This is a genomic window from Kitasatospora sp. NPDC101183 (assembly GCF_044767945.1).
Taxonomy (GTDB): Bacteria; Actinomycetota; Actinomycetes; order Streptomycetales; family Streptomycetaceae; genus Kitasatospora.
The window spans coordinates 171,459-227,014 of record NZ_JBIWOW010000016.1 but is presented as its reverse complement, the minus strand read 5'-3'; the positions used below and the strand labels follow the sequence as shown (position 1 = coordinate 227,014).

The 55,556-nt window shown below is 73.1% G+C and carries 53 protein-coding genes and 3 riboswitches (2 of these 56 cut by a window edge); of the genes, 25 read left to right on the top strand and 28 right to left on the bottom strand.

Annotated elements, in window-relative coordinates:
- On the bottom strand, positions 1 to 239 hold the 5' portion of the coding sequence (locus tag ACIRRS_RS23850; protein ID WP_402974105.1) for an SAV_6107 family HEPN domain-containing protein. Its footprint begins 313 nt before the window's first position; only the first 239 of its 552 coding nucleotides appear in the window; it begins with the start codon at positions 237 to 239; its stop codon lies beyond the left edge, outside the window.
- Positions 240 to 724: 485 nt separating this feature from the next.
- Between ACIRRS_RS23850 and ACIRRS_RS23845 the strand changes: the two genes are divergently transcribed.
- On the top strand, positions 725 to 1,339 hold the full coding sequence (locus ACIRRS_RS23845; RefSeq protein ID WP_402974103.1) for a DUF4126 domain-containing protein: 615 nt from the start codon (positions 725 to 727) through the stop codon (positions 1,337 to 1,339).
- Between the two features lie 9 nt (positions 1,340 to 1,348).
- The gene (locus ACIRRS_RS23840) at positions 1,349 to 2,872 is read left to right on the top strand and encodes a phytoene desaturase family protein (RefSeq protein WP_402974100.1); all 1,524 of its coding nucleotides are present in this window, start codon (positions 1,349 to 1,351) and stop codon (positions 2,870 to 2,872) included.
- Between the two features lie 18 nt (positions 2,873 to 2,890).
- Here the strand turns inward: ACIRRS_RS23840 and ACIRRS_RS23835 are convergent, their stop codons facing one another.
- Both ACIRRS_RS23835 and metF read right to left on the bottom strand, forming a co-directional pair.
- A complete protein-coding gene (locus tag ACIRRS_RS23835) occupies positions 2,891 to 3,745 on the bottom strand; it encodes a hypothetical protein (protein ID WP_402974097.1) in 855 nt (284 codons plus the stop codon).
- A gap of 177 nt (positions 3,746 to 3,922) precedes the next feature.
- Positions 3,923 to 4,837, bottom strand: a complete 915-nt coding sequence (gene metF, locus ACIRRS_RS23830) for a methylenetetrahydrofolate reductase [NAD(P)H] (protein ID WP_402974095.1) — start codon at positions 4,835 to 4,837, stop codon at positions 3,923 to 3,925.
- Positions 4,838 to 4,999: 162 nt separating this feature from the next.
- On the opposite strand from metF, the gene ACIRRS_RS23825 reads away from it, so the two are divergent.
- Positions 5,000 to 6,118, top strand: a complete 1,119-nt coding sequence (locus tag ACIRRS_RS23825; protein WP_402974093.1) for a polyprenyl synthetase family protein — start codon at positions 5,000 to 5,002, stop codon at positions 6,116 to 6,118.
- 43 nt (positions 6,119 to 6,161) lie between these two features.
- Here ACIRRS_RS23825 and thiE read toward each other — a convergent pair whose 3' ends face one another.
- The 3 genes from thiE to ACIRRS_RS23810 are packed head-to-tail and all read right to left on the bottom strand — an operon-like array spanning position 6,162 to position 8,422.
- On the bottom strand, positions 6,162 to 6,815 hold the full coding sequence (gene thiE / locus ACIRRS_RS23820) for a thiamine phosphate synthase (RefSeq protein ID WP_402974091.1): 654 nt from the start codon (positions 6,813 to 6,815) through the stop codon (positions 6,162 to 6,164).
- Complete coding sequence (locus tag ACIRRS_RS23815) at positions 6,815 to 7,180, bottom strand: Rv2175c family DNA-binding protein (RefSeq protein ID WP_402974089.1); 366 nt, start codon at positions 7,178 to 7,180, stop codon at positions 6,815 to 6,817. The genes thiE and ACIRRS_RS23815 overlap by 1 nt, the downstream gene beginning before the upstream one ends.
- A 33-nt stretch (positions 7,181 to 7,213) precedes the next feature.
- Positions 7,214 to 8,422, bottom strand: coding sequence for an NAD(P)/FAD-dependent oxidoreductase (locus ACIRRS_RS23810; protein WP_402974087.1), 1,209 nt, complete (start codon positions 8,420 to 8,422; stop codon positions 7,214 to 7,216).
- Positions 8,423 to 8,496: 74 nt separating this feature from the next.
- Positions 8,497 to 8,609: riboswitch (TPP riboswitch) on the top strand.
- On the opposite strand from ACIRRS_RS23810, the gene thiO reads away from it, so the two are divergent.
- The 4 genes from thiO (at position 8,604) to pknB (ending at position 12,764) form a co-directional block, all read left to right on the top strand.
- On the top strand, positions 8,604 to 9,773 hold the full coding sequence (gene thiO / locus ACIRRS_RS23805) for a glycine oxidase ThiO (protein WP_402974085.1): 1,170 nt from the start codon (positions 8,604 to 8,606) through the stop codon (positions 9,771 to 9,773). It overlaps the preceding riboswitch by 6 nt.
- The gene (thiS, locus tag ACIRRS_RS23800) at positions 9,770 to 10,018 is read left to right on the top strand and encodes a sulfur carrier protein ThiS (RefSeq protein WP_402974082.1); all 249 of its coding nucleotides are present in this window, start codon (positions 9,770 to 9,772) and stop codon (positions 10,016 to 10,018) included. The genes thiO and thiS overlap by 4 nt, the downstream gene beginning before the upstream one ends.
- Positions 10,019 to 10,021: 3 nt before the next feature.
- Entirely contained in the window at positions 10,022 to 10,819 is a 798-nt protein-coding gene (locus ACIRRS_RS23795) for a thiazole synthase (protein ID WP_402974079.1), read from the top strand.
- A 160-nt stretch (positions 10,820 to 10,979) separates the two neighbouring features.
- Complete coding sequence (gene pknB, locus ACIRRS_RS23790) at positions 10,980 to 12,764, top strand: Stk1 family PASTA domain-containing Ser/Thr kinase (RefSeq protein WP_402974077.1); 1,785 nt, start codon at positions 10,980 to 10,982, stop codon at positions 12,762 to 12,764.
- A 34-nt stretch (positions 12,765 to 12,798) separates the two neighbouring features.
- On the opposite strand, the gene ACIRRS_RS23785 is transcribed toward pknB, so the two are convergent.
- Positions 12,799 to 13,428, bottom strand: coding sequence for a molybdopterin-dependent oxidoreductase (locus ACIRRS_RS23785; protein ID WP_402974074.1), 630 nt, complete (start codon positions 13,426 to 13,428; stop codon positions 12,799 to 12,801).
- A gap of 240 nt (positions 13,429 to 13,668) precedes the next feature.
- Here ACIRRS_RS23785 and bfr point away from each other — a divergent pair, with 240 nt between their 5' ends.
- The gene (gene bfr, locus ACIRRS_RS23780) at positions 13,669 to 14,148 is read left to right on the top strand and encodes a bacterioferritin (RefSeq protein WP_031071881.1); all 480 of its coding nucleotides are present in this window, start codon (positions 13,669 to 13,671) and stop codon (positions 14,146 to 14,148) included.
- A 28-nt stretch (positions 14,149 to 14,176) separates the two neighbouring features.
- Here bfr and ACIRRS_RS23775 read toward each other — a convergent pair whose 3' ends face one another.
- Positions 14,177 to 14,473 (bottom strand): bacterioferritin-associated ferredoxin, encoded by a 297-nt coding sequence (locus ACIRRS_RS23775; RefSeq protein ID WP_402974071.1) that lies wholly within the window; start codon positions 14,471 to 14,473, stop codon positions 14,177 to 14,179.
- 206 nt (positions 14,474 to 14,679) lie between these two features.
- On the bottom strand, positions 14,680 to 16,014 hold the full coding sequence (locus ACIRRS_RS23770) for a class II 3-deoxy-7-phosphoheptulonate synthase (protein ID WP_402974068.1): 1,335 nt from the start codon (positions 16,012 to 16,014) through the stop codon (positions 14,680 to 14,682).
- A gap of 303 nt (positions 16,015 to 16,317) precedes the next feature.
- On the opposite strand from ACIRRS_RS23770, the gene ACIRRS_RS23765 reads away from it, so the two are divergent.
- The gene (locus ACIRRS_RS23765; protein ID WP_402974065.1) at positions 16,318 to 18,252 is read left to right on the top strand and encodes an anthranilate synthase family protein; all 1,935 of its coding nucleotides are present in this window, start codon (positions 16,318 to 16,320) and stop codon (positions 18,250 to 18,252) included.
- 22 nt (positions 18,253 to 18,274) lie between these two features.
- Here the strand turns inward: ACIRRS_RS23765 and ACIRRS_RS23760 are convergent, their stop codons facing one another.
- The 3 genes from ACIRRS_RS23760 to ACIRRS_RS23750 are packed head-to-tail and all read right to left on the bottom strand — an operon-like array spanning position 18,275 to position 20,968.
- Entirely contained in the window at positions 18,275 to 18,940 is a 666-nt protein-coding gene (locus ACIRRS_RS23760) for a response regulator (RefSeq protein ID WP_402974062.1), read from the bottom strand.
- Entirely contained in the window at positions 18,937 to 20,136 is a 1,200-nt protein-coding gene (macS, locus tag ACIRRS_RS23755) for a MacS family sensor histidine kinase (RefSeq protein ID WP_402974059.1), read from the bottom strand. Before macS ends, ACIRRS_RS23760 begins: the two co-directional genes overlap by 4 nt.
- 31 nt (positions 20,137 to 20,167) lie before the next feature.
- Positions 20,168 to 20,968: a lysophospholipid acyltransferase family protein gene (locus ACIRRS_RS23750; protein ID WP_402974056.1), complete on the bottom strand. Its 801-nt coding sequence runs from the start codon at positions 20,966 to 20,968 to the stop codon at positions 20,168 to 20,170.
- 175 nt (positions 20,969 to 21,143) lie between these two features.
- On the opposite strand from ACIRRS_RS23750, the gene ACIRRS_RS23745 reads away from it, so the two are divergent.
- Together ACIRRS_RS23745 and ACIRRS_RS23740 are read left to right on the top strand one after the other, a co-directional pair.
- Positions 21,144 to 21,938, top strand: a complete 795-nt coding sequence (locus ACIRRS_RS23745) for an alpha/beta hydrolase (RefSeq protein WP_402974054.1) — start codon at positions 21,144 to 21,146, stop codon at positions 21,936 to 21,938.
- A gap of 10 nt (positions 21,939 to 21,948) precedes the next feature.
- Positions 21,949 to 22,641, top strand: a complete 693-nt coding sequence (locus ACIRRS_RS23740; protein ID WP_402974053.1) for a hypothetical protein — start codon at positions 21,949 to 21,951, stop codon at positions 22,639 to 22,641.
- On the opposite strand, the gene ACIRRS_RS23735 is transcribed toward ACIRRS_RS23740, so the two are convergent.
- From ACIRRS_RS23735 to ACIRRS_RS23715, 5 genes are all read right to left on the bottom strand, one after another.
- Positions 22,638 to 23,369: an endonuclease/exonuclease/phosphatase family protein gene (locus tag ACIRRS_RS23735; RefSeq protein WP_402974050.1), complete on the bottom strand. Its 732-nt coding sequence runs from the start codon at positions 23,367 to 23,369 to the stop codon at positions 22,638 to 22,640. The genes ACIRRS_RS23740 and ACIRRS_RS23735 overlap by 4 nt on opposite strands.
- Positions 23,370 to 23,446: 77 nt before the next feature.
- Positions 23,447 to 24,391 carry an ROK family glucokinase gene (locus tag ACIRRS_RS23730; RefSeq protein WP_402974047.1) on the bottom strand — a complete coding sequence of 315 codons (945 nt, stop codon included), beginning with the start codon at positions 24,389 to 24,391 and terminating at the stop codon, positions 23,447 to 23,449.
- Between the two features lie 192 nt (positions 24,392 to 24,583).
- Positions 24,584 to 24,946, bottom strand: a complete 363-nt coding sequence (locus tag ACIRRS_RS23725; protein ID WP_402974044.1) for a DUF5304 family protein — start codon at positions 24,944 to 24,946, stop codon at positions 24,584 to 24,586.
- Between the two features lie 101 nt (positions 24,947 to 25,047).
- Positions 25,048 to 26,220 (bottom strand): ArsA family ATPase, encoded by a 1,173-nt coding sequence (locus ACIRRS_RS23720; RefSeq protein WP_402974041.1) that lies wholly within the window; start codon positions 26,218 to 26,220, stop codon positions 25,048 to 25,050.
- A gap of 49 nt (positions 26,221 to 26,269) precedes the next feature.
- Positions 26,270 to 26,725: an SRPBCC family protein gene (locus ACIRRS_RS23715; RefSeq protein ID WP_402974038.1), complete on the bottom strand. Its 456-nt coding sequence runs from the start codon at positions 26,723 to 26,725 to the stop codon at positions 26,270 to 26,272.
- Positions 26,726 to 27,051: 326 nt separating this feature from the next.
- Between ACIRRS_RS23715 and ACIRRS_RS23710 the strand changes: the two genes are divergently transcribed.
- The gene (locus tag ACIRRS_RS23710) at positions 27,052 to 28,845 is read left to right on the top strand and encodes an AMP-dependent synthetase/ligase (RefSeq protein ID WP_402974036.1); all 1,794 of its coding nucleotides are present in this window, start codon (positions 27,052 to 27,054) and stop codon (positions 28,843 to 28,845) included.
- A 77-nt stretch (positions 28,846 to 28,922) separates the two neighbouring features.
- Here ACIRRS_RS23710 and ACIRRS_RS23705 read toward each other — a convergent pair whose 3' ends face one another.
- Complete coding sequence (locus ACIRRS_RS23705) at positions 28,923 to 30,059, bottom strand: glycosyltransferase family 4 protein (protein ID WP_402974033.1); 1,137 nt, start codon at positions 30,057 to 30,059, stop codon at positions 28,923 to 28,925.
- Between the two features lie 213 nt (positions 30,060 to 30,272).
- Here ACIRRS_RS23705 and ACIRRS_RS23700 point away from each other — a divergent pair, with 213 nt between their 5' ends.
- Together ACIRRS_RS23700 and ACIRRS_RS23695 are read left to right on the top strand one after the other, a co-directional pair.
- Positions 30,273 to 31,634, top strand: a complete 1,362-nt coding sequence (locus ACIRRS_RS23700) for a glycosyltransferase 87 family protein (protein ID WP_402974030.1) — start codon at positions 30,273 to 30,275, stop codon at positions 31,632 to 31,634.
- Between the two features lie 211 nt (positions 31,635 to 31,845).
- Entirely contained in the window at positions 31,846 to 32,874 is a 1,029-nt protein-coding gene (locus ACIRRS_RS23695) for an NAD-dependent epimerase/dehydratase family protein (RefSeq protein WP_402974027.1), read from the top strand.
- Here the strand turns inward: ACIRRS_RS23695 and ACIRRS_RS23690 are convergent.
- Positions 32,871 to 34,211, bottom strand: coding sequence for a hypothetical protein (locus ACIRRS_RS23690; protein ID WP_402974024.1), 1,341 nt, complete (start codon positions 34,209 to 34,211; stop codon positions 32,871 to 32,873). The genes ACIRRS_RS23695 and ACIRRS_RS23690 overlap by 4 nt on opposite strands.
- 249 nt (positions 34,212 to 34,460) lie before the next feature.
- Between ACIRRS_RS23690 and ACIRRS_RS23685 the strand changes: the two genes are divergently transcribed.
- The 8 genes from ACIRRS_RS23685 (at position 34,461) to ACIRRS_RS23650 (ending at position 43,154) form a co-directional block, all read left to right on the top strand.
- On the top strand, positions 34,461 to 34,883 hold the full coding sequence (locus ACIRRS_RS23685) for an ATP-binding protein (RefSeq protein WP_402974021.1): 423 nt from the start codon (positions 34,461 to 34,463) through the stop codon (positions 34,881 to 34,883).
- Positions 34,884 to 34,926: 43 nt separating this feature from the next.
- Entirely contained in the window at positions 34,927 to 36,153 is a 1,227-nt protein-coding gene (gene fxlM / locus ACIRRS_RS23680; RefSeq protein ID WP_402974018.1) for a methyltransferase, FxLD system, read from the top strand.
- Between the two features lie 64 nt (positions 36,154 to 36,217).
- Positions 36,218 to 36,364 carry an FxLD family lanthipeptide gene (locus ACIRRS_RS23675; protein WP_402974014.1) on the top strand — a complete coding sequence of 49 codons (147 nt, stop codon included), beginning with the start codon at positions 36,218 to 36,220 and terminating at the stop codon, positions 36,362 to 36,364.
- A gap of 85 nt (positions 36,365 to 36,449) precedes the next feature.
- Positions 36,450 to 39,491, top strand: a complete 3,042-nt coding sequence (locus ACIRRS_RS23670; RefSeq protein WP_402974011.1) for a lantibiotic dehydratase — start codon at positions 36,450 to 36,452, stop codon at positions 39,489 to 39,491.
- Complete coding sequence (locus tag ACIRRS_RS23665; RefSeq protein ID WP_402974008.1) at positions 39,488 to 40,636, top strand: lanthionine synthetase C family protein; 1,149 nt, start codon at positions 39,488 to 39,490, stop codon at positions 40,634 to 40,636. The genes ACIRRS_RS23670 and ACIRRS_RS23665 overlap by 4 nt, the downstream gene beginning before the upstream one ends.
- A gap of 6 nt (positions 40,637 to 40,642) precedes the next feature.
- Entirely contained in the window at positions 40,643 to 41,593 is a 951-nt protein-coding gene (locus ACIRRS_RS23660) for a thiopeptide-type bacteriocin biosynthesis protein (RefSeq protein WP_402974005.1), read from the top strand.
- 60 nt (positions 41,594 to 41,653) lie between these two features.
- A complete protein-coding gene (locus tag ACIRRS_RS23655) occupies positions 41,654 to 42,085 on the top strand; it encodes an NUDIX domain-containing protein (RefSeq protein ID WP_402974002.1) in 432 nt (143 codons plus the stop codon).
- Positions 42,086 to 42,308: 223 nt separating this feature from the next.
- Complete coding sequence (locus ACIRRS_RS23650) at positions 42,309 to 43,154, top strand: hypothetical protein (RefSeq protein ID WP_402973999.1); 846 nt, start codon at positions 42,309 to 42,311, stop codon at positions 43,152 to 43,154.
- 129 nt (positions 43,155 to 43,283) lie between these two features.
- On the opposite strand, the gene ACIRRS_RS23645 is transcribed toward ACIRRS_RS23650, so the two are convergent.
- From ACIRRS_RS23645 to ACIRRS_RS23620, 6 genes are all read right to left on the bottom strand, one after another.
- On the bottom strand, positions 43,284 to 44,393 hold the full coding sequence (locus ACIRRS_RS23645; RefSeq protein WP_402973996.1) for a hypothetical protein: 1,110 nt from the start codon (positions 44,391 to 44,393) through the stop codon (positions 43,284 to 43,286).
- Positions 44,394 to 44,428: 35 nt separating this feature from the next.
- Complete coding sequence (locus ACIRRS_RS23640) at positions 44,429 to 45,475, bottom strand: NlpC/P60 family protein (RefSeq protein WP_402973994.1); 1,047 nt, start codon at positions 45,473 to 45,475, stop codon at positions 44,429 to 44,431.
- Positions 45,476 to 45,700: 225 nt separating this feature from the next.
- Complete coding sequence (locus tag ACIRRS_RS23635; RefSeq protein WP_402973991.1) at positions 45,701 to 46,801, bottom strand: NlpC/P60 family protein; 1,101 nt, start codon at positions 46,799 to 46,801, stop codon at positions 45,701 to 45,703.
- Positions 46,802 to 46,811: 10 nt separating this feature from the next.
- A riboswitch (cyclic di-AMP (ydaO/yuaA leader) is annotated at positions 46,812 to 46,961 on the bottom strand.
- Positions 46,962 to 47,300: 339 nt separating this feature from the next.
- Positions 47,301 to 48,338, bottom strand: a complete 1,038-nt coding sequence (locus ACIRRS_RS23630; protein ID WP_402973988.1) for an NlpC/P60 family protein — start codon at positions 48,336 to 48,338, stop codon at positions 47,301 to 47,303.
- Positions 48,339 to 48,539: 201 nt separating this feature from the next.
- Positions 48,540 to 49,841 carry an NYN domain-containing protein gene (locus ACIRRS_RS23625; protein ID WP_402974122.1) on the bottom strand — a complete coding sequence of 434 codons (1,302 nt, stop codon included), beginning with the start codon at positions 49,839 to 49,841 and terminating at the stop codon, positions 48,540 to 48,542.
- A 281-nt stretch (positions 49,842 to 50,122) separates the two neighbouring features.
- Positions 50,123 to 50,383, bottom strand: a complete 261-nt coding sequence (locus ACIRRS_RS23620; protein ID WP_402973985.1) for a hypothetical protein — start codon at positions 50,381 to 50,383, stop codon at positions 50,123 to 50,125.
- Positions 50,384 to 50,585: 202 nt separating this feature from the next.
- On the opposite strand from ACIRRS_RS23620, the gene ACIRRS_RS23615 reads away from it, so the two are divergent.
- Positions 50,586 to 51,413 (top strand): rhomboid family intramembrane serine protease, encoded by an 828-nt coding sequence (locus ACIRRS_RS23615; RefSeq protein WP_402973982.1) that lies wholly within the window; start codon positions 50,586 to 50,588, stop codon positions 51,411 to 51,413.
- Positions 51,410 to 51,691 (top strand): Lrp/AsnC family transcriptional regulator, encoded by a 282-nt coding sequence (locus ACIRRS_RS23610; protein ID WP_031071922.1) that lies wholly within the window; start codon positions 51,410 to 51,412, stop codon positions 51,689 to 51,691. The genes ACIRRS_RS23615 and ACIRRS_RS23610 overlap by 4 nt, the downstream gene beginning before the upstream one ends.
- A 7-nt stretch (positions 51,692 to 51,698) precedes the next feature.
- Here the strand turns inward: ACIRRS_RS23610 and ACIRRS_RS23605 are convergent, their stop codons facing one another.
- The 3 genes from ACIRRS_RS23605 to ACIRRS_RS23595 form a co-directional block, all read right to left on the bottom strand.
- Complete coding sequence (locus ACIRRS_RS23605) at positions 51,699 to 53,060, bottom strand: aminotransferase class V-fold PLP-dependent enzyme (protein ID WP_402973979.1); 1,362 nt, start codon at positions 53,058 to 53,060, stop codon at positions 51,699 to 51,701.
- Between the two features lie 50 nt (positions 53,061 to 53,110).
- Positions 53,111 to 53,228, bottom strand: a riboswitch (SAM riboswitch).
- A gap of 106 nt (positions 53,229 to 53,334) precedes the next feature.
- On the bottom strand, positions 53,335 to 54,411 hold the full coding sequence (trpD, locus tag ACIRRS_RS23600) for an anthranilate phosphoribosyltransferase (RefSeq protein WP_402973976.1): 1,077 nt from the start codon (positions 54,409 to 54,411) through the stop codon (positions 53,335 to 53,337).
- A 133-nt stretch (positions 54,412 to 54,544) separates the two neighbouring features.
- Complete coding sequence (locus ACIRRS_RS23595) at positions 54,545 to 54,970, bottom strand: hypothetical protein (RefSeq protein ID WP_402973973.1); 426 nt, start codon at positions 54,968 to 54,970, stop codon at positions 54,545 to 54,547.
- Between the two features lie 399 nt (positions 54,971 to 55,369).
- Here ACIRRS_RS23595 and ACIRRS_RS23590 point away from each other — a divergent pair, with 399 nt between their 5' ends.
- Positions 55,370 to 55,556 carry the beginning of a heme-copper oxidase subunit III gene (locus tag ACIRRS_RS23590; RefSeq protein ID WP_402973970.1) on the top strand. It continues 434 nt past the right edge of the window, so 187 of the gene's 621 nt are visible here — the first part of the coding sequence; the start codon lies at positions 55,370 to 55,372; its stop codon lies beyond the right edge, outside the window.

Here is a 55,556-nt window from a genome sequence, read left to right as displayed (position 1 = left end):
GCCACCGTGCGCAGCGCGGCCAGGTGCGCGGTGGCGTACCGCTCCAGCGGGTCCTCCAGGGCGCGGGCCCGGGCGAGGGTGCGGTGGGCGTCGGTGAGCAGGTCGAGGGCGGCCGGAGGCGCGGCGATCCGGCGCAGCACGGGATGGACGTCCCCGCCGGCGGGGCGCGGGCCCCGGTCGTACGGCAGGGCGGCGGTGTGGAGGCGGGCGGTGACGGGCTCAGGATGGCTGATGGTCATGGTCTCCCCCGGTTCCGAGGCAGCGCGCGGACCGGACGGCCCGTGCCCTTACATCGTGAACGGGACCACTGACAAATCCGCCCCGGGCGGCGGCGGGGGCATCCCGGCGGCGGGCGCGGACCGCTCCCCGCGGTCCGTCGCCGCCGCCGTGTGCCGTCGCTCCGCCCTCCCCCCACGGCGGCGGAGCGATGCCCCCTCACGGGCGGGCCGGCCTCCCCCTGCCCGCTCCGCCGCCCCGTGCCGGCGGTGCGCGGCTCTCGACCGGCTCCCGTGCCCGGGCGGGCGGCGCCCGACGCGCCGTCCTCCCGGGTGCCACCACTCTTCCGTCCCGGGCGGGTGCCGGGCATCCGTGCGGGTACTCAACCGCCCGTCTGAGTACCCGTACTCAGTCCGGAACCGCCCGTGGCCGCGGTGCGTCCCGCTCCGCGGGGCCGGTACCGTACGGCCGGAGCACCGGGCGCGCAGCCGGACGACGAGGGAGTGCGATGACGATCCTGCCGCTGATCTTCACCAGCGGACTGGCCAGCGGAATCAACGCGTACGCGGTGGTGCTGCTGATGGGCCTGCTGGGCCGCTTCGCCGACGCCGGGTCGGTGCCGCCCGCGCTGGAGCGCACGGACGTGCTGATCGCGGCGGCCGTGCTGTTCCTGATGGAGGCGGTGGCCGACAAGATCCCGTACGTGGACAGCGTCTGGGACGTGGTGCACACCGTGATCCGGCCGATCGCCGGTGCGGTGGTGGGCGTGCTGATCGCCGGCCACGACCCGGGCTCGCTCAGCGATGTCGCGGCGGGCGCGGTGGGCGGCACGTCGGCCCTGGTCAGCCACCTGGTGAAGGCCTCGCTGCGGATGGCCGTCAACACCTCGCCGGAGCCGCTCAGCAACATCCTGGTCAGCATCTCGGAGGACCTCGGGGTGGCCGGTCTGGTCACCCTGGCGATCTTCCACCCCTGGCTGGCGGCCTCGATCGCCGCCGTGGTCCTGGCGGTCGGGCTGCTGCTGGTCTGGCTGGCGGTCAGCAGGATCCGCGCGTTCCGGGCCCGGCGCCGCGAGCGCCGGGAGGCGAAGGCCGCGGCGAGGGGGCTCTCCCACCAGCCATAGGATCGGGCCATGGCAGAGATCGTCGTCATCGGCGCAGGTATGAGCGGGCTCGCGGCGGCCTCCCGGCTGGCGACCCTGGGGCACCGGGTGACGGTCTACGAAGCGGGCCCGACGTACGGCGGCATGGTCGGCCGGTACGAGCGCGACGGCTTCGCCTTCGACACCGGCCCCGGCCTGCTGTCGCTGCCCGCCGTCTACCGCGACCTCGCGCTCAAGACCGGCAGGGAGCCGCTGGAGCAGCTGGTCGAGCTGAGGCCGGTGGCGCCGGAGAGCCGGCACCTGTTCCCGGACGGCACCGACCTCACCCTGCCCAACGCCTCGCGCGGCGGCGTCGCCCAGGCCCTGGACGCCGCCTTCGGCGCGGGCTCCGGGGCCCGGTGGAGCGAGGTCATGAACCACGGCCGCGCCGTCTGGGAGGCCACCCGCCGCCCGCTGCTGGAGGAGCCGCTGCCCACCGAGGGCGGCGTGCTGGCCCCGGCGGACCTCGACCGGCTGGACACCGACCCGTACCCGCTGCGGCCGCGCACCGGCCTGGCCCGGCTGCGCAGGCCCGTTCCGTGGACGCTCGCCACGGTGGCCGCGCGGCAGCTGGGCGGGCACCCGGGGCTGACCGCCCTGCTCGACGAGCCGGCGCTGCGGTACGGCCTGGTGCCCGGGCAGGCCCCGGCCGGGGCCGCCGTGCTGGCGTACATGGAGCAGTCCTTCGGCGTCTGGTACGTCCGGGGCGGGATGCGGGCGCTGGCGGAGGCCTTCTTCCGGCGCTGCGAGCTGCGCGGGGTGGAGTTCCGCTTCGACACGCCCGTCACCCGGGTGATCGTCGAGGAGGGCCGGGCCCGGGGCGTCGAGACGGCGCGGGGGCGGGTGGACGCGGACCTGGTGGTCTCCGCGATGGACACCGACGCGCTGTTCCGGAACGGCCTCGCCGAGTGGCCCGGGGTCCCGGCCGAGGGCTGGGAGCCCGTCGAGGTGCCCGGGCGCTTCAGCGTGCTGCTGGCCCTGCGCGGCCCCCGGCCGGAGGGCACCGTGCACCGGACGGTGGTGCACGCGGCCGATCCGGCGGCCGAGGAGAACGCCCTCACCCACAACGCGCCGCCCTGCGAGCGCCCCACCGTGCAGGTGCTCCGCCCGGACGACCCGACCCTGCGGCCCGACGACGCGCACGAGAGCGTGGTGCTCACGGCGACCGTCCCGGCGCAGGACGAGGTGGACTGGACGGTCCCCGGCTTCGCGGAGCGGTACGCCGACCGGCTGCTCGACCACGTCGACGCGGCCGGGCTCGGCCTGCGCGAGCGGGTGCTGTGGCGGGTCGTGCGCACCCCCGAGGACACCCGGCGGGAGACCGGCTCGGTGTACGGCGCCGTCGCCGGCCCCACGCTGGCGGGCTCGCACCACCCCACGGCGGGCATCAAGGCCGCCAACGAGTCCCCGGTCCCCGGCCTCTACCTGGTCGGCGGCGGCGCCCACCCGGGCGGCGGGCTGGCCCGGGTCGGCATGTCGGCCTGCATCACGGCCGGGCTGATCGGCCCGGCCTGAACAGGCTTCTCAGCCGTGTCAGCCGTGTGACGGCCAGGTGTTCTGCTGCTGGTAGCCGTACGCCTGGTCGTAGCCGGGCTGCTGCGGGATGCCGCCCTGCGGGTCCTGGTCCCAGTGCTGCTGGGCCTGCTGGGCCTGCTGGGCGTTCGGGTCCCAGCCGGGCTGCTGCTGCCACTGCTGCTGCTGGTCGTAGCCGCCCTGGTAGGCCGCCGCGTACGGGTCCTGCTGGGGCTGCTGCTGCGGGTAGCCGCCGTACTGCTGCTGGTCGTAGGAGGCGTACGCGGGCTGCTGCTGCCACTGCTGCTGGTCGTAGCCGTTCTGGTAGCCGGCGCCGTACGGGTCCTGCTGGGGCTGCTGCTGCTCCTGCGGCTGCTCGTAGTACGAGGGGGCGTAGACGCCGTCCTGGGCCGGCTCCGGCAGCTCGAACACGGCGGTCTGCTCCACGGCGGGGGCGGCCTCGGGCGCCTGCTCGACGGCCTCGGGCTCCTCCTCCACCGAGCCGACCTCGCCGACGCGCTCCTCGGCGGCCACGGCGACGGCCGCCACCGCGGCGCCCCCGGTCAGGGCGCCCAGCAGCGGGACCTTGGCGAGCGGGCCCGGCAGGCTGCCGTCGGGCTTGCGCAGGGACCACCCGTCCCGGTAGCCGCGCTTGACGGAGAGGGTGACGAACGTCTGGCCGAGCGCGAACAGGGCCGCGCCCGCGCCGATCACGGCGACGGATCCCAGGCGCATCCCCGCGGCCACGCCCAGGAAGCCCACCAGGGCCAGGGCGCGCCAGTGCACCGGCGCCCGGTTCTGCAGCAGCACCTCGGCGACCAGCCAGAGCGCCACCACCGCCAACGCGACGTACAGCAGCAGGAATCCGATGCCCATCCGCCCGCTACCTCCAGTCGCGTGCCCGCGCTCGCCGCGCGTGTGCGGCGACTGTACCGGTTCAACGGCCCGGGTACCGCATCGCGTTCCCGCCCTCCACCGGCCCCCGGCGCACACGACCGAGCCCGCCACCGACCGTGCGGTGACGGGCTCGTGAACACCCGGTCGAGACGGGCGTCAGCGCTGGTGCAGCCCGAGGTTCTGGTAGATCTCCAGCGTCGCCGTCGAGTGGTTCAGCGTGATGAAGTGCAGGCCGGGCGCGCCCTCCGCGAGCAGCCGCTCGGACATCTCCGTGGCGTGCTCCAGGCCGATCGCCCGCAGGGCCGCCGGGTCGTCGACGGCGCCGCGCAGCCGGGCCTCCAGCGCGGGCGGAAAGGCCGAGCCGCTGAGCTGCGGGAAGCGCTCCAGCTGCTTGGCGTTGGTCACCGGCATGATCTCCGGGATGATCGGCGCCTCGCAGCCGGCCGCCACGACCCGGTCGCGCAGCCGCAGGTAGTCGTCGACCTCGAAGAACATCTGGGTGATCGCGTAGTCCGCACCGGAGCGGATCTTCGCGACGAAGTGCCGGATGTCGTCGTCCCAATCGGTCGAGCGCGGGTGCATGTTGGGCGAGGCCGCGACGCCGACGCAGAAGTCGCCGATGCCCTTGATGAGTTCGACCAGCTCGTACGCGTAGGTGACGCCCTGCGGGTGCCGGACCCACTCGCCCGTCGGGTCGCCGGGCGGGTCCCCCCGGACGGCGAGGACGTTGCGCACGCCCTGGTCGGCGTACTGGCCGATGATGTTGCGCAGTTCGGCGACCGAGTGGTCCACGGCGGTCAGGTGGGCGACCGGGGTGAGCGTCGTCTCGGTGGCGATCCGGCCGACGATGTTGACGGTGCGCTCGCGCGAGGAGCCGCCGGCGCCGTACGTCATGCAGACGAAGTTCGGGTCGAGCGGTTCGAGCCGGCGGATGGCGTCCCAGAGCCTCTGTTCGCCGACCTCGGTGCGAGGCGGCATGAACTCGAAGGAGAATGACCGCTTACCGGCCGCCAGGAGCTCGCGGACCGTCTGTGCGCGGTCCGTTCTGGTGGAAGCGATACCGAGTGCCATGATGGCAGGCTACCGGCGGGTCACCGGGGCGTCACAAGCGGGTCCCATCCAGTGAGACGGGCGGTGGACGGCGTTCCGCTCCCACGCGCTCCTCGCTCGCACGCTTGTTCCCAGCAGCCCCGCTACGCTTGCTGCACCCCAGCGAAACAGCGGAGCCTCATCGTGACCTCGTCCAGCACCCGGCCGGCCAACCCCATTGACGTGGAGGACGTCCGCGCACGCGTCAACGCCGCACTCGCCGCGTTCATGGACGGCCAGTCCACCCTGCTCGACAAGATCTCGCCCCAGCTGGCCCCCGCCGCCGACGCCCTGCGCGACTTCCTGCTGGACGGCGGCAAGCGGCTGCGCCCGGCCTTCTGCTACTGGGGCTGGCGCGCCGCCGGCGGTGCGGCCGACGGGGAGGGCGCCGGGGAGGGCATCGCCAACGCCGCCGCCGCCCTGGAGCTGCTCCAGGCCAGCGCCCTGGTGCACGACGACCTGATGGACCGCAGCGACACCCGCCGCGGCCTGCCCTCCGTCCACCGCCGCTTCGAGGCCCTGCACCGCGAGCACGGCTGGCGCGGCGACCGCGAGCAGTACGGCGCCTCGGCGGCGGTGCTGCTGGGCGACCTGCTGCTGATCTGGTGCGACGAGCTGTTCATGCGCTCGGGCCTGGAGCCGGCCGCCGTCCTCGCCGCCAAGCCGGTGTTCGACCTGATGCGCACCGAGGTCATGGTCGGCCAGTACCTGGACGTGCTGGAGCCGGTGGCCGGGGACTCCGCCGACGAGGGCGCGCTGGAGCGCGCGCGGACCGTCCTGCACTACAAGTCGGCCAAGTACACGATCGAGCGACCCCTCCAGGTCGGCGCGTTGCTCGCCGGGGCCGGGCCCGAACTCGTCGACGCGCTGGGCGCGTTCGGGCTCCCGCTGGGCGAGGCGTTCCAGCTGCGCGACGACCTGCTCGGCGTCTTCGGGGACCCTGCCGTCACCGGCAAGCCCGCCGGGGACGACCTGCGCGAGGGCAAGCGCACCCTGCTCGTCGCCCACGCGATGCGCGCCCTGCCCGCCGCCGACGCCCGTCACCTGGACGAGCGGCTCGGCGCCCCGGACCTGGCCGCCGCCGAGGTCGCCGAACTGCGCGCCCTGATCGAGCGCAGCGGCGCGGCGGAGCTGGTCGAGCAGCGGATCTCCGCGCTGATGCGCGAGTCCCTGGCCGCGCTGGCGGCGGCGCCGCTCGCGGACGAGAAGGCCCGCGAGGTGCTGCTGGCACTGGCGGAGGCCGCCACCGTCCGTACGTACTGACGGGCGGTGGCGGCCTCCGGCCGGGCTTCCGGGCTGTCGTCGCTCAGACCGCCGCGCGCACCCGGCGGGAGAGCTCGGCGGCGGCGGCCCGCGGGTCCTCGGCCGCCGTGACGGCGCGCACCACGACGATCCGGCGGGCGCCGGCCTCCAGCACCTCGTCCAGGTTGCCGAGGTCGATCCCGCCGATCGCGAACCACGGCCGGTCGGTGGCCCGCCCGGCCGCGTACGAGACCAGGCCGAGGCCCGGCGCGTGGCGGCCCGGCTTGGTCGGGGTCGGCCAGACCGGGCCGGTGCAGAAGTAGTCCACGCCCGGCTCGGCGACCGCCGCGTCCACCTCGGACTCCGCGTGGCAGGAGCGCCCGATCAGCACGTCCTCGCCGAGGATCGCCCGGGCGGCCGGCACCGGCAGGTCGTCCTGGCCGAGGTGCAGCACGTCCGGCCGGGCCGCGTGGGCGACGTCGGCGCGGTCGTTGACGGCCAGCAGCTTGCCGTGGCGGTGGCAGGCGTCGGCGAAGACCTCCAGGGCCTCCAGCTCCTGCTTCGCCTCCAGGCCCTTGTCGCGGAGCTGGACGATGTCCACCCCGCCGGCCAGCGCCTCGTCCAGGAAGTCGACGAGGTCGCCCTGCTCGCGCCGGGCGTCGGTGCACAGGTAGAGCCGGGCGTCCGCCAGGCGCGCGCGCAGCGTGTCCGCCGCCATCAGATCAGCATCGCCTGGGCCCGGCGCTTGACCTCGGTGCCGCGGTTCTCCCGCAGCGCCTGGATCGGGCTCCCGGGCAGCGACGGGTCCTCGGTGAAGAGCCACTCCAGGATCTCCACGTCGTTGTACCCGCAGTCGCGCAGCAGGTTCAGGGTGCCGGACAGGTGCTTGACCAGCCCCGGGCCGTCGATGAACGCCGCAGGGACCTGCAGCGACTTGTTGGGGCCGCGGCGGAGCGCGATCAGCTCGCGCTTCCTGACCATGTCACGGACCTCGGTGACCAGCACACCCCACTGCTCCGAGATGTCGGGGAGGTACATCCACTCGGGGACCAGGGCTTCAATCTTGCTTTCGATCTCGCTCACGCCACCAGACTGCCACCTCCGCGCCGTCCGGCGCTAAGCGGTGGCCCCCTTGAGCGGCACCGAGGGGTCCGCGGCGAGGGCCGGGTCCAGCGCCGTGCCGCGCTCGATCAGCTTGCGGCCCTGGGTGAGGTCGCGCGGGCGGTCCACGGTGAGCAGGGCGCTGAGGACGCCCCCGCGCAGCCACAGCACCGACCAGGAGGCGTCCTGCGGGCCGCCGCGCCACAGCAGCTCGTCGCCCTCGGCGTGCCGGCCCGCGTACTGGACCATCCGCCCGAACTGCTCGGACCAGAAGTACGGCACCGGGTCGTACGGCGCCGCCTCCTCGCCGAGCACGGCGGCGGCCACCGCGTCGCCGGAGTGCAGCGCGTGGTCCCAGTGCTGGACGGCCAGCCGGGCGCCGGAGCGGGCGGAGGGGTAGCTGACGCAGTCCCCCGCCGCGAAGACGCCGGGCAGGCCGGTGCGCAGCCGCCCGTCCACGAGGATCGCGCCGGTCGCGTCCAGGTCGAGGCCCTCGGCCAGGGAGCCGGCCAGCCAGCCGGTGGCGGGGCGGGCGCCGATGCCGACGACCACCTCGTCCGCGGGCAGGTGCGAGCCGTCCGCCAGCCGGACGGCGCCCGGCTCGACGGCCTCCACGCCGACGCCGCAGCGCAGGTCGACCCCGGCCTCGGCGTACCAGGCGGTCATCGCCGCGCCGACCTCCGTGGGCAGCGCCCCGGGCAGCGGGGCCGGCCCGGCCTCGACCACCGTCACCTCGCAGCCCGCCTGCCGGGCGGCCGTGGCCACCTCGGCGCCGATCCAGCCCGCGCCGACCAGCACCAGGCGGCGGCCCGGGCGCAGCAGGGCGCGCAGGGCGAGGGCGTCGTCGAGGGTGTGCAGCAGGTGGGCCCGGTCCGCGCCGGGCAGGGCGCGGGGCACGGCGCCGGTGGCGATCACCAGGGCGTCGTACGGGAGGTCCCCGGCGTCGGTGTGCAGGGTGCCGGGGGTGAGGCCGGTGGCGCGGCGGCCGAGGAGCAGCTCGACGCCGAGGGCGTCGTAGTCCACGTCGAGGGTGGTGGCGTCGGCCTTGCCGAGCAGGACGTCCTTGGACAGCGGCGGCCGGTCGTACGGCGCGTGCGGCTCCTCCCCCACCAGCAGGATCCGCCCCGCCCAGCCGCCCTGCCGCAGCTTCAGGACGCACTGCGCCCCGGCCAGCCCGGCCCCGACAACAACCACGATCCGCTCAGTTCCGCTCAGCTCCACCACGCCCGTCACTGTACCCAGCGCCACCGTCCCCCCTCCCGGGGCCTTCGGGTGGGGCGAGGCCCGGCGTTAAGGTGGGAGCACCACACGGGAGCCCGGCGAACCGGGCTGAGAGGCGGGCTGGCACGGCCTGCGACCGTCCGAACCTGATCCGGGTCATACCGGCGAAGGGAGAAGAGCAGCCTTGTCACGCTTGCTGAAGGGTGCCCACACCGAGGTGCTGGTGATCGGCGGAGGCATCATCGGCCTCGCCGTCGCCTGGCGCGCGGCGCGGCGCGGAGCGGGGCACGTGATCGTGGTCGACCCCGAGCACGGCCACGGCGCCGCCGGTGTCGCGGCCGGGATGCTCGCGCCGGTCACCGAGGTCCAGTACGGCGAGGAGCCGCTGCTGCGCCTGAACACGGCCTCGAACGCGCGCTACGCGGCCTTCGCCGCCGAACTCACCGAGGCGAGCGGCGGCCTGGACACCGGCTACCGCCGCTGCGGCACGATCGCCGTCGCCCTGGACTCCGACGACCGCGAGGAACTGCGCGACCTGCACGCCTTCCACCAGCGCCTGGGTCTGGACTCCAGCTGGCTCACCGGCCGCGAGGCCCGCCGCCTGGAGCCGATGCTCGCCCCCGGCGTGCGCGGCGCCCTGTACGCGGCGGACGACCACCAGGTCGATCCCCGCCGCCTGCTGAAGGCCCTGTACGCCGCCTGCGAGCGCGCGGGCGTCCTGCTCCACCGGGCCGAAGCCGTCGAGTTGCTGGTCGAAGGCGGTCGCGCGATCGGCGCCCGCCTGAGCACCGGCGAGACCGTGACGGCCGAGCGGGTCGTCCTCGCCGCCGGGCCGCGCAGCCACCTGCTGCCGGGCCTGCCGGAGGGGGTGCTGCCCGCGATCCGCCCCGTCAAGGGCCAGATCCTGCGCCTGCGCGTCCCGGAGGCGTACCGGCCGTTCCTGTCCCGCAACGTCCGCGCCGTCGTGCGCGGCCAACACCTGTACGTCGTCCCGCGCGAGAACGGCGAGCTGGTGATCGGGGCGACCAGCGAGGAGCAGGGCTACGACACCACCGTCACCGCCGGCGGCGTGTACGAACTCCTGCGCGACGCCCACGAGTTGATCCCGGGCATCACCGAACTCCCGCTCGTGGAGACCTCGGCGGGCCTGCGCCCCGGCTCGCCGGACAACGCCCCGCTGCTCGGCCCGACCTCCCTGCCGGGGCTGGTCGCCGCCACCGGCCACTACCGCAACGGCGTGCTGCTCACCCCGGTGACCGCCGACCTGGTCGGCGAGTACCTGGCCACGGGCGAAGTCCCGGACCTGGCCCTGCCGTTCACCCCCACCCGCTTCGCCACGAAGGCCGCCGCATGACCGACACGACCGATACGACCGACACCGGCACGACCGACAGCGAGATCGCCCTGACCGTCAACGGCGAGCCCCGCCGCCTGCCCGCCGCGACCACGCTCGCCGAGGTGGTGGCCACCGTCAGCGCCGCCAACACGGGCGTCGCCGCCGCGCTCAACGAGGCCGTGGTGCCCCGCAGTTCGTGGTCCGCGACGCCGCTGAGCAGCGGCGACCGGATCGAGATCCTCACCGCCGTCCAGGGAGGCTGAACCATGGCCGACGACCTGCTGACCATCGCCGGGACGACCTTCTCCTCCCGGCTCATCATGGGCACCGGCGGCGCCCCCAGCCTGGAGGTGCTGGAGCGCGCCCTGCTCGCCTCCGGCACCGAGTTGACCACCGTCGCGATGCGCCGGGTGAACGCGAGCACCCAGGGCTCCGTCCTGGACGTGCTGACCCGCAACGGCATCCGCGTCCTGCCCAACACGGCCGGCTGCTTCACCGCCGGGGAGGCCGTCCTGACGGCCCGCCTGGCCCGCGAGGCGCTGGGCACGGACTGGGTGAAGCTGGAGGTGATCGCCGACGAGCGCACCCTCCTGCCGGACCCGATCGAGCTGCTGGACGCCGCCGAGACCCTCGTCGACGACGGCTTCACCGTCCTGCCGTACACCAACGACGACCCGGTGCTGGCCCGCAAGCTGGAGGACGTCGGCTGCGCGGCGATCATGCCGCTGGGCTCGCCGATCGGCTCGGGCCTGGGCATCCGCAACCCGCACAACTTCCAGCTGATCGTGGAGGCCGCGACCGTCCCCGTCGTCCTGGACGCGGGCGCCGGCACCGCCTCCGACGTGGCGCTGGCGATGGAGCTGGGCTGCGCCGCGGTGATGCTCGCCTCCGCGGTGACCCGCGCGCAGGACCCGGTGCTGATGGCCGAGGCGATGCGGCACGCCGCCGAGGCCGGGCGCCTGGCGCACCGGGCCGGCCGCATCCCGCGCCGCTTCCACGCGGAGGCCTCCTCCGCGATGGCGGGCCGCGCCGACCTGGACACCCGCGAGCTCCCCGCGTTCTAGGGCCCGTCTTGCCGGTCACTCCCGGGCGTGCGACGCCGGGGCACGCTGATCCGAGCCGACCGACAAGACGGGCCCAGGCCCGTGTAGCCCATGTCACAAGCCGGTCCCGGAGGCGGTGTCCCCCGGGACCGGCGTCCTTCGGCGCCACTACACTCGCCGGGTGGACAAGGCACTGCACGACTCGCTCATCGGTACCCTGCTCGACGGCCGGTACCGGGTCGAGCAGCGCATCGCCGTCGGCGGGATGTCCACCGTCTACAAGGGCACCGACACCCGCCTCGACCGCGTCGTCGCCCTCAAGGTGATGCACCCCCAGCTGGCGGGCGACGAGGGCTTCACCGCCCGCTTCATCCGCGAGGCCAAGGCCGTCGCCCGGCTCACCCACCCCAACGTGGTCAACGTCTTCGACCAGGGCGCGGACGGCGGGAACGTCTTCCTCGCCATGGAGTACGTCCCGGGCCGCACCCTGCGCGACCTGCTGCGCGACCGCGGCGCCCTGTCCGTGCGCGCCGCCCTGGACGTGCTGGAGCCGGTGCTCGCCGCCCTCGGCGCCGCCCACCGCGCCGGGCTGGTCCACCGGGACGTGAAGCCGGAGAACGTGCTGATCACCGAGGGCGGCCTGGTCAAGGTCGCCGACTTCGGCCTCGTCCGGGTGCTCGGCACCGCGGACGGCGCCCCCACCTCGGTCACCACCGCCACCGGCGGCACCGTCCTCGGCACCGTCTCCTACCTGGCCCCCGAGCAGATCCTCCCGGACGCCCCCACCGACCAGCGGGTGGACGTCTACGCCTCCGGCATCCTGCTGTACGAGATGCTGACCGGCCGCCGCCCGCACACCGGCGACAACCCCGTCCAGGTCATGTACAAGCACCTGCACGAGGACGTCCCCGCCCCCTCGCTGGTCGCCCCCTCCGTCGCCCCGGCGCTCGACGCGATAGTGGGCTTCGCCTGCGCCCGCGCCGCCGAGGCCCGCCCGTACGACGCCGTCGAGCTGCTCGCCGCCCTCCAGCGCGTGCGCCGCACCCTCACCCCCGCCGAACTGGACGCCGAGCCGCCCGCCTCCACCCGGCCCAGCCCCCGCTACCCGACCGGCGAGGCGACGTCCGTCCTGCGGCAGCTCCCCTCGCCCGCCGACGCCCCGCCGCCCGAGCGCACCAGCGTGCTGGACGTGCCGGCCGAGCTGATGGACCAGCTGCTCACCGAGCCCCGCCCGTACGACGAGCCCACCCCGGTGCGCCGGCGCCGCCCGAGCCGGATGCGCCGACTGCCCCGCAAGCCGTTGATCTGGGCGGGCGCGCTGACGGCCCTGGTGCTGCTGGTCGGCGGCGCGACGTACGGGCTGAACCAGGGCCTGTACGGGTCGGTGCCCGCCGTGCTCGGCAAGGACCGCACCGAGGCGCAGCGCGTCCTGGAGGACCAGGGCATGCACGGGAAGTTTGTCGAGGTGTTCAGCGAGTCCGTCCCGGCCGGGCAGGTGATCTCGACGGATCCGGGGATCGGCGCCCGGACCCGCAAGAGCGACACGGTGACGGTCACCGTCTCCAAGGGCCCCAAGCGGATCACGGTGCCGGACGTCACGGGCAGGAGCGCCGACCAGGCCGCCTCGGCGCTGACCGGCGTGCAGCTGATCAAGGGCAACGTGACGGAGACGTACAGCGACACGGTGGCCGAGGGCGTGGTGATCAGCAGCGCCCCGGCGGCCGGGCAGCAGCTGCCGGAGAACAGCTCGGTGGCGCTGGTGGTCAGCAAGGGCATGGTGCCCGTCCCGGACGTGACCGGGATGTCCAAGGACGACGCCCAGAAGGCCCTGCAGGCGGCCGGCTTCACGATGCAGACGGCCGGGGTGAACCTGTTCGGCACCGGCAAGGTCTCCAGCCAGTCCCCGGCGGCCGGGGAGCGGCGGCCGCAGAAGACCGTGGTGACGGTCACCTTCCCGTTCTTCTAAGCCTGCTCGTAAGCCTGCTCGGCACTGGAGCGGCTCAGCGCAGCGGCCCGTCCCCGGGCTCCTCCTGGTGGGAGTAGCGCTGCTCGCGCCACGGGTCGGCGAGGTTGTGGTAGCCGCGCTCCTCCCAGAAGCCGCGCCGGTCGGCCCGCATGTACTCCACCGCCCGCAGCCACTTGGGGCCCTTCCAGGCGTACAGTCCCGGCACGATCAGCCGGACGGGGAAGCCGTGCTCGGCGGTCAGGGCCTCGCCGTCGCGGTGGGTGGCGAGCAGGGTGCGGCCGTCCGCGAAGACGTCCAGCGGCAGGTTGGCGCTGTAGCCGTACTCGGCCCAGGCCATCACGTGGGTGACGCCCGGCGCGGGGGGCGCGAGGTCGAGGAGGGCCGCGGCGGGCACGCCCGTCCACTCGTTGCCGAGGACGGAGAACTTGGTGACGCAGTGCAGGTCGCCGTGGACGGTGGCGCGGGGCAGGGCGGTGAAGGCGGCGAAGTCCCAGGAGTGCTTCTCGGCGGAGGCGGTGGCGCCGAACACCTGGAGGTCCCAGGTCAGCCGGTTGAAGCGGGGCACCGAGCCGTAGTACAGGGCGGGCCATCCCCGCTGCGCGCGTTGGCCCGGCGGGAGCCCCGGATCAGGCGGCGGAAGCGGTTCTCTGTCGGACTGACCCATCCCTCCATGGTGACAGACGGCGGACGGAGCCCGGCGCGCGCCCCTTCACCCATGTTCACGCCCCGCCCGTACGGCCCAACGGTCGATCGCACACTCCCGAATTCCCACCTAAATCGGATATTCCGACACATGTCCTAGTGAGTGTGAACTTACTGGAATTACCGCCCACCACGGTGCCAGGATGCGCAGCGCAGGCCCGACCGCAGGGCACCGCCGGACGTAGCACTGGGAGGCACCACCATGCAGGGCGATCCAGAGGTCATCGAGTTCCTCAACGAGCAGCTCACCGCCGAGCTCACCGCGATCAACCAGTACTTCCTGCACGCCAAGATGCAGGAGAACTTCGGCTGGACGAAGCTCGCCAAGTACACCCGGCACGAGTCCTTCGACGAGATGAAGCACGCCGAGACCCTCACCGACCGCATCCTCTTCCTGGACGGGCTGCCCAACTACCAGCGGCTGTTCCACGTCCGGATCGGGCAGACGGTCAAGGAGATGTTCGAGGCGGACCGCCAGGTCGAGGTCGAGGCGATCGACCGGCTCCGGCGCGGGATCGTGGTGATGCGGGCCAAGAACGACGTCACCTCGGCGAACATCTTCGAGGACATCCTGGCCGACGAGGAGCACCACATCGACTACCTCGACACCCAGCTGGAACTCCTGGAGAAGCTCGGCGAGGCGCTCTACCTCGCCCAGCTCATCGAGCAGCCGGAGTCCTGAACACACCGGGCTCCTACGACGGCCCGCCTCAGGCCGCGCGCAGCGGGACGACCGGGGCGGGCCCGCCCCGGTCGGCTGCGTCGGCCCCGACCGCGTCGCCCCCGTTCGCCTCGGGGTCCGCGAGCCCCAGCTTCGCGGCCAGCCGCGCGGTCGGGCAGGGCCGGGCGCCGTGCTCGCCGAGCAGCGCCTGTATCCGCCGGACGCAGGAGCCGCAGTCGGTGCCGGCGCCGCAGCCCCGGGCGATCTGGCGCGGGGAGTTCGCGCCGCCGTCGATCGCCTTCTTCACCTGGTCCTCGGTGACCGCATGGCACATGCACACGTACATCGCGGTGGCTCCCGGGGCGGTCGGCAGTGGCTCTTGACTGCTGTGGATCTTGACTGCTGTAGCTCTTGACTACAGTGGATCTTGACTAAGGCAAGCCTTAGTTCACTGAGCCTCACCTTACCCGGCATTCCGGGCACGAAAAAGCCCCTCCGGGCTCGGGGACACCGAATCCGGAGGGGCCTTCGTCACATGAGAGGCGCCAGGGCCTACTGGTTGCGGTAGGTCTCCGCCACCAGGAACGCCAGGTCCAGCGACTGGCTGCGGTTGAGCCGCGGGTCGCAGGCCGTCTCGTAGCGCTGGTGCAGGTCGTCGACCAGCACCTCGTCGCCGCCGCCGACGCACTCGGTCACGTCGTCGCCGGTCAGCTCCACGTGGATGCCGCCCGGGTGGGTGCCGAGGCCGCGGTGCACCTCGAAGAAGCCCTTGACCTCGTCGAGCACGTCGTCGAAGCGGCGGGTCTTGTGGCCGCTGGAGGCCTCGAAGGTGTTGCCGTGCATCGGGTCGCAGATCCACACCGGCTGGGCGCCGGAGGCGGTGACCTTCTCCACCAGGGTGGGCAGGTGCTCGCGGACCTTGCCCGCGCCCATCCGGGTGATGAAGGTCAGGCGGCCGGGCTCGCGCTCCGGGTCCAGCTTCTCGATCAGCGTGAGCGCCTCGTCGACCGTGGTGGTCGGGCCGAGCTTGACGCCGATCGGGTTGCGGATGCGGGACGCGAACTCGATGTGCGCGTGGTCCAGCTGCCGGGTGCGCTCGCCGATCCACACCATGTGGCCCGACACGTCGTACAGGTCGCCGGTGCGCGAGTCCACGCGGGTCAGCGCGGTCTCGTAGTCGAGGATCAGCGCCTCGTGCGAGGAGAAGAACTCGACGGTCCTGAACTCCTCCGGCGCCACGCCGCAGGCGTTCATGAACGCCAGGGCGTTGTCGATCTCCCGGGCGAGCTGCTCGTAGCGCTGGCCGGCCGGGGAGTTGCGCACGAAGTCCTGGTTCCAGGCGTGCACCTGGCGCAGGTCGGCGTACCCGCCGGTGGTGAAGGCGCGCACCAGGTTGAGGGTCGCGGCGGAGGCGTTGTACATCCGCTTGAGCCGCTCCGGGTCCGGGATGCGGGACTCGGGGGTGAAGTCGAAACCGTTCACCGAGTCGCCCCGGTAGACCGGCAGGGTCACGCCGTCGCGGGTCTCGGTCGACTTGGAGCGCGGCTTGGAGTACTGGCCCGCGATGCGGCCGACCTTCACGACCGGCACCGAGGCCGCGTAGGTGAGGACGGCGGCCATCTGCAGCAGGGTCTTCAGCTTGTTGCGGATGTGCTCCGCCGAGACGCCGTCGAAGGCCTCGGCGCAGTCGCCGCCCTGGAGCAGGAACGCCTCACCACGCGCCACGGCTCCGAGCCGGGCGCGCAGCTGGTCGCACTCGCCCGCGAAGACGAGCGGCGGATACGAGGCGAGCTCGGCAAGGGTCTTGCGCAGAGCCTCTTGGTCCGGCCATTCAGGCTGCTGCGCCGCGGGCAGGGTTTGCCAGGAGTGGAGATTCGTCACGGTCACACGGGCAAGGCTACGGGGTGCGACCGGTGATCCGTGACCATTGCCCGGTGGATGAGACACCTTCCGGACAAGCCTCCTTGCGGCGCCTAGACCCGCCGATGAGATCGGCTACGCTCTGGCCCATGCACGCGCACCGCACCCACTCCTGGTGGTGGACCTCCCTCCCGGGCGGCCCACCGATCGCGCGTTCCTAGACGAACACGACGGCCGCCCCTCGGGGCGGCCGTCGACGTTGGAGCAGACGGCACTCCGGGAGCGGACCCAGCACCGCCCTCACCACCCATCCCGGAAGGAAGCCGTACCGTGACCACCACTGTCGAACTCCTCACCCGCCTCACCTCCCCCGGCGCCCCGGCCTTCGCCCTGCTGCACCGCCGCACCCCCCGCCACGCCCCGGACACCGTCGAGGTCCTGCTGGGCACCGTCGACGACTACGAGCGCCTCGCCGACCTGCCCGTGCGCGAGGGCGTCCCGGTCGGCGGCCCGGTGCACGACCTGCTCGCCCTGGTCCCGTACCGGCAGATCCGCGAGCGCGGCTTCGAGGCGCACGACGACGGCACCCCGCTGCGGGCCCTGGCCGTCGAGGAGCAGTACGCCCTGCCGCTGGCCGAACTCGCCGCCGCCCTGCCGCAGTTGCCCGTCACCCTCACCGGCGGCGCCTTCAACATCGACGACGAGGCGTACGCGGAGATCGTCCGCCAGGTGATCGAGGAGGAGATCGGCAACGGCGAGGGCGCCAACTTCGTGATCCGGCGCGACTTCCACGCCACCCTGGACAACTTCTCGCCCGCCCTCGCGCTCTCCCTGTTCCGCCGACTGCTGGAGCAGGAGCGCGGCGCCTACTGGACGTTCCTGGTGCACACCGGCGACCGGGTCCTGGTCGGAGCCTCCCCCGAGGTGCACGTGCGCCAGAGCGGCGGCACCGTCGTGATGAACCCCATCTCCGGCACCTACCGCTACCCGGCGGCCGGCGCCGATCTCGACTCCCTGCTCCACTTCCTCCACGACCCCAAGGAGCTGGAGGAGTTGACCATGGTGGTCGACGAGGAGCTCAAGATGATGTGCACCGTCGGCGACCTCGGCGGCCAGGTCCTCGGCCCCCGCCTCAAGGAGATGTCCCACCTCGCCCACACCGAGTACGAGCTGCGCGGACGCACCTCGATGGACGTCCGCGAGGTGCTGCGCGAGACGATGTTCGCCGCCACCGTCACCGGCAGCCCGGTGCAGAACGCCACCCGGGTCATCAAGCGCTACGAGCCCACCGGGCGCGGCTACTACTCCGGCGCCCTCGCCCTCATCGGCCGCTCCGCCAGCGGCGGGCAGCTGCTCGACTCCCCCATCTGCATCCGCACCGTGGACATCGACCCGGCCACCGGCAAGCTGGTCGTCCGCTCCGGCGCGACCCTGGTGCGACACTCCGACCCGCGCTCCGAGGTCGCCGAGACGCACGCCAAGGCCGCCGGGGTACTCACCGCGATCGGTGCCCGGCCCGCGCCCGAGCGTCCGTCCGGCCGCGGCGGCCCGCGCCTGGCCGACGACCACCGGGTGCAGGCCGCCCTCGACTCCCGCCGGAACGACCTCGCGCCGTTCTGGCTGCGGATGCAGGCTCCTGCCACGTTCACCCAGTCCGAGCCGACCCTCGTCGTGGACGGCGAGGACACCTTCACCGCGATGCTCTCCCACCTGCTCACCTCACTCGGCCACGAGGTGAGCGTCGCCCGGTTCGACGAGCCGGGGCTTCGCGAGCGCGTCGCCGCGCACCGGGGCGCCCTGGTGCTCGGCCCCGGCCCGGGGGACCCGGCCCTCGCCGAGGACCCGAAGATGGCGCTGCTGCGGCCGATCGTCGCCGACGCCCTGGCCGCCGTCCGCTCCGGCGCCCGTACGGCCCCGCTGCTCGCCGTCTGCCTCAGCCACCAGCTGCTCTCCGCCGAGCTCGGGCTGCCGCTGGCCCGCAAGGCCGTCCCGTACCAGGGCGCCCAGGAGGCGGTCGACCTGTTCGGCGTCAAGCGGACCGTCGGGTTCTACAACACCTTCACGGCGCGCTGCTCCGACGCCGAGGCACAGCGGCTCGCGGCCGTCGGCATCGAGGTCGCCCGCGACGCGGCCACCGGGGACGTGCACGCCCTGCGCGGCCCGGGCTTCGCCGGCCTGCAGTTCCACCCCGAGTCGGTGCTCACCCGGGACGGGGTGGACATCGTCGCGGGCCTGCTGCGCGAGGCGACGGCCGTCAAGCGCTGAACGGCCGGGCCTGGACGGGGAGTTACAGCTCCTCGTCCAGGCCCTGCTCGATCGCGTACCGGACCAGCTCGACCCGGTTGTGCAGCTGCAGCTTGCCCAGGGTGTTCTGCACGTGGTTCTGCACCGTCCGGTGCGAGAGCACCAGCCGGTCGGCGATCTGCCGGTACGACAGCCCCTTCGCCACCAGCCGCAGCACCTCCGTCTCCCGCGCCGTCAGCTTCGGCACGTCCGGCGCCGAGGCCGGGGCCGGCTCGGAGGCCAGCCGCCGGAACTCGCCGAGCACCAGCCCGGCCAGGCCCGGGGTGAACACCGCGTCGCCGACGGCCGTACGGCGCACGGCCGCCAGCAGCTCCTCCCGCCCGGCGGACTTCACCAGGTACCCGGTCGCGCCGGACTTCACCGCCTCCAGCACGTCCTGGTGCTCGCCACTGGCCGACAGCACCAGCACCCGGACGGACGGGTCGTGGGCGACGACCCGCCGGCACACCTCGACGCCGGGCAGGCTCGGCAGGTTGAGGTCCAGCACGATCACCTGCGGCGAGCTGGCCCGGGCGCGGCGGACGGCCTCCTCGCCGTCCCCGGCCGTGGCCACCACGTCGAGCCCGGCCTCGGCCAGGTCCCGGGAGACGGCGTCGCGCCACATCGGGTGGTCGTCCACCACCATCACCCGCACCGGCTGATCGGTCATCGCTGGCCCTCCCTCGGGACGCGCAGTTCCACCTCGACGCCCTCCCCGGGCGCCGAGTACAGCTCGGCCGTGCCGCCGAGGTCCAGCAGCCGGCCGCGGATGGACTGGGAGACGCCCAGCCGCCCGGCCCGCTCCGCCTCGCCGAGCCGCCCGGGCTCGAAGCCGGGCCCGTCGTCGCGGACGCTGACGGTGACGGCCTCCGGCTCGTCCTCGATCAGGATCCAGGCCCGGGCGCCCTCCCCCGCGTGCCGGCGCACGTTGTCCACGGCCGCGCCGACGGCCGCCGCCAGCTCGCCCGCCGCCGGGCCGGGCAGCAGCACCGGCGTGCCGGGGGCGGAGAGCGTGATCCGCTCGTCGGCGTACGGGCGCAGCAGGGCGGTGAGGTCGCGCGGCCCCAGCGCCTCCTGCGGCTCGGCCCCGCGCTGGGCGGGCAGCGGGCCGCCGGTCATCAGCGCCCGCAGCGCGCGCTCCTGCTCCCCGGCGAGGCGGCCGAGCTCGGCCAGCCCCTCCGCCCCGCCCGGCTCGCCGCCGCGCCGCTGGACCAGGGCGAGGACCTGGAGCACGCCGTCGTGGATGTCGCGGGAGAGCCGCTCGCGCTCCCGGGTGGCGGCCTCGACCTGGAGGGCCCGCGTGAGGGTCGCCTCGCTGGCCCGGGCCAGCTCGATCACGTAGCCGATCGCGCAGCCGGCCACCAGCAGCAGCACGATGTTGTGGAGGTTGTCCCCCGTCGGCCCGCCGTGGCCGACGACGTTGGCGACGCCGATCACCGAGCCCGCCGCGGCCGCCGGTCGCCAGCCGCCCTTGGCGGCGAAGCCCAGCACCGTACCGGCGGCCCAGATGGTCGGCAGGGTCGGCGCGCCGTGGCTGATCCGGGCCGGGGTGTCGGTCAGGCCGCTCATCACGATGCCGGTGACGGCCAGGGTGAGGTCCACGCCCAGGACGGCCCAGGTGCAGCGCTCCGGGTTCCGGAAGGCGCGGGTGGTGGCGAGCGTCCACAGGGAGAGCGCGCCGAGGAAGATCCAGCCGGCGACGGGGTGGAGGAAGTGCAGGTAGGAGTTGACGTAGCGCAGCAGGGCGTACGCCAGGGCCAGCACCCGGAACGAGGAGATGGCCCGCCAGAGCGGGAGCTCGACGGACATGCCCCCGGCGGCCACCGTGCCGCCGACGACCGCCGGGCCCCGGACGCCGTCCGTCATCCCCGCCCCTCCCCCGGGCCGGGCCGGCCGGTCAGGCCGACCCGGTCTCCTTCTGCTGCTGCTCCTGCTCGGCCTGCTCGGCCTTCTCGGCCTCCGCCTTCTCCGCCTTGGCGGCGGCCTTGCGCTCGGCGTCGGCCTTCTTCTTGTCCTCGGAGATCTGGCGCTTGGCGGCCGTCGCGTAGATGTCGACGTACTCCTGGCCGGAGAGCCGCATGATCTCGTACATCACCTCGTCCGTCACCGAACGCAGGATGAAGCGGTCGTTCTCCATGCCGTGGTAGCGGGAGAAGTCCAGCGGGCGGCCGATCCGGATGCCGGGGCGGATGCCGAAGTTGGGGATCACCTGGCCGGGCGGCTGGACCTTCTCGGTGTCGATCATGGCGACGGGGATGACCGGCGCGCCGGTGGCCAGCGCGACGCGGGCCAGGCCGCCGACCTTGCCGCGGTACAGCTTGCCGTCGGGCGAGCGGGTGCCCTCGGGGTAGACGCCGAACAGCTCGCCGCGGTCCAGCACGGCGATCGCGCTGCGGATCGCGGCCTCGCCGGCCCCGCGCACGCCCGAGCGGTCCACCGGCAGCTGGCCGACGCCCTTGAAGAAGGCGGCCGTCAACCGGCCCTTGAGGCCCGGGGTGTTGAAGTACTCGGCCTTCGCGATGAACGTCACCCGGCGCTTGATCAGCGCGGGGAAGAAGAACGAGTCCGAGAAGGACAGGTGGTTGCTCGCGATGATCGCCGCACCCTCGGTGGGGATGTTCTCCTCACCCTCGATCCACGGCCGGAAGAAGATCCGTAGCAGTGGCGCGACGATCAACTTCATCAGTCGGTAGAACAACCGGGGCCTCCTGTTATGCGGACCGGTCGATCCTAATGCCCCGCGGACCTCGGCCGTGCCCGGGCCCGCCGAAGGGGGTGTACGACCCGCGCGGTGCATGGGACGATGCGGTTCCCCGCAGCTCCCCTCCAGCGTCCCCTCCCCCAGCGTCCACCGCCCGCGAAGGAGTCCGCCCATGCCGCTGCTGCCCGGTGCCGAGCCCTACAGCCACCGCGGATCGGCGGTGGGGGTCCTGCTGTGCCACGGGTTCACCGGCTCCCCGGCCTCGCTGCGGCCCTGGGCCGAGGAGCTGGCGGGCGCGGGGTACACCGTCTCGCTGCCACTGCTGCCCGGGCACGGCACCCGGTGGCAGGACATGCAGGTCACCCGGTGGGAGGACTGGTACGCCGAGGTCGAGCGGGAGCTGCTGGAGCTGACCGGGCGGTGCGAGCGGGTCTTCGTCTGCGCGCTGTCGATGGGCGGCGCTCTGGCCCTGCGGCTGGCGGCGGAGCACGGCACGGAGGTGGCCGGGCTGGTGCTGGTCAACCCGTCGGTCCGCTCGGACTCCCCCGCGAGTGTGCTGCTTCCGGTGCTGCGCCACCTCCTCCCGAGCCTGCCGGGGATCTCCGACGACATCGCCCGCCAGGGGGTGAGCGAGTACGCCTACGACCGCATGCCGCTGCACGCCGCCTGGTCGCTGACCCGGCTGTGGAAGGAGGTCCAGGCGCGGCTGCCGGAGGTGACGCAGCCGGTGCTGCTCTTCCACAGCCCGCAGGACCACGTGGTCTCCGCGGCCAACTCGGAACTGGTGCTGGCCCGGATATCCTCGACGGAGGTGACGGAGCGGCTGTGCCAACGCAGCTTCCACGTCGCGACGCTGGACCACGACGCGGGGGAAATATTCGCGGCGAGCCTGGACTTCATCCAACGGCTGGCCCCCGCGCACGCGGCGGGCGTCACCCGGGTCGAATCGGACGATCACCATGGCTGAAGGGCCGGAAGTGCACGAGAGCAGCACGGCGGGCGGCGGGGACGAGACGCCCCACGAGGACGGCACACCGCCCCGCGAGGACGGCACTGCCAACGGCGGCACCGAGCCGGGCGGCGGCACGCCCCCGCCCGAGGACGGCCCCGCCGGGCCCGCGCAGCCCGTACCGCGCCGTACCCCCGAGCGCAGCCAGGCCGAGCAGGACGAGATCTTCGCCGCCCTGATCGCCCAGTTCGACGATCCGGTCGACCTCAACAACCCCAACTGGCCCGAGGTCGAGAACCTCCGCGCCCAGAACGAGCTCAAGGGCGGCTACAAGGACGGCCCCGAGCGCAGGACGGACGAGGGCGAGTTCTCCGACCTCGCCCCGCAGCCGCGCCCCCGCTCCGGCAAGCCGGTGCTCCCGGCGGCGACCCCGGGCCCGCGCGACTTCGAGCTGGCCGGGGAGAGCGAGGACGACCACTTCGTCCCGCCGGAGCCCCCGCCGCTGCCCTCCGCCGACGTGACCACCAAGTTCGCCTGGCTGGCCGTCCTCGGCGGCCCGGCCCTGCTGCTGGTCGACGCCGTGGTCTGGCAGGAGGTGTCCGGCTGGCCGGCCTGGGTCGGCATCACCGCCTTCCTCGGCGGCTTCGTCACCCTGGTGGCCCGGATGAAGGACCGCGACGAGGACGAGCCGGAGGACCCGAACCACGGCGCGGTGGTCTAGGGCACTTCCAGCACGGCCATGACCGGCAGGTGGTCCGTCGCCGCCCGCAGGTCGGCCTCGGTGACGCCGGGCAGGCCGTGGGGGACGCCGCAGCCGAGCACGGTGATCCCGGGCGTGGCGAACACCGCGTCGATCCGCTGGTAGGGCCGCTCCGGGACGGAGGTGAACTCCCCGCCCCAGGGCGCCGCGACGTGCCCGTCCTGCAGCCGGGAGGCCAGCAGCCCCCAGCCGGGCCCGTCCGGGTGCTCGTTGAAGTCCCCTGCCACGACACCGAGTTCGGCGATGGCGAGCTGGTCGAGCAGCAGCTCGAACTGCCCGTACCGCTCCTCCGGATCCAGGCTCAGGTGGCAGCTGGTGACGCTGAACGGCGTGCCGCCGCCCGGCAGCCGCAGCAGCGCCGTGGCGAAGCCCCGGGCGTGCAGGCCGCGGGTCTTGGGCAGCAGCCGGTCGTGCACGCCGAGCAGGTCCACCGCGCCGGGCCGCCCGAGCAGCAGCGGCCCTGCCGCCGTACGGCCGCCGCCCGCGAGGACGGTGGTGCCGGTGCTGCGGGCCAGCCAGGCGGCCTGTCCCCCGGGCCGCCAGTAGCGCGGGGACTCCTGGACGCAGACGAGGTCGGGCCCGCAGGCCCGGATCACCCGGGCGAGCGCCCGCCGGTCGTCGCGCAGCGAGCGGACGTTGTAGCTGAGCAGGCGCAGCCGGCGCGGGCCGGAGGATGGCGGCTGGAGCATGGTCCTCACCGTACGCCTGTGCTCCCACAGGAGGACGGCGGTGCCCCCCGGGGGGGCACCGCCGCCGTCGGAGGCTGTCAGCGGGTGCGCGCGAGGTCCGCCGCACCGACGATGCCGGCCGCGGAGCCCATCGAGGCGAGGACGACCTCGGCGCGCGGGCGGTGCACCCCGCCGGTCAGGTAGTGCTCGAACGACTTGGCGACCGGGTCGAGCAGCAGCAGCCCGGAGTCGGAGACGCCGCCGCCGAGCACGAAGACGGCCGGGTCGAACAGCGCGGCCAGGTCGGCCATGCCCCGGCCCAGCCAGTCGGAGAGCTCGGCGTAGCACTCCAGGGCGAGCGGGTCGCCCTCCTCGGCGGCCTCGGTGATGTGGATGCCGCGGATGGTCTCGGCGACGCCGTCGTTGAGCTCCAGCATCCGCTTGCCGCGCACCGGGTCGGCGGCGGCCTTCTCCCGGCCGTAGCGGCGCAGCGCCCGCCCGGAGGCGTACTGCTCCCAGCAGCCCTTGCCGCCGCAGCCGCACTGGAGGCCGTCCGGGACCATGTTGAGGTGGCCGATCTCGCCGGCCACGCCGAAGCGGCCGCGGTGCAGCCGCCCGTCCAGGACGACGCCGCCGCCGATGCCGGTGCCGACGGTGATCAGCAGCATGTCCTGGTGCTCCGCGGCGGCGCCGAAGCGGAACTCGGCCCAGGCGGCGCAGTTGGCGTCGTTCTCGACGACGGCGCCGAGGCCGGTGAGCTCCTCGATCCGGCCGCGCAGCGGCTCGTTCTCCCAGGCGATGTTGGGGGCGAAGATCACCGTGGAGCGGTCGCGGTCGACGAAGCCGGGGGCGCCGATGCCCACCGCCTCGACGTCGGGGTGCTGCTCCTTGAGCTCGCGGACGGCCTGCGCGATGGCGTCGACCGCCCACTGCGGGTCGGCCGGGGTGGGCACCCGGGTGCGGGCGAGGATCGCGCCCGCCTCGTCGACCACGCCTGCCGCGATCTTGGTCCCGCCGACATCGACGCCGATGGTCAGAGCCATGTGTCCCTCAGCTATTCACTCGTTCCCGCTGGACGGAACGGTACCGCCCAACCCCGCCCCCGTACACTGCCTCGCATACATTAACCGAAGACAATTCCGGTCCAACCGGGCCGCGATACTTCAAAAGTCGTACCTATACCGCCGATCGGTGACGCACGCGAGCGGGGCGATCACGCATCGAAGGTTACGGATTCACTGCTTGGCGGAGGGCTCGTCAGGCGTGTCGAGGTCGATCTTCTCGGCGGGGGCGCCGGGGCCGGCCGTCCAGCGGCTCTCGTGGCCGGAGACGGCGGCGCGGTAGGCGGCCAGCAGTTCGGCGCCCGCGGCGGCGATCCCGGAGCCGGCGGCGGCGAGGTGGGTGTAGACCTCCGGCTGGCTGCCGCGCAGGCGGTCGGCGAACCCGGCCAGGGTGATCAGGGTGTCGGCGCTCACCGCCTGCGCCTTCTCGCCGACGACGGTGGCGAAGCGGCGCACCTCCTCGACCAGCGGGCCCAGTTCGGGGCCGAAGGGGTCCCGGTTCTGCTCGCCCTCGGTCCGGTCCTCGGTGCTGGTCATCGCGGGCGCCTCCTCAAGCCGTGGCCGCACCGCGCGGCCCCGGCCCCGACGCTACCCGAACGGCCGCGCACCCCCGATGGGCCGTGTGGCCCGGCGCCCGCTCAGCCCTGCGGCCAGAGCGCCGGATCGGGCGCGAAGCGCACCGAGAGCACGCCGTCGGCGAGCCCGGCCCCGGCCACCGTGCAGCGGCGCAGCGCCGAGGGCAGGGTGAGGACGCGGCGGTGCGAGCCGATGCCGACCACCAGTTCGTCGCCCCGGCGGACGAGGTCCAGCTCGGTGCGGTCGGCGCCGGGCAGCTCCAGGTGCCAGATCAGCAGGCCCTCCTCGGCGAGCCGGTCCTCGACGGGCCAGGGCTGCGGGTCGAGCCGCTCGGGCCCGTCCCCCTCCCCGTACAACCGGTCGGCGACGGCCTCCAGGGTCGCCTCGGCCGGGCCGGTGACCAGCACCGGGGCGTCCGTCTCGGCGGCGAGCGCGGTCAGCTCCTCGGCCCGGCGGCGGGCCAGCGCTGCCAGCCACGGATCGGGCGAGTCCACGGCCGCGGCGGGCAGAGCGCCGTGCACCACCACGGCGTCCGGCCGGTGCCCGTGCAGCGCCAGCCCGGCCCGTACGCGGCGCAGCTCCCCGTACGGGTGGCCCTCCGCCGACACGACCAGGCGCACGCTGGTGCCGGGGTCGGCGACGGCGGCGCGGGACTCGGCGAGGGCCTCGGCGGCCTTGCCGCGCCCCTCGTACAGCCACTCGGCGGGCATCGGGACGCCGGCCAGCCCGGCCAGCAGCGGGCGCAGCGCCCGGGCGGCCTGGCGCTGCTCGGGGACGAGCCGGTCGAGGTAGCGGGCGAGCTGCTCGGGCAGGGCGAGGGTGGCGATGAGCTCGGCGGGCGGCGGGGCGAGCACCACCAGGACGTCCTGGTCGGCGGCGGGCAGGGCGCGCAGCAGGGCGAGCCGGGCGATGCCGGGCAGGGCGGTGAGCTCCTCCGGGTCGAGCCGGTCGGCGCCGAGGAGGTCGAGCAGCGGGCGGAGCTTCTCGGTGAGCTCGCCGACGGCGTAGCGGAAGGCGGCCTGCTCGTCGATCCGGGAGACGTACAGCCCGGGGGCGTACAGCGCCGGTTCGGGTTCGAGGCGGATGCCGAGGGCGGTGTCCAGCGCGCGGTGCGGGTCCTCGGCGGCGAGCAGCCAGGTGCGGTGGCCGCGCCGGGCGGCGTGCAGGGCGGTGGCGGCGGCCGCCGTGGGCGCGCCCGCGTCGCCGCTGATGAGGATGGTGCGCTTGGCCGTCATGCCGTCCGGTCCCCGTTCCGCGCGGTGTTCCGTGCCGTGTTCCGCGCCGTCAGGCCCGGTCGGGCCCGGCCGCGGTGTCCTCGACGCGCTTCTTGAGGCCGGCGAGGGCGCGGTCGATGATGACCTTCTCGGCCTTGCGCTTGATCATGCCGAGCATCGGGATCTTGACGTCCACGGCGAGCTGGTACGTCACCTCGGTGCCGCCGGCGGCGGGGGCGAGGGTGTAGGAGCCGTCGAGGGAGCGGAGCATCTGGCTGCGCACCAGCGTCCAGGAGCACTCGCGGTCGCCGTCCCAGGTGTAGGCGAGGACGTGCTCGTCGCGGATGGCGCCGGCGTCGAGGAGCAGGCGGACCTGGGCGGCGCGGCCGTCCTCGCCGGTCTCCAGGACCTCGATCTCCTTGACCTCGCCGGTCCAGGCCGGGTAGGCGGCGAAGTCGGCGATCACGGCCATGACCGTGGCCGGGGTCGCGTCGACGATGATGCTCGACCTGGTGTGCTCCGCCATGGAATGGCCCTCCGCGTCGTCCCTCTGCCTGCCGGTCCGGCCGAGGCGCGCTCGGGCCGGTCCGCCCGGAGCAGGCTATCGCGCCCGGCGATCGCCCCTGCGGTGCGGGCGCCGCCCGCGGGGCCCGGGGGCGGCGGGCGACGCGGAAAGCTACCGGCCGGTCACCCCCCGTCTGCCGTAGGGTGCCATTCGAACGACCTGGTCACGGCCGGGTTGGACCCGGCAGGGTGTGACACTTCGAACACCGGAGCCGACCCCCCTGGTCGAAGCCGCCTACCGGGCAGTAACGTCCTGCCGTCCCGCAGCGTCGCGAACGAGGAGCAGTCTTGCTCGACTTCAGCCTTCCGGCCCTCTACCAGGTACCGAGCGACGGTAACCTCTCCGACATCGTGCAGCAGAACGCCGAGCGCCACCCGGGCGTCGCCGTTCTCAGCCGCAAGGTGGACGGCCGCTGGCAGGAGTTGACCGCCGCCCAGTTCCAGGTCGAGGTCCAGGCGGCCGCGAAGGGCCTGATCGCCTCCGGCATCCGCCCCGGCGACCGGGTCGGCATCATGTCGCGCACCCGCTACGAGTGGACGCTGCTGGACTTCGCGATCTGGACGGCCGGGGCGATCACCGTGCCGGTGTACGAGACCTCCTCCGCCGAGCAGGTCGAGTGGATCCTCGGGGACTCCGGCACCGTCGCCGTGATCACCGAGACCGACCAGCACCGCAAGGTCGTCGAGGAGGTCCGCGACCGGCTGCCCGGCCTCACCCAGGTCTGGCAGATCGAGCAGGGCGCCGTGGCCGCGCTGGCCGAGGCCGGCCGCGAGGTCGCCGACACCACCGTCACCGAGCGCCGCTCGATCGCCACCGCCGACTCCGTCGCGACGATCGTCTACACCTCGGGCACCACCGGCCGCCCCAAGGGCTGCCAGCTGACCCACGGCAACTTCCTGGCCGAGTGCGGCAACGTGGTCGAGCGCCTCGCCCCGCTGTTCAAGACCGGCGAGAGCTCCGTCCTGCTGTTCCTGCCGCTGGCCCACGTGTTCGCCCGGATCGTCGAGATCGCCCCGGCGATGGCCCCGATCAAGCTCGGCCACGTGTCCGACATCAAGGACATCACCAACGAGCTGGCGACGTTCAGGCCGACCCTGATCCTGGGCGTGCCCAGGGTCTTCGAGAAGGTCTTCAACACCGCCCGCGCCAAGGCCCAGGCCGACGGCAAGGGCAAGATCTTCGACAAGGCCGCCGACACCGCGATCGCCTACAGCCGGGCGCTGGACGCGGGCGGCCCGGGCCTGGTCCTGCGGCTCAAGCACGCCGTCTTCGACAAGCTCGTCTACAGCAAGCTGCGCGCCGCCCTCGGCGGCCGGGCCACCCACGCCATCTCCGGCGGCGCCCCGCTCGGCGAGCGGCTCGGCCACTTCTACCGGGGCATCGGCTTCACCGTCCTGGAGGGCTACGGCCTCACCGAGACCTGCGCCGCCACCGCCTTCAACCCGGCCGACAGGCCGAAGATCGGCACGGTCGGCCAGCCGGTGCCCGGCTCCTCGGTGCGCATCGCCGAGGACGGCGAGGTCCTCTTCAAGGGCCCGCACGTCTTCACCGGCTACTGGAACAACCCGCAGGCCACCGCCGAGACCCTCAAGGACGGCTGGATCTCCACCGGGGACCTCGGCTCGCTGGACCGCGACGGCTACCTGACGATCACCGGCCGCAAGAAGGAGATCATCGTCACGGCCGGCGGCAAGAACGTCGCCCCCGCCGTGATCGAGGACCGCATCCGGGCGCACGCCCTGGTCGGCGAGGTCATGGTGGTCGGCGACCGCAAGCCCTTCGTCGCCTGCCTGATCACCGTCGACCAGGACTTCTTCCCCAAGTGGAAGGAGCTCAACGGCAAGCCCGCCGACGCCACCGTCGCCGACCTCAAGGACGACCCGGACCTCCTGGCCGCCCTGCAGTCCGCCGTGGACGACGGCAACGCGGCCGTCTCGCACGCCGAGGCCGTCAAGAAGTTCCGCCTGCTGGACACCGAGTTCTCCGAGGAGAGCGGCCACCTGACGCCCTCGCTCAAGCTCAAGCGCAACGTGGTCCTCAAGGACTACGCCGCCGACATCGAGGCGATCTACCAGCGCTGACCGGCGTACGGACGTACGGGCGTGGGCCCCGCCTCTCCGGGAAGGAGGCGGGGCCCACGCCCGTACGGCCGGCGGCCTCAGGCCGCCAGCAGCGAGGTGAGCCGCCCGGCCAGCAGGTCCCAGCGCCAGGAGCGCTCCACCCAGCGCCGCCCGGCCTCGCCCATGCTGCGCCGCAGCTCCTCGTCCTTCAGCAGCCGCACGATCCGCTCGGCCGTCGGCGCGGGCGAGCCGCCGGGCACCACGTACCCGGTCTCGCCCTCCAGTACGGCGTCCGGCGCGCCGCCGGAGTCGCCCGCGACCACCGGCAGGCCCGTCGCCGAGGCCTCCAGGTAGACGATCCCGAGGCCCTCGACGTCCAGGCCCCCGCGCCGCGTCCGGCAGGGCATCGCGAAGACGTCACCGGCGCCGTAGTGCGCGGGCAGCTCCTCCCAGGGCACCGAGCCGGTGAAGCGCACCGACGCCCGGACGCCCTTCGCGTCCGCCAGCTTCTCCAGGTCCGCCCGGTACGGGCCGCCGCCCACGATCAGCAGCACGGCGTCCGGCACGTCGGCCAGGATCTGCGGCATCGCCTCGATCAGGGTGTCCTGGCCCTTGCGCGGCACCAGCCGGGAGACGCAGACCACCACCGGCCGGTCCGCCAGCCCCAGGCGGCGGCGCACCTCGGCGCCCCCGGAGCCGGGGTGGAAGGCCGTCTCGTCCACGCCCGGCGGCAGCTGCACCATCCGGGCCGCCGCCCGCGGCCCCACCGCCGCGGCGATCCGGGAGCGGGTGTACTCCCCCAGGTACGTCAGCACGTCGGTGCCCGCGCCGATCCGGCGCAGCAGCTGCCGGGAGCCGGGCAGCTGCGCCCAGGCGGCCTCGTGCCCGTGGGTCATGCCCAGCAGCCGCCCGGCCCCGGCCCGGCGCAGCGCGGGCGCCATCAGGCCGAGCGGGGCGGCGGCGCCGAACCAGACCGAGTCGCAGTTCTCGGCGCGCAGGATCTCGGCGGCCCGCCGGGTCACCCGCGGTGTGGGAACCATCACCTTCGTACGGTCCCGGATCACCGGGAACGGCTGCTCGGCGTCGAACGCCCGCACCTCGCTGCCGTCGCGCCAGGTGGAGGCGTAGACCACGATGCTCCCGGCGGGCTGACGCACCGCCATGTTGTGCACAAAGGCCTGGATGCCTCCCGGGCGCGGAGGGAAGTCGTTGGTGACGATCAAGGTTCTGTGCATCGGGCCACGGCTCGCTCGGTCGGGGGGTGCTCGGCGCACCGCTGGGTGATCCGTACGATAGGTCAACACCATGGCCCGCCGGGAACGGAAGCGCACACGGCAACCGTTTGACCCCCGGGTCTGTCCTAGTACCTAGGCCGCCTTCGGGGCGTGCCCGGGCGTCCGTCCTTACGACGCCTCCGGTGGGGACGTCGAGACGAACGAGGGAGCGCAGTGGAATTGGCCCCGGCCACCGAGCCCGGTTCTCCGCGCGGCCGACTCGGCCGCCCGCTCGGGGCGCTGGCGGCGCTGGGCGCGACCTGGGTCGCCGGCCGGACGCTGCTCGTCCTGCTGATGACGGGCGTGCTCAAGGCGCCCGGCGGGGACGTCACCGCCGACGTCTGGATGATCTACCACGCCTGGTTCGGCGTGCTGCAGACCGGCACCTTCCCGTTCGACGACGTGACCTGGCAGTACCCGCCGGGCGCCGCCCTGATCATCCTGCTGCCGGGCCTGCTGCCCTGGTCGTACCTGGTCTCCTTCTGGGTGATCTGCGGGATCGCCGACGCCCTCGCCCTGACCGTGCTGGTGCGCACCGGCCTGCGCAAGGGGCGGGCGCTGACCGGCGCCTGGCTCTGGGTGGCGGCCGTGCCGCTGCTCGGCCCGATGATCTACAACCGCTTCGACATCATCGTCACGGCCGTCGCGGTGGCCGGCCTGCTGGCGCTCGTACGGCGCCCGGCGGTCGGCGGGCTGCTGCTGGGCCTGGGCGGCATCGTCAAGGTCTGGCCGCTGCTGGGCCTGATCGGCACCCCGTCCGGCCGGCGCACCCGCCGCGCCTGGACGCTGGCGGCGGCCACCGCCGTCTCGGTGGGCTTCCTGCTGGCGGCCGGCATGAACGGCGCCTTCGACTTCCTGGCCTTCCAGGGCGCCCGCGGCATCGAGGTGGAGTCGGTCGGCGCGCTGCCGCTGCACTACGCCCGGCTCGCCGGGGCCTGGGACGGCAGGGTCACCATGAACTACGGCTCCCCCGAGATGCTCGGGCCGTGGGTGCCGGTGGTCAGCAAGGTGATGATGGCCGGCACGGTGCTGGGCTTCGGCTGGCTGCTGTTCTGGCGCTACACCGCCAAGCGCCGCAACGCGGCCACCATGTACGACGCGGCGCTGTGCGCGCTGCTGATCTTCGTCGTGACCAGCCGGGTGATCAGCCCGCAGTACCTGGTCTGGCTGGTCGGGGTCGCGGCGGTCTGCCTGACGGTGCGCGGCACCAGCCAGCGGCCGGTGGCGCTGCTGATCCTGATCGCCTGCCCGCTGACGGTGCTCGAGTTCCCGACGATGTTCACCCAGGTCCTCGCGAGCGGGCCGCTGGCGGTCACCATCCTGAGCGCCCGCAACCTGCTGCTGGTGGCCGCCATGGCGCTCTCCTGCGTCCGGCTGTGGCGCTCCACCCGCGCCGCGGAGCCGCTCCCGGCCACCGTGGTCCTGGAGCAGGCGGAGCCGGTCCCGGCCGGCTACCCGGTGCGCCCGGGCATCGCGTACGAGCAGGACCTGCTGGACGGGATCCAGCAGCCGAGCGCCCCCGCCAAGCGCGGCTGACCCGCACCCGACACCCCTCTGCTGCCCGGGCCTTCCTTCGGAAGCCCCGGGCAGGCCGTTCCCCCCAACACCCGCGCATCATCCGCTCCACTGCGCACGTTTCCCACCGTTCCCCACCATCCACCCCCCGCCCGCCTATCGGCGTGCGCCCACCCCTGCCCTGCACCGCGCGCCGCCCACCGGGCGGCGCGCGGCTGGCAGGATCATCCCCATGAGGATTCTCGTCCTGGGCGGCGGCTGGTTTCTCGGCCCGGCCGTCGTGGCCGGTGCACTGGCGCGAGGCTGGGAGGTGTCCACCTTCACGCGTGGACGATCCAGCAGCCCCTTGCCCGGCGCGAGGGCACTCCACGGTGATCGTGAGCAGCCCACCGACCTCGCACGGCTGAGCGACCACGGCCCCTGGGACGCCGTGATCGACACGTCCGCCTCCGCCCTGAGCCCGCGCGATGTACTGGCAGGCGCCCGCGCCCTGGAGCCGGTCGTCGGCCGGTACGTGTACCTGTCCACGGTGGCGGTGTACGAAGGCTGGCCCACCGACCCCCTGAACACCGACTCCCCGGTCTGGCCCGCTTCGGCCGATGCCGAGCCGGACGCCACTCAGACGCCGGACGGCGTATCGGGCATCAACCCCAACTACGGGCGGAGGAAAGCCGGTACCGAACGCGCGGTGACCGAGACCTTCGGGCTCACCCGAACGAGCCTCCTCAGGCCGGGCGTGATCCTCGGCCCCGGCGAGTACGTCGGCCGCCTCCCGTGGTGGCTTCGCCGCGCCGAACGAGGCGGGCGGATCCTCGCCCCCGGAGACCCTACGAGCCGCGTTCAGGCGGTCGACGTCCGAGACGTCGCCACCTTCGCGCTCGACCAGGTACTCCACACCGGTCACCGGGTCGACAACCTCGCCGCTCCGATCGGCCGGGAGACGATGGGCGGGCTCCTTCAAGCATGCTTGGACGCCACCGGCAGCACCGGTGAACTGCTCTGGGTGAAGGACGAGATCCTGCTCGGCCACGGCCTTCGGCAGTGGACCGAGCTCCCTCTGTGGTGGAAGCACCCAGGCGTCTCCGCCATCGATCCCTCCTCTGCGACGGCTGCCGGCTTCCACAGCCGCCCACTCGCCGAGACGGTGGCCGATACCTGGAACTGGCTGATCCGGGGGAACGCACCTGTCCCACACAGGCGTTGGGCCAAGCACGGCATCGACCCGGCCAAGGAACAGGCCGTCCTCGATCACGTTCGCTAGCTACCGCCTGCGCCAAGGGCGGGCCGCGACGCGCCGGGACCAAGCGTCTGGGGCGAAGCCAGCAGGGTGAAGTCTTCGATCTGTTCCGCGAGATCCCGCGCAAGCTGAGCACTGTGAAAGGCCGACGACGCCAGCTCCACCCGGACCGCGTTGACCCGACCCGTGAGGCCCGCACCACGCCACTCACGAGGGAGGCCGAGCACCGGGGCGAGCACATCGGCAGCGCCGTCCAGATCACTGCGCATGAGCAGGGCAGACGCCAGATCGGCGCGGGCCTGGGGCGCGACGACAAGAGCGTCCGAGTTCGCCGTGCGGGCAGCGATCAGCTCCAGCGACCGGCGAGCCGACGCCTCAGCCCCGAGGCCATCCCTCAGAAGCAGGAAACTGGCACTGTTGCTCATGGCGACCCGCTCCACGTCGAAGTCGAACTCGCCGCCCACACCGTCGTGGAGGTCGTCCTCTGCGCGCCCGCGATCAGCCAGGCTCTCCGCCATTGCCCGGTGCGAGTCGTCGGCCCGGCCTTGATGAGCATAGGCGCGGGCCGCAATCGCTGCCAGACGTGCCGTCCCCGTCGCGCCGATGCCGGAGAACGACCTGGCTTCCTCGATCTTGCGGACGGCTTGAGCGGGATTACCGCTCCAGTAGTACAGGACAGCCAGGTAGCCGTGGGCGTACGCCTGTAGGGGTGAGTCCTCGGCAACCTGGCCGTACAAGGCCGCTGCCCGTGTCAGTTCGAACGCCTGGGGCATGGAACCGAGGTCAAAGGCACAGGCGGCCAGAAGCGCCGAAGCCTGGCCGGCCACCCGGTACAGGCGCCCTCGTTGTGACAACGCTTGCGTGCGATCCAGTTGCACCATCGCGACGCCCAGCAGTTCCTTCGCGAGCATGAAGATCATGTGCGGCGGCTTGGCGCTGGTCTCCCGGGCCAGTTGCACCAGGTCATCTTCGAGTTGGTCGAGACTGAGGTTGGGCAACAGCCGAGCAGCCGCGTCGGCGGCATGGGCACGGGCGTCTCGTGCGGTCATGGCCAGTTCTCTTTCGTCGAATACAGGCTCCGCGGCTGTTAGCAGTGCTCGGACCTGTTCATCACTACGAGGAGCAAGAAGCTCGTCCGCCGGCCTGCCGAACATCTGCTTGAGGATGATCGGCGCCGGGTGGTGCGGCCTGGTCACCTGGCCGGATCGCCACCGCACGAAGCTCTTGTCCGTCAGGTCGACATTTCTGAACGCGAGGTCACCAGTCCGTTCATGGAGCACCGCGGCAGCCCGTCTGTACTCGGCCAGGAAGCCACGGAAGTCCATTCCGGACTCGGCGACCAAGGCATCGAACAGATTCATCGCGGTTCCCTTCGCCGCAGCCAGGTGCGAACTGCGTCCGCTCTCTGCCTACCACCGCCACACCGGGGATCACACGGCTCACGCGGAAGTGTCTGCGGACTGTCCGTCAATTGTCCATCCGATCACCCCAAAGAGGAGCAAGTGTCCCCGGTCTGCCAGTGGTTGTGTCCTCACCAGCAGTCCAAGGTTGATCCCGCAAACGAACAAGACCGGAGCGTTCAGGCGCTCCTGCTGATCGGAGCGATGCCCATGGCGGCCGTCGAACAAGAGAGGTCGCTCCGTCGGTGGACGGGCGCCTTCCCGGCGGAGGTGACTGCGGTCCCCTTGGCACGTCGCATCGTGCAGTCCGAACTCGGAGAGTGGGGATGGAACTTGGAGGACGAACGAGTCCGCGATGTCCTGCTCGTCTTCACCGAGTTGACGACGAACGCGATCCGGCACGCGAGTGGACCGGGCGATGTCGTCAGGATGCAGATCGACGAAATCGGCAACTGCTGCCGCATCGAGGTCTTCGACTCCCGCCCTGACCTGCCGCTGCTGGAGGTTCAAGCCGCCTGCGACGACGAACACGGTCGTGGGCTCCTCCTCGTCCAGGGCCTGGCGCACGCCATGGGCGAGGTAGTGACGGTCACATCCAAGAAGGTGTGGGCGAGCGTTCAACTCTCCGTCTAGCTCGCCCACGCCGCCCGCACCGACCCCAGGGAGAAGAAGCACCGTGAACACCGACCCCACCCCACAGACCCTGCGCGCCGCCATGGTCGCTGCGTTGCGCGAGGACGGGACGATTCGCACCGATCGCATCGCCGAGGTCATGGGCCGCGTGCCGCGCGAGCTGTTCGCGCCCGAGGCGCAGCCGGCCGACGCCTACGACCCGGAGCTGGCGGTGGTGACCAAGCGCGACGAGGACGGCCTCCCGATCAGCTCCGTCTCTGCCGCGCGCATCCAGGCGTTCATGCTGGAGCAGGCCGGCCCCTGCCCCGGGGAGAACGTTCTGGAGGTCGGCTCCGGCGGCATGTTCGCCGCCTACCTGGCCGAACTCGTCGCACCCGACGGCAAGGTCACCACCGTGGACATCGATCCGGAGGTCACCGCACGTGCCCGCCGCCTGCTCGACGACGCGGGCTACGAGCACATCCGAGTCGTCGCTGCGGACGGCGCGTTCGGCCTTCCCGAGCACGCGCCGTACGACCTGATCGCGGTCACGGTCGGCGCTCCGGACATCCCCCCGGCCTGGCGGGAGCAGTTGGCGCCCGACGGCCGGATCATCGTGCCGCTTCGCGTGCGCGGTCTGACGCGCTCGGTCGTGCTCGTTCCCGAGGGTGATCACCTGGTGAGCACCGGCTACGAGCTGTGCGGCTTCGTACCCATGCAGGGCGTGGAGGAGAACCGCGAACGCCTGGTGCTGCTGCACGATGCGCCGGGCGAGGAGGTCGGACTCCGACTGGACGACGGCGATCAGGTGAACGCCGAGGCCCTGCATACGGCGCTGGCCTCGCCCCGCCAGGAGGCGTGGTCGGGGGTGACGGTCGGCGGCGAGGAGCCGATCGACGACCTGGACCTGTGGCTGGCCACCGCCCTCGATGGCCACGCACGGTTGACCGCGACACCGGCCGCTCGGGACAAGGGAATCGTCGCGTCCGCGTCCCCCTTGGGCGTGGCCACGTTGGTGGCGGGCGGAACCCTCGCCTACCGAACCGTCCGCCCCACCGATGAGACCCGCACCCGCTTCGAGCTCGGCGCGTACGGGCACGGCCCGGCCGCCGCCGCTGCCACTGCCCGTCTCGTCCACCAGATCCAGGTCTGGGACAAGGAGCACCGGGGCGGCCCCGGCGCCCGCTTCGAGGTCCACGCGGCCGGCACGCCGGACGGCGAGCTGCCCGCCGGTCGGGTGGTCGACAAGCCCCACACCCGCATCACGATCTCCTGGCCCGGGAAGCCGTAGCCGACTTCCCGGGCCAGGTGAGCACCACCCCATCCATCCCCAACTCCTCCTGGAGGTACGAGACATGGCTCAGGACCAGGACAACGGCTTCGAGCTGGACGTCACGATCGTCGAGCAGGGCCCCGTGATCGGCGAGCTGATGGACAGCACCAGCGACGGCTGCGGCAAGACCTGCCAGTCGGCCTGCGCGAACAGCACCTGCATCGCCTGACTCACACCTGTGCTCGGTGCCGGGCCGTGCGGGCCCGGCACCGAGCACGGACGACGACCCCACCGACACCGAGACGGAGGCGCGCATGTACCGCGCTCTGGAAGTGGCGCTGCTACGCGCCTCTGCGCACACCGGCACCCACACCGTACGACCGTGGCCCGACCTCGACGCCACTCCCGTGCCGGTGGAGGCATGGCGGTCCTGGATCTGCGACACCTGGGCCGACCAACAGCTCGCGGAGGCCGTCCACCTGGCGAACCCCGCCTACGCCGCGCGCGTCGAGGAGGTCGTCGACGGCCGCGCGCACGCTCCTCGCACCGTGCACAAGGCTGGCCGAACGCTCGTCCGTTACCTCCTGCGGCAGCACCACCGTGCCACACCCTTCGGCCTGTTCGCCGGCATCGCCCCGGTGCGGATCGGCCGTTCACTGGAGGGGGCTTGGGGCTCGGAGCACCGCGCCGTCGCTCGGCCGGATGCCCGGTGGCTCGCCGAGGTACTGGACCAACTGGAGCACGACCCCGAGCTGCTGCTGCGCCTGCTGGTGACGACCGAACAGACCTGCACGGTGCGAGGCGACCAACTGGTCGTACCGCTTCGCCGACCCGGCCACCGCCGGAGCGCCGAGGCGCCCTCCGAGGTCGCCCTCCGTCACACCGGGCCCGTTCGTACCATCGTCGAAGCCGCCCAACAGCCAATCCGCCTCGACCACTTAGCCGAGCTCGTACTCGACGCCCACCCCGGCAGCAACCCCCAGCAGGCCCACAGGATGCTCACGCAGCTGGTCCACCACGGTGTCCTGATCACCCACCTGCGGCCGCCGATGACCGCGCGCGACCCGCTGAAACACGTCCTGGAACAGCTCACCGAGGCCGAGACCGAGTCGATCCCCGTTGCACCTCTGGTCGACCTACTCAGCAACGTCCATCGCGGGGTCGTCGTACACAACCTGGCCCCGAGCCGCGAGCAGCGCCAAGAGCGCACCCGCCTCCGGAGATTGGCTGGCGGCACTGACCGTCCCCCACTCGCCGTCGACCTCCAGCTCGGAATCGACCTGGCCATCCCGCACGCTGTGGCCCGAGAGGCGGAGAGCGCAGCTGCCCTGCTCGCCCAGGCGAGCCCCCACCCAACCGGACCTCCGACCTGGCGCGACTACTATGTGCGCTTCCTGGAGCGGTACGGCGTCGGCGCGACGGTGCCGCTGCTGGACCTGGTGAACCCCGACACAGGGCTGGGCTTTCCGGCCGGCTACCGCACCAGCGCCCTGGAGCTGCCGCTCTCCCCGGTCACGGCCCGCGACAAGAAGCTGGCCGAGGTCGCACAGCTCGCTGTCCTCGATGCGGCAAGCACTCTCGAACTCACCGACGTGTTACCCGGGTTCGACACCGAGCCGACCGACCACCTACCGCCCCACCTCGACCTCTGCGTCCAGATCCACGCCACCAGCCGACAGCATCTCAACGACCGTGACTTCCGGCTCGTGGTCACCGGCCTGGCGCAGGGTGCGGGCACGACCATCGGCCGGTTCCTGCACCTGCCCCACGCCGACCTCCGTCGGCTCGCGGACGGTCTGCGCGACGCACCCACACTCACCGCAGGCGCCCGCCGTGCCCAGGTCTCCTGCCCACCGCTGTGGACCGGGGCCGACAACGTCGCCCGGGCACCACGCATCCTGGACGACGTCATCACCATCGCCCAGCACGAACACGGGTCGCTGCCGTTGCGGGACCTGCTGGTGACCGCCGACGCCCGCCGGATGCGCCTCCTGTCCCGAACCACCGGGCAGGTGATCGAGCCATCGGTGTTCAACGCCGTCGAGCCGGTGAACTTCACCCACCCGCTCGCCCGGTTCCTCACCGAACTGCCCCGCGCCCGCGCCGCCGTCCTCGCCCCGTTCTCATGGGGCCCGCTGGCGGAGGCCCTCCCGGTACTTCCGGCTGTCCGCCAGGGACGCATCACCCTGGCCGCCGCCCGGTGGCGGCTCAGCGCTTCCGACTTCCCGACTGCCCCATGGAACCGCGCCCTCGACGAGGTCCGGAATCGCATGCGGATCCCCACCCACGTCGACCTCGGCGACGGCGACCAGCGCCTGAGGCTCGATCTCGACCAACGTGCGCACAGGCAGCTACTCCACGCCCACCTGAGCCGCACCGGCACAGCAGTCCTACGGCAGGCCCCCGATCCGAAGGACCTCGGCTGGGCGGACGGCCGGGCCGTGGAGATCGTCCTGCCGCTCGTCTCCCTCGCCGAACCTGAGCCGATGCCCGCGATCAACACCGTCGCCGTCGCCGCACCTCACACCGAGTACCCATTCGCCTCGCCCGCGCGGTGGGCGTTCGCCAAGGTCCACGCCCAGCCGACCCGACACGCCGCGATCCTCGCCCGCCTGCCCGAGCTCCTCGTCACACTCGGACGCCCGGACTGCTGGTTCGTCCCGTACCGCGACCCGGATCCGCACCTGCGCCTGCGTATCCGCGCCGGGACCGTCCCCGTCGAAGACCTCGCCAGCAAGCTCGCCACCTGGGCGGGCAGCCTGCATGCCGACGGCCTGGCCGGCGGACGTCTTCAGTGGGACACCTACCTGCCCGAGACCGGACGCTACGGAACCGGCCCTCTCCTCGATCGTGCCGAGGCCGTCTTCGTCACCGACTCCACCACCGTCCTCGCCCAACACCGCCACACCGGCCCCGGCCGCCTCCACCCGCAGGCCCTGACCGCCGCCAGCCTCCTCGACCTCGCCGCCGCCTTCACCGGCGGCGTCCCGACCGGAACCGCCTGGCTGGCCGAGCACCTGACCCGTACCACCGGAGAGCCCGCCCTCGACCGGGCCGTCCTCGCGCAGGCGCTCCGCCTCGCCGACCCGACGGACGCCTGGGCCGGGCTGCGCGCCGAGACCGGAACCGACATCACCCACGCCTGGGCCGCGCGCCGCACCGCTGTGCACGCGTACCGCGCCGCGTTACGGACCCACCCCGGGCCCGCTCCGGACTCCGTCCTCGCCTCGCTCCTGCACATGCACCACATCCGCACCGCCGGGATCGACCCCGCCTGTGAACACACCTGCCAGCGCATCGCACGTGCCACCGCACTCGCCCTCACCCATCGACACCAGGGACACGACCCGCGATGACCCGCACCGCCGACACGCACGCCGCCCAGTCCCTCGCGACCGGGGCCATCGGCGTCAGCCTCCTCCACGCCGAGCGCGCCGAACTCGGCTTCGCCCGCTGGAGGACGGTCCACGAGTGGCTCATCGGCGTCACTCACCAGCCCCAGATCGCCTCGGCCGACGCCGGCCTGTTCATCGGTGTGCCGGCCCTGGCCTTCGCCGTCCATACCGCCGCCGCAGGCAGCGAGCGTTACACGAAGACACTGCCCGCCCTCGACCAGGCCGTCCACAGGCTCGTCCGCCTCCGCCTCGACCGGGCCCACGCCCGCATCGACTCCGGCGAGTTCACCCGTGCCGCCGAGTACGACCTGCTGTACGGGCTCACCGGCCTCGGCGCCCACCTGCTCAAGCGGGACCCTCACGGCGACGCACTGCACGACGTCCTCGCCTACCTCGTCCGCCTCACCCAGCCGCTCCCCGGCACCGATCTGCCCGGCTGGTGGGTGCGCTACGACCCCGCCGGACGCACCTCCGCCACGTTCCCCGGCGGTCACGGCAACCTCGGCCTCGCCCACGGCATCACCGGCCCGCTTGCCCTCCTCGCCCTCGCCAAACGCTCGGGCGTCACCGTCGAGGGCCACACGGACGCCATGCTGCGCATCCTCGACTGGCTCGACACCTTCCGCCAGCCCAGCCGTTCCGGCTCCTGGTGGCCCCAGTGGGTCACCGCCGACGAACACCGCCTCAGCACCGTCCTCCAGGGCGGCCCGCCCCGGCCCAGCTGGTGCTACGGCACCCCCGGCCAGGCCCGCGCCCAGCAGCTCGCCGGCATCACCCTCGGCGACACCCATCGGAAACGCGTCGCCGAGAACGCCCTCCTGCACTGCCTCACCGACCCCGCCCAACTCGACCAGATCACCGAGCCGGGCCTGTGCCACGGAGCCGCCGGTCTCCTGCACACCGTCCACCGAACCGCCCACGACGCCACCCACCCGGACCGGTTCACCGCCCACCTGCCCGCCCTGCGCGCACGCCTCAATGCCCAACTACCCTCCCCCAAAGCAGGATTCCTCGACGGTACGGCCGGAGTCCGCCTGGCCCTGCATGCGGCCGACCGCGGCGGCGCGCCCGCCACCGGCTGGGACGCCTGCCTACTCCTCGCCTGACCATCCATGGCCCACCACACCGAACACCCGCGCCTGGAACAGGCGGTTCTCGCCGTCCTCACTGGCACGGACACGGCCCGAGCAGCCGCGCACCTCGGCATCGACGCCGCCGAACTGGCCGCCGCTGCCGCGACCTACCGCGCCGCTGGACGCGCCGCCATCGCCTCCCCACCCGACGCGTGGATCCACGTCAACATCCAGCCGATCGGCTGGCACAACGCCGAATACACCTTGGCCACCCACCTCGCCCCCGTGCTGCGCGAGGCCGAAGCCCGAGACGCCCTCACCTCCTGGTGGTACGTCCGCAAGCACCCGTATTGGCGACTGCGCCTGCAAGGCGCTCACCCCGCACTTCTCGCCCACCTCACCGAGCAGTTGGACCGCCTCCAGCAGCAAGGCGTGATCGCCCGCTGGTCACCCGGCATCTACGAGCCCGAAACCGCAGCCCTCGGAGGCCCGTTAGGCATCAATGTGGCCCATGCCCTCTTCCACATCGACAGCCGCGCCATCCTGACCGAACACCACCAGACCGGCAGCCCGCGAGTCGCACGGCCCGAACTGTCCATCCTCATGTGCAGCGCGATGCTCCGCGCTGCCCGCCAGGAGTGGACGGAACAGGGCGACGTCTGGGCCCGGGTCGCCGCCATGCGCCCAGAGCCCGCCGAACTACCTCAACCCGCCGCCGACAAGATCCGGGTGCTGCTGTCCACCGACACCCTCGCCATGGCCGAACCGGGCCAAGCCCTCCACGCGGAAGCCGCCCGCATCCATGCCTTCGCGCGCGCAGGCAGCGAACTCGCCGAGCTCGCCCAACACGGAAGCCTCACCCGCGGACTGCGCGACGTCCTCGCACACATGATCGCCTTCCACTGGAACCGCGCCGCGATCCCGACCCCGCATCAGGCCGTCCTCGCCCGCGCCGCACGCAATTACATTCTCGGAGTACAGGTCGTTTGACGATCTACAGCGGCCTCCCAACCTACTCGGGCGGGAGCCTCGATACAGGAAGAGACCACCATGCAGCACCGCGTCCGCGCCGTCCTCCTCACCCCGAACAACGGCATGCTGCTGATCAAGCGCCTCCGCCCCGGCATCGACCCCTACTGGGTGATCGTCGGCGGCAAGATCGAACCGACCGACGCCAATCCCGAGGAGGCCCTCCTGCGCGAGGTCCGCGAAGAGATCGCCGGCGAGGCCAAAATCGTCAGCCTCCTCCGCACCATCGAAACCGACGACGAGCGCCAGGACTTCTACCTCGCCACCATCAGGAAGTGGAGCTTCGAGGACCGCACCGGCCCCGAATTCAGCCAGGAAGGCCGAGGCGAATACCTCCTCGAAGAGATCCCCCTGACCATCGACGCCCTCGACGCGGTCAACCTCCTGCCCCAGGACTTCGCCGCCGTCCTGCGCGAGGCCGTCGAGCGCGGCGAACTCCTCCCTGCCCGCTGACCGCAACGGACCTGTCACTCGATCACCCGAGCGCACAAAACGACGACCGTTGCACACGTTTCACTGGAAAGCGAAAGCAATCTGATTGACAGTCAGTATCGCTAATATAAAAGGGACTTGTCTGTCTACTCATTGTGATACGTTCCGCACGCAAACCGAATAACAGGCGACCCCGGCAGCGCGCCAACGCTCCGGGGTCCGGCACCAGGAGCGTCAACTCCCCATGCGTGTCCATCGTAGCGCCCACGTGCGCGACTTCACCGTGCTGCCCAACTGCGTGCTGCAGTACCGGCGGCTGTCCTACACCGCCCGCGGCCTGCTCGCCGACCTCCTCTCCCGCCCGGACGGCTGGCGCGAGGACGGACGGCACATGGCCGACACCAGCCCCCAGGGGCGCGGCGCGATCCGCAAGGCCCTCAAGGAACTGACCGAAGCCGGGTACTACCGCGTCGAGAAGGTCCGACTGCCGGACGGCACCATCCGTACCGAGACCCACGTCTATGACACCCCGCAGCTCGGGCCACCGAGTGCCACCCCTCCGGCCTCCGGTGGAGGGGCTGCCGGTGGTGCTGTCGGGTCCGAAGTAAAGAACCGGGAGCAAGAACCCACCCTCCCCGCGCCATCGGACGCCGAGCGCGAAGCGGTGACCACCCTGTTCCGAGTGCTCCGGTCCGAGCCGCGACTGCGCCTCGGCGAGGCCGAGGCACGGGAGTTGGCACCGCTCGTCGCCCAGTGGCTGACGCGCGGCAGCACGCCCGCCGACCTCGCCCACGCCCTACTGCCAGGACTGCCCGTCCCCATGCACTCGGCAGCCGCCGTGCTCCGATACCGGCTGGAGCGAAAGATGCCTCCCGCCAAGGCCGCAACAGCAGCGGCCAGATTCTCCGAGTGCGCCAAGTGCCACGACCCCGTACCCCAACCCGGCATCTGCCGCCCCTGTGCCGGCCTGACACCCCGAACCTCCGTAGTCAGCCAGGGCTCGAACGTGACGGCCACAGGAGCCGCCCGAGCCCGAACCGCCTTGCGTGCCACACTGACTGGCACTCGGCCTGCACACTGCGCTGCCTGAAACACGCTGCCCCAGCAATCCGGCGAGGGCCGGGGCGGGCACCCGCCGACAGGCGGGTGGGGGTGGATGGTGGGGAACGGCGGTGAGCATGCGCAACAAGGGGATCATGCACGGCAGCGGCGCAGGGGCCTAACTACGGAGCGCCGCAACCTCGTCGACCCAGAGCCGGGTGAACTCGGCCAGCCCGACCCCCAGTTCGCCCCTCAGTAGCCGATCGAGCCGGTGCTCGCGCTCCTCGCCCTGCCCGTCGGCGGCGCCGACCGCGCGGTAGAGGGCGACCAGCCGGCCCGGCCCGTAGCGGCGGTCGATCAGGGCGCAGGCGAGCCAGGACTGCTCGTAGGCCTGGGCGATGCCCTCGGCCCCGGCGGCGAAGGCCCGGTCCTCGGGCAGCGCGGCGGGCAGCCGCCCGGCGACGACGTCCCTGGTCAGCTCGGGGGCGATCTGCTGCGGGGTGCGGCCCGAGCCCCGGTAGGCCGTCCAGTCGGCGACGCCCTCGGAGAGCCACAGCGGCGTCCAGGCGCGGGTGTCGGCCCTGGTCGCGACGTGGGTGGTCTCGTGGGTGAGGACGACCTGCCGCCCGAACTCGCTGAGCCGCCCGTACGTCTCGGGGTTGACGACCACCCGGTCCGCCGGGGAGTGCCAGGGGGCGCCGGGAGCGGCGACGGTGACGGCCGCCATGCCCGTCCAGCCCGCCGGGTCGGCCTCCAGCAGCTGCGCGAACTGGGCTTCGGTGGCGGGCAGTTCGAGCAGCACCCGGCCCGGCCAGCCGCCGCCCCAGAGTTCGCTCACGGCGGGGACGGCGCGGTCGCCGAGCGCGGCCAGGGCGGCCGGGTCGGGCCCGCCGTCGAGGCCGAGCACCAGGCAGTGCGCCCCGGCGGCGGTCCGCAGGGCGCCCAGGTCCCACAGCGGCGGCGGCCCGCCCGCCCGCTCCTCGCTCCGTACGGTCCAGCCCGCCCCGGCCGCCTCCAGCTCGATCCGGCGCGGGTACACCACCGGCTGGTCGTCGTACCCGGCGATCCGCACCGCCAGGTCGGCGGAGACGGTGAGCCGCCCCGGCCCGGCCGGCGCCGAGAGGACGAGGTTGCGGTACGCGGCCCCGACCGGCGCGGGCAGCGCCGCCGCCCGGGCCGCCAGCAGCGACTCCACCTCGGCCCGCCGCCCGTCCGCGCGCGGGAGGGGCACCGCGGGGGCGGCCGGCGGCAGGGAGAGCTGGGCCAGCCCGGCGGCGGCGAGCAGCAACGCGCCGCGCCGGGATATGGGGGGAGGCGGGACGCTCAGAGCCGGACCACCCCGGAGACGGGCATCGCGTTGACGCTCTCGTACCGCACCCTGGCGCCCGGGTACGGGGCGTGCACGATCACCCCGCCGCCGGCGTACATGCCGACGTGGTGCATGTCCCGGTAGAAGATCACCAGGTCTCCCGGCCGCGCTTCGGAGAGGCTGATCCGCTGCCCGGCGTACGCCTGGGCCTGCGAGGTCCGCGGCAGGGTCACTCCGGCCTGCCGCCAGCTGTAGTACATCAGACCGGAGCAGTCGAACGCACGGGGTCCCGCGGAACCGTAGACGTACGGGGAGCCGATCATCCGCACCGCGGCGGCCAGCGCGGCCGCTCCGCGCTCGGAGGCGGGCGGGGCGTCGCCGAGGTCGAGCCGGTCGGTGCCCCGGGTGGCGCGCTGCTCGGCGTCCCGGGCGTCCTGGGCGGTCATCCGCGCGCGCTCGCCCGCGCTGAGGCTGTTGAGCAGCTTCTGCGCCTTGGCCAGGCGCTGCTGGATGTCCTGCTTGCTGTCGGCCAGGGTGCGGCGGGTCTGCTCCAGCGCCTCCAGCTTGGCGGCGGCCTCGGTGCGCCGCTGGTCGAGCCGGCGCTGACGGGTGACCACCTCGTGCAGCGTCTCCTGCTGGCGGGTGGCGGCCTGGTCGAGCGTGCGGGCCCGGGAGAGGTAGCCCTCCGGGTCGCTGGAGAGCATCAGCTGGGCGGTCCTGGCCATCCCGCCGCCCCGGTACTCGGCTCCGGCCACGGCGGCGAGGTCGCCGCGCAGCTCGTTGAGCTGGTCCTGCGCGGTGGCGATCTCGCCCTGGAGGACGGTGGTCTCGCCCTGGAGGCGCTTCTGGGCCTCCTGCGCGGCGTTGTACTTCTCCGAGGCCTGCTCGGCCTCGTCGTACAGCTGCTCGACCTGGGACTTGACGTCCTTGCGGCTGGGCCCGTCCGGGCTTCCGGGGGCGGCCTGGGCGCCGCCCGCGGCGGTGACGCCGATGGCGGTGGTGGCGGCCGCGGTCAGCACCAGCGCACGGGCGAGCAGTCGGGAACGGCGGTGCACGGGCATGACGGCTGCGACTCCGATCCTGCGGCGCGGGCCCCGCCGCCGCCCGGAACGGGCGGCCCTGGAGCGGGAGTCCGGTGGCAGACGTTAGCGAGTCCGGGCAATCGAGTCCAAACCCCTACCAGCCCGAATATTCACCCCTGAATCAGACATCAGAGCGAGCCGCCGACAAAGCCGCAGGCCCGGCCTCCCGCGAGGGGAGGCCGGGCCTGGAGGAACCGGACGGGATCAGACCCGCACGACGGACGCCAGCGGCATGTTGGAGACCGCCTCGTAGCGCACCGAGGCACCCGGCTTGGGCGCGTGCAGCACCTGGCCGTTGCCGGCGTAGATGCCGACGTGGTGGGCGTCGCCGTAGAAGATCAGCACGTCGCCGGGCTGCGCCACGGAGAGGTCGCTGCCGATCCGGGTGCCGGCGTGGGCCTGCTCCTGCGAGGTGCGCGGCAGCGACACGCCGGCCTGGTTGAACGCCCACTGCACCAGACCCGAGCAGTCGAACGAGCCGGGGCCGGTGGCGCCGTAGACGTACGGGCTGCCGAGCTTGGAGGCCGCGTACGACAGGGCGGCGGCGCCGTGCGAGCTGCCGGGGGCGACGGAGACCGGGGCGGCGACGTCGCTGCTGCGGCTGCTGTCGCGCGAGGCGCGGTCGGCGGCGGGCGGGGCGGCCTTCGTCGCCTCGGCCTGCGCCTTGGCGGCTGCGGCAGCGTCGGCCGCGCGCATCTCCTCGCGCTGCTTCTCGGTCAGCGTGTTGAGGAGGTCCTGGGCGGCCTTGAGCTTGCCCTGGATGTCGTCCTTGTCCGCCTTGAGCTGCTTGGTGGTGGCGTCGAGCTCGGTGAGCTTGCCCTGGGCCTCACCGCGCGCCTGGTCCAGCTGGCGCTGCTCGCCCTGGAGCTCCTTGAGCTGCCCCTTCTGGGTGCTGCTCACCTGGTTCAGCTGGCCGGCCTGGTTGAGGAAGCTGTCCGGGCTGGAGTTGAACATCAGCTGGACGGTCGGGGATATGCCGCCGTTGCGGTACTGCTCCCCGGCGACCTCGGCGAGACCGCCCTGCAGGTCCGTCACCTTCGACTGCTGCCGGGCGACCTGGTCCTGGAGGTCCGAGACCTGCTTCTGCAGCGTCTGCTGCTTCTCCTGCGAGGCGTTGTACTTCTCGCTCGCCTGCTCGGCCTGCTCGTTGAGCTTGTCGACCTGACCCTTGACCTGGTCCAGGGTGGGCTGCGGGTCGGCGTGGGCGCCGGTCTGCGCGGAGAGCGCGACGGCCGCGGCGGCGACACCGGTCAGGATCGAGACGCGAGTGCGCCCGGCGGGCTTGGGACGACGATGGGACGCCACGAAGGCGGGCTCCTTCTTCACGTCCGCCTACCGGGTGAGCTGACGGGTTCGGGCCGGAAGCACCCTACGACGCCTCACGGCCGTTCCACCGGCCGACCTGGCGCCGATTCACCCCGGAGGAACATGGTTCCCCGGCTCCGTTCCACAGCGCCCCCGGTTACTGGGCTCCCCTGTCGGACAGTCGTACCGACCTGCCCCGCTGCTTCGCGAACTCGGCGGGAACCACCGCCGCCACCCAGGCTGGGCGATCGACAGTGCGGTGGTTCGGAGCACGACCCTAGTAACTGAACCGTGATCGGTTCAAATCCTTGTCAGAAAAAAGACGGAAGATTACCCAAGTTCTTTTGTGAAAATGACCGAAGGTGATCACATCCATACGCATAGCTGATCTGATTTCACGAATCAGCCATCGGACGGTCAAAAACGAACACCACCCCCGAGGAGACGGGGGTGGTGCGAGTCACAGGGCCCGCAGGGCCCGTCCCGGCGTGTCGGGACGTCAGACCCGGCGGATCGTGTTGATCGGCATCGCGTCGGCCTTCATCACCTTCACCACGTCACCGGTGTGCGGCGCGTGGACCACCATGCCGTTGCCGATGTACATCCCGACGTGGTGCCGGTCGGGGCCGTAGACCACCAGGTCGCCCGGCTGGGCCTGGTCCAGCGAGGGCACCCGGGTACCGACGTTGCCCTGCTCCTGCGAGGTGCGCGGCAGCGAGATGCCGGCCTGGCCGTACGCCCAGACCATCAGGCCCGAGCAGTCGAAGGTGTTCGGCCCGGTCGAGCCCCACACGTACGGGGAGCCCTGCTTGCCCATCGCCTTGGACACGGCCACGCCCGCATAGCCGCTCGCCTGCGGCAGCGGGCCGAGGTCCGCGCGGTCCGAGCCGCGCGAGGCGCGGTCGGCGGCGGCCTGCTGGGCCTTCAGCGCGGCGCGGTCGGAGGCGCTGAGCGAGTTCAGCAGGTCCTGCGCGGACTTGAGCTTGGCGTTGACGTCCGCCTTGGCCTGGTTGAGGTCCTTGGTGGTGGTGTCCAGCGAGGTCAGGACGGCGGCCGCCTCGGCCTTCTCCTGGTCCAGCTTGCGCTGCTGCTCCAGCAGCCCCTTGAGGGCCTCGCTCTGGCTGGCGGTGGCCTGCTGGACGCTGGACGCCTTCTGCAGGTAGCCGGACGGGTCGGAGGAGAGCATCAGCTGGACGGACGGGTCGATGCCGCCGGTGCGGTACTGCTCGCCCGCCACCCCGGCCAGACCGGTCTGCAGCTGGGTCATCTGCTCCTGGCTGCGGGCCACCTGGTCCTGGAGGGTCGCGGCCTGCTTGCGCAGCTGGTCGGCCCGCTCCTTGGCGCCGTTGTACTTCTCGGCCGCCTGCTCCTGCTCCTCCTGGAGCTTGTCGATCTGCGCCTTGACATCTTCCTTGTTCGGCTGGGGCGCGGCGTGCGCGGCCACCTGGGCCGAGAGGGCGACCGCGGTCGCAGCGGCAGCGGTGAACACGGAGACCCGCGCGCGACTCGGCTGCTTGGGACGGCGGTGGGAGGCCAAGAGACCGGCTCCTTCTTCCATACGGACTCACCAGAACGAGTGAGAATCCGGAAATAGGTTTGACGCCAGACCCTAGTAGAAGATCGAAGCGTTCCGCCACTCCCCCGAAGGCGTGAACTCCGCTTTCCTCCCGGACTTCACCAGATCCGCACACCGCGGCCCACCGGCGGCTGACCAGCCGTCATGCCCGACGGCGGCCGGTCAGGGCCGCGCGAGCCGGTTCAGCAGCAGCACCGAGGCGACCGGGCGCGCACCCGCCTTGCGCACGCCCTCGGCCACCTCCCGGTCGGTGGAGACCACCACCACCGGACGGCCCTGGGGCTCGGCCCGCACCAGACGCCGGATCAGCTCGTCCGCCGTCTCCCCGGTCCGGCTGAACCGCACCCGGACCCCGCGCGGAGGCGCCATGATCACCGGCACGTCCAGGTCCTGCCCGTCGAACACGCAGGTGACCTCCGCCTGCGTGCGCTGCGCCAGCATCGCCAGCCCGCCCAGCAGCCTGATCCGCTGCTGCTCCAGCGGCAGCGTCGGGTACCCCGTCTTGGTCACGTTGTAGCCGTCCACCACCAGGTGGACCTGCGGGATCGCCAGCAGCTGGTCCAGCAGCGCCGGATCGTCCTCCGCCAGCCCCCGCCGGGCCACGTCGTGCGGCGAGGCGGCCCCCGGCACCACCGCCTCCACCAGGTCCGCCGGGCGGATCTGGGAGACGGGCAGCGCCAGCTCCCGCTGGAGGCCCTGCGCGGACTGCAGCACGGTGTCCAGCAGCAGCCGCAGCCTCATGTCCTCGACGCTGCGCCCCTCGCGGGCCGACCGGCGGCCCTGCTCGACGGCGGTCTCCAGCTCCGTGACCCGGTGCCGCAGCCGCCGCGCCTCGCTCTCGGCGGCGCTGCGCTCGGCCACCGCCTGCGCCTTCGCCGCATCCAGCTCCCCGGCCAGCCGGCGCGTCTCGGCCTGCGCCCGCCGGGTGTCGCTCTCCAGCGACCGCACCTTCTTGCGCAGCGACTCCGCCTCCCGCCGGACCTCCTCGGCGTCGGCCCGCTGGCGGTCCAGGTCCGCCCGGGCTCCGGCCCTCAGCTCGGCGAGCTCGGCCTGCAGCTTCTCCACCAGCCGGGCGGCCTCCGCGGCCGCGCCCTCGGCGCCCGCCCGCTCGGCCTCCTCGCCCGCCTCGGCGACCAGCCGGCTCCAGCCGGAGGAGCGCACCAGGTAGGCGGCCGCCGCGACGTCCATCGGATCGGCGGCGCCGGGCACCGTGCCCGACTCCAGCGCCTTGACCAGGTCCGGCTGCCCCAGCCGCAGCCGCTCCGCTATCCGCACCCGGAAGGCCGGCTCGGACTCCAGCGCCGCCGCCAGGGCCGTCGCCGCGTACTTGGCCCGCCGCGCGGGGGTGAACTTGGCGTACTGGCGCAGGCTCTGCGGCAGCTCGGCCGCCGGGAGCCCGCCGAGCGCGTCCGAGGCCAGGCCGACGACGCGTCGGCGCACCCCCTCGGGCAGCGGCCGGTCCAGCTTCTCGACGGCCCGCTCCGCCGCGGCCTCGGACTGCTCGGACGGCTCGGACGGCTCGGACGGGGCCTGCCCGGCCTCCGCCGCCCGCTCCGGCGCAGCGGGCCGAAGCCCCTGCGCTTCGCCGGGCTCCTTCGCTGCGTCCACCACGTCCTCGGCTCCGATCCTGGTCCAGCGGGGCGCGACCTCGGCCGCCCCTGTCGTCACGCTCCGTGCGTCTTGTTCTGTATTGTCCCGTGCGGCGGACGGCCCTGCTCCGCTCCGCCCGCCGCACCGGCCGGGCCTCAGCCCTGAGCGACCTCGGCGTCGCCCTCGGCACCCGGACGGGCCACCAGTTCGACCTGGTCCACCGCGTTGCACCAGCGGCAGCGCACCGACTCGACGGTCTCGCTCAGCACCTGCGTCTCCTCGACCTTGGACTCGCCGGCCAGGTCGAAGTGCAGGAACTCCGTCACCCGCGCGGTGCGGGTCACGTCGAAGCGGGTCAGGTTGCCGCACAGCGTGCAGCGCCAGCGCGTCTCTGCGGTCAGGGCGGGGACGGTCATCGGGGGTCCTCTCGGTGGTCCCTGGTGTGGGCTAGGCGCTCCCCCCGGAGCCCCGGCGTCGGCGGCGGGAGGCGGGATTGCCCGCACCAAGCCTATTGCCTGGGACAACCACCGGGGCCACCGGTTCAGGGGATGGCAACGGTTGCTCCACCTGCCGTACGGAAACGCGTCATCTCCCGCCCCGACAGGGATGCTTGGCCCCATGGCGCTCCCGGCTCCCGACCACACCGGCACGCCGGCCGGGCGCCCGGCCGCGCCCGCCCCGGCGGTCAGCTACGCCCTGATCGCGCTCAACACCCTGGTGTTCCTGCTCGGCCCCGCCGCCGGCCTCAACCCGCTCTACGGCACCGGGCAGGCCCGGGTCTGCGCGGAGCAGCGGTACGAGCAGCGCTGGGGCGCCGTCCCGGCGGAGCTGCTGGCGGGCCGCCCGCTGACGTCCGACCAGCTCGCCGAGGCCCCCGACCCCGTCCCCGGCTGCCCGGCCGCCCCGACCCCGGGCAAGCACCCGGCGCTGTCCGTGCTCACCGGGATGTTCCTGCACGCCGGCTGGCTGCACCTGCTGGGCAACCTGCTCTTCCTGCACGTCTTCGGCCCGACCGTCGAACGGCGCCTGGGCCGCGCCCGGTTCGCCCTCTTCTACCTGGCCGCCGGCAGCGTGGCCACGTACGGCTTCGCCCTCGCCGAGGCCCACTCCCCCGACTCCACCCGCGTCCTGATCGGCGCCTCGGGCGCGATCTCCGCCGTGCTCGGCGCCTACCTGCGCCTGCACCCCCGGGCCCGGGTGACCACGCTCGTCCCGCTGCTGCTGTTCCTGCCGCTGCGCTTCCCGGCCTGGCTGGTGCTCGGCCTCTGGTTCACCCTCCAGTGGTGGTCGGTGCACTCGGCGGGCCCCGGGGTCGCCTACCTGGTCCACGTGATCGGCTTCTCGGCGGGCTTCCTGTACGCCTGCACCCTCGTCGACCACCCCCCGAGACGCCCCGGCCGACGCCCGATACCCTGGCGGCACCTCACGAAGGAGCCCGAACAGTGATCACCGCCATCGTCCTGATCAAGACCAGCGTCGACCGCATCCCGGAGATCGCCGAGGCCATCGCCGCCCTCGAAGGCGTCAGCGAGGTGTACTCGGTGACCGGCGGCTACGACCTGGTGGCGATGGTCCGCGTCCGTCGGCACGACGACCTGGCCGACGTCATCCCCGGCCGGCTCAACAAGGTCCCGGGCGTGGCCCACACCGAGACCCAGATCGCCTTCCGCACCTACTCCCAGCACGACCTGGACGCGGCCTTCGCCCTGGGCCTGGACGAGTAGGAGGGGCTCAGCCCCGGCGGGTGTCTGCCACGCAACGCCCGCCCTCGTTGCGGTAGTTCCAGGCCGCGCCGTCCGTGACCAGCTCGCGGACGGCGGTCAGGAACCGCTCGATGTGTTCGTCCGGCGTCCCCGCGCCGAAGCTCACCCGGATCGCGTTGAGGCTGCGCTCGCCCGGCAGCGAGGGCTCGGGCGCCCCGCACTCGGACGGCGCCGCCTCCTCGTCCCCGAGCAGGGTCCGCACCAGCGGGTGGGCGCAGAACAGGCCGTCGCGCACCCCGATGCCGTACTCGGCGGACAGCGCGGCCGAGAAGTGCGAGCTGTTCCAGCCCTGGACGACGAAGGACAGCACGCCCACCCGGGCGGAGCCGGCGCCGAACAGGTTCAGCACCCGGACCTCGGGGATCTCCGCCAGCCCGGCCGTCAGCCGCCGCACCAGCTGCCGCTCGCGGGCCTCCAGCGCGTCGAACCCGGCCTCGGTCAGCGCCCGGCAGGCCGAGGCGATCGCGTAGGCGCCGATGACGTTCGGCGAGCCGGCCTCGTGCCGCGCCGGGCCGGTGTGCCACTGGACGGCCACCGAGCCGTCGACCTCGCGGGCCACCGTCCGGGTCGCCCCGCCGCCGGCCAGGTACGGCTCGGCCTCGTCCAGCCAGTCCGCCCGGCCGGCCAGCACCCCGGCGCCGAAGGGCGCGTAGATCTTGTGGCCGGAGAAGGCGATCCAGTCCACGTCCAGCTCGCTCACCGACACCCGGTGGTGCGGGGCCAGCTGCGCGGCGTCGAGCACGACCCAGGCGCCGTGCCGGTGCGCGGTCTCGGTCAGCTCGGCCACGGGCCACAGCTCGCCGGTGACGTTGGAGGCGCCGGTGACGCAGAGCAGCTTGGGGCCCTCGGGGGCCTCGGCGAGCGCGGCGTCCAGCGCGGCCACCGCCTCGGCCCGCGAGCGCGGCGCCCGCAGGTAGCTGACGTCCAGTCCGGCGTGCGCCCAGGGCAGCAGCGAGGCGTGGTGCTCGGTCTCGAAGGCGAACACCCGGGTGCCGGCGGGCAGCGCGGAGGCGAGCAGGTTGAGGGAGTCGGTGGTGGCGCGGGTGAAGACCACCTGGTCGCCCTCGCGCAGCCCGAGGAACTCGGCGACGGTGCGCCGGCTCTGCTCGAACAGGTCGGTGGACAGCTGCGAGAGGTACCCGGCCCCGCGGTGCACGCTGCCGTAGTACGGCGCGTACGCGGCGACGTCGTCCCACACCCGCTGGAGCGCCGGGGAGCTGGCCGCGTAGTCGAGCGCCGCGTAGCCGACCTTCTCACCGCTGGCGAGCGGGACCTGGACGTCGGCACCGAGGACGGCGAGGGGGGTGCAGATTTCGACGGCGACAGACATGAGGATGCACTCCTTCAGGGTGAGGGACCCCGGGAGTGCTGACACTCCGGCGTCCGCGCTTGCCGCCCGGACGATGCGCCGAACGACCCGGTCCTCACCCAGGGCACCCCGCCACGGACGGAGGGTTGCCGGACAGCAAGCTGGGGCTTGTCGCTGTCACTCATGACCTGGCCAAGACTCTAGATCGCACCCGCTCGACGGTCAAACGACCATCCACCATCCGGACAGGCCGAAGGCCCGTACCGGCGCACCGGTACGGGCCTCAACTCCCGCCTCAGATCCGGGAGGTGGCCGCCGACCAGCGCCGCAGCAGGTCCTCGGCCCTCCCCGAGTCGATCGCCTCCGCGGCCCGCTCCATGCCCGCCGCGAGCTGCTCGACCAGCGGCGCGTCGCCCAGGTCGAGCGCCACCAGCGCCGAGGCCGTGTTCAGCAGGACGGCGTCCCGCACCGGCCCGCGCTCCCCGGCCAGCAGCCTCCGCGCGACCTCGGCGTTGAACGACGGGTCGCCGCCGCGCAGCGCCTCGATGCCGACCAGCTCGATGCCCAGGTCCCGCGGGTCCAGGGTGGTCTCGGTGACGCCGCCGTCCCGCACGATCCACACCCGCGAGGTGGTGCTGATGGTCAGCTCGTCCAGCCCGTCGTCACCCCGGAAGACCAGCGCGGTGGAGCCGCGCCGGGCGAGCACCCCGGCGATCAGCCCCGAGAGCCGGGTGTCGAAGCAGCCGATCGCGTGCGCGGTGACCTTCGCCGGGTTGGTCAGCGGGCCGAGGATGTTGAAGGAGGTCGGCACCCCCAGGCCGCTGCGCGCGGGGGCGGCGTGCCGCATGGAGGGGTGGAACTTCGCCGCGAAGGCGAAGGTGAGCCCGACCTCCTCGGCGACCTCGGCCACCCGCCGGCCGGAGAGGTCGAGCCGGACGCCGAGCTTCTCCAGCACGTCCGAGGAGCCGCTCGCCGAGGAGGCGGACCGGTTGCCGTGCTTGACCACCTTCGCGCCCGCGGCCGCGGCGACGATCGCGGACATGGTGGAGATGTTGACGGTCTTCGCCCGGTCCCCGCCGGTGCCGACGATGTCCACCGCCGGCCCGGGAATCTCCAGCGGCTCGGCGTGCGCGTACATCGCGTCCACCAGGCCGGTGATCTCCTCGACCGTCTCGCCCTTGGCCCGCAGCGCGACCATGAAGCCGGCCACCTGTACGGGGGACGCCTCGCCGCTCATGATCCGGTCCATCGCCCAGGCGGTGGCCGAACGGTCGAGGTCCTCCCCCGCCAGGAGCGCCGACAGGAGGTCCGGCCAGGTGCGGACCACCTGCGCGGGGTCGCTACCGCCGTTCGCAGGGTTCACGTTCACCATGGCTGACTCCAGCTGTCATCGGTTCCCCGTCGCCCGGGGGACGTCCGTTCGGATGGAGTCAGCCTATCGAGCGGCGGCTCGCCCGCGGCGGTGTCTTCTCTAGTACTGAGACGCCTCTGACAACGGAATTCGCTCAGCGCCCGGCCGGCGCCCGCTTCGCCACCCGCGCCCGCAGCAGCACCGAGGCCGCCTCGGCCAGGGCCACCGGGTCCACCGGGTGGGAGATCGCGGCGTCCGCCCGGCTCCAGGCGGCCAGCCAGGAGTCCTGCGGCCGGCCGATCAGCACCAGCACCGGCGGGCAGCCGTAGATCTCGTCCTTCAACTGGCGCCCGAGCCCGAGCCCGCCGGCCGGCACGGCCTCGCCGTCCAGCACGCACAGGTCCACCCCGCCCTTCTCCAGGGCCTTGAGCACCGCGGGGGTGGTCGCGCACTCCAGGTAGGACAGTTCCGGAAGATCCTCGGCGGGCCGGCGGCCGAGTGCCGTCAGCACCTGCTCGCGGGTGTTGCGGTCGTCGCTGTAGACCAGGACGGTGAGCGTCTCGGAGGTCGTGTACGCCATGGGACCCTGCTCCCTCAAGTGTGATCCGGACCACGTTCGCCTGATCCGGATGCTACTCCGCTTTCCCTCCTCACCGACTCCCCCGCGCACACCTTCCTCCTCAAGCCGACGCGCCCGCCGCTCGCCCGCCTGGAGGACACCCCGTCACCCCCGTCGACGCCGTCCACCCGTACGGTGGAGTCCGGCCCCTCTCCCCTTACTCCCGGACGCCCCCCGGACCCAGTGACAACACGCCGGAAGGGCCTCCCCACGGCCCCGTCGAGGAACCGTCAGAAAAGGGACACCCACCTGCTCAGCCGCCGTGGACGCCCCCCTCGGCCCCTCAAGGGGGCATACCGCACGCACCGGACACTCCGAGGGACACCCCCCGACGTGAAGACGGAATAAGGGACCGACATAATGTCCGTCGTGGCGACAGCAACAGCAACAGAAACCGGGCACGCGCATGGATCGGTCAACCGACCGAACATGGTCAGCGTCGGAACGATCGTCTGGCTCAGTTCCGAGCTGATGTTCTTCGCGGCCCTCTTCGCGATGTACTTCACGCTCCGCTCCGTCAAGGGGCCGGAGTTCTGGACCGAGAAGG

Coding starts and splice junctions, on each gene's coding strand:
- ACIRRS_RS23845 (WP_402974103.1), top strand. CDS start 725: ATGACGATCCTGCCGCTGATCTTCACCAGCGGACTGGCCAGCGGAATC.
- ACIRRS_RS23840 (WP_402974100.1), top strand. CDS start 1,349: ATGGCAGAGATCGTCGTCATCGGCGCAGGTATGAGCGGGCTCGCGGCG.
- ACIRRS_RS23835 (WP_402974097.1), bottom strand. CDS start 3,745: ATGGGCATCGGATTCCTGCTGCTGTACGTCGCGTTGGCGGTGGTGGCG.
- metF (WP_402974095.1), bottom strand. CDS start 4,837: ATGGCACTCGGTATCGCTTCCACCAGAACGGACCGCGCACAGACGGTC.
- thiE (WP_402974091.1), bottom strand. CDS start 6,815: ATGGCGGCGGACACGCTGCGCGCGCGCCTGGCGGACGCCCGGCTCTAC.
- thiS (WP_402974082.1), top strand. CDS start 9,770: ATGACCGACACGACCGATACGACCGACACCGGCACGACCGACAGCGAG.
- ACIRRS_RS23795 (WP_402974079.1), top strand. CDS start 10,022: ATGGCCGACGACCTGCTGACCATCGCCGGGACGACCTTCTCCTCCCGG.
- ACIRRS_RS23785 (WP_402974074.1), bottom strand. CDS start 13,428: ATGGGTCAGTCCGACAGAGAACCGCTTCCGCCGCCTGATCCGGGGCTC.
- bfr (WP_031071881.1), top strand. CDS start 13,669: ATGCAGGGCGATCCAGAGGTCATCGAGTTCCTCAACGAGCAGCTCACC.
- ACIRRS_RS23775 (WP_402974071.1), bottom strand. CDS start 14,473: ATGTACGTGTGCATGTGCCATGCGGTCACCGAGGACCAGGTGAAGAAG.
- ACIRRS_RS23760 (WP_402974062.1), bottom strand. CDS start 18,940: ATGACCGATCAGCCGGTGCGGGTGATGGTGGTGGACGACCACCCGATG.
- macS (WP_402974059.1), bottom strand. CDS start 20,136: ATGACGGACGGCGTCCGGGGCCCGGCGGTCGTCGGCGGCACGGTGGCC.
- ACIRRS_RS23745 (WP_402974054.1), top strand. CDS start 21,144: ATGCCGCTGCTGCCCGGTGCCGAGCCCTACAGCCACCGCGGATCGGCG.
- ACIRRS_RS23735 (WP_402974050.1), bottom strand. CDS start 23,369: ATGCTCCAGCCGCCATCCTCCGGCCCGCGCCGGCTGCGCCTGCTCAGC.
- ACIRRS_RS23730 (WP_402974047.1), bottom strand. CDS start 24,391: ATGGCTCTGACCATCGGCGTCGATGTCGGCGGGACCAAGATCGCGGCA.
- ACIRRS_RS23725 (WP_402974044.1), bottom strand. CDS start 24,946: ATGACCAGCACCGAGGACCGGACCGAGGGCGAGCAGAACCGGGACCCC.
- ACIRRS_RS23720 (WP_402974041.1), bottom strand. CDS start 26,220: ATGACGGCCAAGCGCACCATCCTCATCAGCGGCGACGCGGGCGCGCCC.
- ACIRRS_RS23715 (WP_402974038.1), bottom strand. CDS start 26,725: ATGGCGGAGCACACCAGGTCGAGCATCATCGTCGACGCGACCCCGGCC.
- ACIRRS_RS23705 (WP_402974033.1), bottom strand. CDS start 30,059: ATGCACAGAACCTTGATCGTCACCAACGACTTCCCTCCGCGCCCGGGA.
- ACIRRS_RS23695 (WP_402974027.1), top strand. CDS start 31,846: ATGAGGATTCTCGTCCTGGGCGGCGGCTGGTTTCTCGGCCCGGCCGTC.
- ACIRRS_RS23690 (WP_402974024.1), bottom strand. CDS start 34,211: ATGAATCTGTTCGATGCCTTGGTCGCCGAGTCCGGAATGGACTTCCGT.
- ACIRRS_RS23685 (WP_402974021.1), top strand. CDS start 34,461: ATGGCGGCCGTCGAACAAGAGAGGTCGCTCCGTCGGTGGACGGGCGCC.
- ACIRRS_RS23675 (WP_402974014.1), top strand. CDS start 36,218: ATGGCTCAGGACCAGGACAACGGCTTCGAGCTGGACGTCACGATCGTC.
- ACIRRS_RS23670 (WP_402974011.1), top strand. CDS start 36,450: ATGTACCGCGCTCTGGAAGTGGCGCTGCTACGCGCCTCTGCGCACACC.
- ACIRRS_RS23665 (WP_402974008.1), top strand. CDS start 39,488: ATGACCCGCACCGCCGACACGCACGCCGCCCAGTCCCTCGCGACCGGG.
- ACIRRS_RS23660 (WP_402974005.1), top strand. CDS start 40,643: ATGGCCCACCACACCGAACACCCGCGCCTGGAACAGGCGGTTCTCGCC.
- ACIRRS_RS23655 (WP_402974002.1), top strand. CDS start 41,654: ATGCAGCACCGCGTCCGCGCCGTCCTCCTCACCCCGAACAACGGCATG.
- ACIRRS_RS23650 (WP_402973999.1), top strand. CDS start 42,309: ATGCGTGTCCATCGTAGCGCCCACGTGCGCGACTTCACCGTGCTGCCC.
- ACIRRS_RS23640 (WP_402973994.1), bottom strand. CDS start 45,475: ATGCCCGTGCACCGCCGTTCCCGACTGCTCGCCCGTGCGCTGGTGCTG.
- ACIRRS_RS23620 (WP_402973985.1), bottom strand. CDS start 50,383: ATGACCGTCCCCGCCCTGACCGCAGAGACGCGCTGGCGCTGCACGCTG.
- ACIRRS_RS23615 (WP_402973982.1), top strand. CDS start 50,586: ATGGCGCTCCCGGCTCCCGACCACACCGGCACGCCGGCCGGGCGCCCG.
- ACIRRS_RS23605 (WP_402973979.1), bottom strand. CDS start 53,060: ATGTCTGTCGCCGTCGAAATCTGCACCCCCCTCGCCGTCCTCGGTGCC.
- trpD (WP_402973976.1), bottom strand. CDS start 54,411: ATGGTGAACGTGAACCCTGCGAACGGCGGTAGCGACCCCGCGCAGGTG.
- ACIRRS_RS23595 (WP_402973973.1), bottom strand. CDS start 54,970: ATGGCGTACACGACCTCCGAGACGCTCACCGTCCTGGTCTACAGCGAC.